The sequence below is a fragment of the Solihabitans fulvus genome (assembly GCF_008386585.1).
GTDB lineage: Bacteria > Actinomycetota > Actinomycetes > Mycobacteriales > Pseudonocardiaceae > Solihabitans > Solihabitans fulvus.
The window spans coordinates 1-57671 of sequence record NZ_VUOB01000062.1 but is presented as its reverse complement, the minus strand read 5'-3'; the positions used below and the strand labels follow the sequence as shown (position 1 = coordinate 57671).

Below are 57671 nucleotides of genomic sequence, written 5' to 3'. Positions count from 1 at the left end.
TGGCGAGCGCGCCGGTGACCGTCTCCGCCTCGGACGGGGCGATCCCGGACAGCACGCCCTTGGTCAGCGACAGGCCGAGCATGCTCGCGAGCGCGGTGCGCACCAGCCCGATGTGCAGCCCGAGGATCCGTCGCGCGGCGAGCGCCATGCCGAGCACCAGGAGCACGTAGGTCACCGGAACGGCGATCGCGTACAGGAGGAAGGTGCTCATCGGTCCGTCTTCGATCGGCGGGCTGTACGCATTCTTCGGAGGATAGGTCAACGGGCCTGAGCCGGCGGAACCGTTACAGCTAGTTGCAGTGGCTGGAGTGGATAGGTCCGATCACTGTGTTCGGTGGTTGATGGGTTCTCTTGTTGCTGGTGGGGGAGTTTCAGGGATGTGAATGATGATTGCGCCGTTGGGGACCTTGACGGCGTGCTGGGTTGCTGCCTAGGTTCCAGGGAAAGATCGGATGATTTGTTATCTGGTGGCGAAGATCGGGCGGGGCTTCCGTTAGGCGGCGGCGATGAGCGAACTCAGGCGGCGGACGTTGCTCGGCGGCGCGCTGGCGGGTGTTGCGGGCGGTGCGCTGGTGGGCGGTGTGGTGGCGGGTGGGGTGGCTGGTCCTGGGATTGCGGCGGCTGATCCTGTTGTTGGCGGCGAGGGGGATCTTTCCGGGGCGGCGGAGCGGGGCTGGGACGGGCTGGACTGGCCGGGTTTCCTTGGGTCGGCCGATCTGCGCTGGCAGCGGATGCCTACTGCCTGGTACGAGGGGCCGTTCCTTGGCAACGGGTTCCTTGGGTCCGGGGTGTACGCCGAGCCCGGTGCCAACGCGGTGCGGTTCACCGTGGGGCACTCGCAGGTGCAGGACCATCGGCCGGAGTTCGGCTCGCTGTTCGGCCTTGCCAGGCTGCCCATCGGCCATTTCACCCTGGAGCCGGTCGGCGCGATCACCGGCGTGGACTGGCGGCTTGACCTGTGGAACGCCGAGCTGCGCGGCACGATCACTACTTCGGCCGGCAGTCTCGCGCTTCGCGCGATCGTCCACAGTGGACGATCGTTGCTCGCCGTCGAGGTGCGGCCGACGGAAGGGGAGCGGGGCTTTCGCTGGGTGTTCCACCCCGAGGAGGCGGTCAGCCCGCGCACCGCGCCGCAGTTCGGCAAGCCGCCGCCACCCGGGTACGTCGGCAACCCGCCTGCCACGGTGTCGACCAGCGGTGACCGGACCCTCGCGGTGCAGGAGCTGCTCGGCGGCGGCGAGCATGTCACGGCGTGGCGGGAGCACACTGTCGGCTCGCTGCGCACCCTGCGCGCGGCCGTCGCGTGGTCCTTTCCCGGTCGTACGGCGGCACGGGAGGCGCTGCGCCTGGTCGACTCGGGCTGGCTGCCGTTCGACCTGCTGGCGGTCGACCACCGGGAGTGGTGGCACTCCTACTACCGCAAGAGCTTCCTGTCCGTGCCGGACCAGCGGTTGCAGAGCTTCTACTGGATCCAGCTGTACAAGGTCGCCTCGGCGGCTCGCCGGGACGCGCCGGTGCTGGCCACCTGCGGACCGTGGCTCGAACCGACGCCGTGGCCGGCGACCTGGTGGAACCTCAACGTGCAGCTGGAGTACTGGCTGATCCACGGCTCCAACCACCTCGAACTGGACGCCGTGACGCGCGCGCTCGGCGAGCACCAGGACAACCTGGTCGGCCAGCTCGCGGAGCCCTACCGGGGCGACTCTGCTGGCATTCCGCGCACCACGGACATGAACCTGCTCAACGGCGGAGGCCCTTATCCCGTCGGCATTCCCGGTCAGGACACGCCGACGCCCGAGGTCGGCAACCTGACCTGGGCCCTGCACAACGTGTGGCTGTCCTACCGGCACACCATGGACGACCGGATCCTGCGCGGGGTGCTGTTCCCGTTGCTGCGCAGGGCGGTCAACTACTACCTGCACTTCCTGGCGCCGGGACCGGACGGCCGGTTGCACCTGCCGGCGACGTTCTCGCCCGAGTACGGGGTGAACGCGCCGGACTGCAACTACGACCTCGCGCTGCTCCGCTGGGGCTGCCGCACGCTGATCGACTCGGCCACGCTGCTGCGGATCGCCGATCCCCTTGCGGCGCAGTGGAAGCGGGTGCTCGACACGCTCGTGGACTACCCGGTCGACGCGAACGGTTTCATGATCGGCGCTGGCGTGCCGTTCGCCAAGTCGCACCGGCACTACTCGCACCTGCTGTCGGTGTACCCGCTCTACGAGGTCACCTGGGAGGACCCGGCGCGGCGCGACCTGATCGACCGGTCGCTGCGGCACTGGATCGGCTTCGAGGGCGCGTTGCAGGGTTACAGCTTCACCGGCGCGGCCTCCATCTCGGCGCAGGCGCTGCGCGGCGACGACGCTGCCTTCTACCTCGGCGAGCTGCTGCGCCGGTTCGTGCAGCCCAACACGATGTACAAGGAGTCCGGCCCGGTCATCGAGACGCCGCTGTCGGCCGCGCAGTCCCTGCACGACATGGTGTGCCAGAGCTGGGGCGGGGTGATCCGGCTGTTCCCGGCGATCCCGGCGAGCTGGCCGGACGTCGCGGTGCGCGACTTCCGCACCCAGGGCGCGTTTCTGCTCAGCGCGTCGCGGTCCGGCGGCGCGACGAGGTGGCTGCGGGTCCGCAGCGAGGCGGGCGCGCCGTGCGTGCTGCGGCCCGGCATCGCCGGGGACCTCACGGTCCGGGACGGGCGGGGCCGTGAGCGGCGCTGGCGGGACCTCGGTGGCGGCACGATCGAGGTCGAGCTGCGCCGGGGCGAGGAGGCCGTGGTGCATCGACGGGGCGACCGGCCGGACTTCGAACTCGGGCCGGTGCCGGCGAACGGCCCAGCGCAACCGTGGGGTCTGCCGGCCTGAACTCACCCGTTCGGAGGATGGGCTCACAGCTAACTCTCAGGCTCACCGCAGGAACCCCTCAGGTTCGCCTGATGTTCTGTCGGTGCGGGGTGCTCGGCTCCCGGACACTGTGGTTCCGCCCTCCGTGAGTCTGGTCCGGGCCTGCCGAGGTCACCTACCCCCTTCGGCCGAGGCAGGCAGCGCCGAGCACCCCGTCCAAAACCTGCCTGCGCTGGAGAGAAACGTTCCTGCGCGGGCGAGAAATCTGCCTACGCGGGAGCGAAGACGAACACCGGGTCGGTCGATACGTGCAGGAAGCACGAGTTGGCGTACTCCTTGGTGTAGTCGACCGGGCGGCCGTGCCACAGGCCGCGTGCGGCGGCCACCACCGGCCGGAAGATGAACGGGCACGACTTGTGCGTTTCGGCGGGCAGCTGGGTGAAGTCGGCGCCCACGGTTTCGAGTGCCGCGCAGGCCGCCGGCGCGTTCGGGTGCCGGCCGCCGGGCGGGTCGCAGCGGAGCTGCGTGGTGGTGAACCTGCCGGAGCCCTCGTCCTGGACGGAGAGCACCAGCCCGCTCGGCGCCTCGTCAGCCGCGGCCGTGCCGGCGACGGGGAGCGCGACCAGGCAGGCCAGGAGGGATCCGAGGAGAAGTCGATGGGGTGCCATGCCCTCCACACTGGACGGCACGGCACCCCATCCACGAGTCAACTCGTCGGTAGTACCGGATCGAGTGGTCTAGTGCCGTGTCCGGGAGCGTTGTCGGACTGAACTGGGCCCCGTTCGCTGTCTGGTCCGCCGCGTCGAACCGGTCCGCTGGTGTCGGTGCCACGTGGGACGCTCGCCCGGAGTGACCTAGGGGGTGCACGGTGTCAACATCCCTCGGCGACGTCGCGGCGCGGCTGCGTGTCGCCTTGGAGAAGTCGGGCGAGGCTCAAGCGCTGTCCAACGCCGTGGCCGAACTGATCACCGAGGCGGGGACGACGCTCGACGCCGTCCTGTACGGGTGGCGAGACCAAGCAGGGGAAGACGTCGTGCGGGAGCTGGCCCACGTCCTCGACGTCATCGAACAAACCGTGGCCGCGCTGCGGCGCGGCGACGACCACCTGAACAGGTACCTCGACCGCCAGGGGGCCGGTGCCGGGAACACCTCGGCGGGGCCGATCGCGCCTACCAGTGGGGCGCCGGCCGCACCGCCGGCGGCCAGCGCGGGGAAGGTGACCACTGGCCAGGTCCAGGCACTTCGCGCCGCGCTTCCGCCGCCCTTCCAGCCGTCCAGCGGGGCGAAGACACATGGCCGATGGATCGGTCCGGACGGCCAGGTGCGTCCAATCGTCAGCGGGAAGGCGGCAAGTCGCTGCAAGCCGAGCTGCACTTGGACCGGTTGGGGGTTCCGGGCAAGCCCTACACGGCGGCCGACGTCGAAACCAAGTTGGCCGCGTACATGGCTCAGCACGGGGTCAAGGACGTCACCGTTGTGATCAACAACGTCCCCTGCAAGGGCCCTCTTGGCTGTGACACCCTGGTCCCGATCCTGCTCCCCGAAGGATCCACGTTGACCGTCTACGGCGTCACGCCGCAGGGCACGCAGATGGTGAAGCGATACACAGGAGGTGCAACGCCGTGGTGGCGCTGAGCGCATGGTTCGACGTCGTCGCCGAAGGCCCGACCATCGTCCGGACGGCCGAAGAACTCGAGGTCCTGCTGGACCAGGTCGCCGACCTGGAGGGGCCGACCATCGTGGAACTGTTCGTCGACGGCGACCTCGGCAGGGCGGTCCTCGACGTCGGATTGCACGGTGCACACGGCATCCTGTACTACGCGGGTGGAGAACACCGCGACGGCACCCTGAGTAAGGCCGTCGACCGGGTCGACGTCGCGCCCGTCCTCTACTACTACATGAACAACGACCGGGAGTTCCCCGCCGACGCCGAAGTGTCCGTGGCGTTGGTTCGGGCCGCCGCTCACCAGTACATGGAAACCGGGGGCGACCGGCCGACTGCGGTCGACTGGCAGCCTCGCTCCGGCAACTGAGGGCGAGACTACCTCCGGGGTGGCCGGCCTCTCCCCACCGTCGGGAAAAGGTGGGGAGAGGCTGGCATCAACGTTCAGCGACCTGCGGGAACGTGATCGGTTGTGCGGGAGCTTGACGAAACGTTTCCGCAGGTGGGCGACCGGTTTCCCGGAAACCGCAGATCACCGCCTGCCTCTCGGAGTCTCACGGGATATGCCCTAGCTGGTGCCGGATGGTTGTGCGGTGCGTGCGGTCGCGCCAAGGCCGGCGAGCACCTGGTTGGCGACCACGTTCATGCCGGTCGCGTTGGGGTGTACCGGGAACGCGGGCGAGGTCGGCACGATCCCCTCGACCCACTTGGTCCACGGCGCCTGGCAGACGTCGTGCCCGAGGCTCACGGCGTAGGGATTGACGAAGGTGGCGCCGTGCCCGGCGGCCTGCTGCGCGAGCATCCCGTTGAGCTGCTGCTCCACCGAGTCGAGGTAGGGCACGTCGCCTCGCGAGATGGGCACGACTGGCCAGCAGCCGCCCGACGGCGGCAGGATCCGCAGGTAGCCGACGAGCACGACCCTGGCGCGCGGCGCGCGCTGGTGGATGCCGGCCAGTACCGCGCCGACCTTGGGCGCGGTGGCGGCGATCCGCTGGCTGAGCTGGTCGCCGTAGTGGTTGGCGCACGGCGAGCCGAACGGGTTGAGCAGGCTCTCCGACCCGCAGGTGAGCAGGATGCCGCCGAACCCGATGTCGTTGCCGCCGATGGACACGGTGACCAGGTCCGTGTCGGGCCTCAGCGCGCTGAACTGCGGCGGGTTGCTGCCGAACAGCACCGACTGGCTGCCGGTCATGTCGGGGGTCGCCGCGCCGCCGCAGGAGATGTCGGTGAACGAGCCGACGCCGAGTCCCCGCGCGACCAGCGAGGGGTAGTTGTGGTTGGAGCGGAAGCAGCCGAACGGCGTGCCGACCTGATCGGGGATGAACGGTCCCGAGGCGTAGGAGTCGCCGAGGGCGACGTAGCGGTGGTAGCCGGTGGCCGCGTCGGCGGGGCCGTTGCCGATCAGCAGCAGGCCGAGGAGAACCACGAGCGCGGAGACGACGGCGAGGGGTCGGTGGGCGACAGTGCCGGAACCGGTCATCGCAACCTCGTTACTGGTGAGTAGAGCGGGCGCTCAGATCTTTTCTGTGACCTGGGTCACCGTCAATGCCTGTCACCCGTTGGCCGGCCGCCGTCAGCCGGACGGGCCGCGCGCGCCGAGGGCCGCCCTCGGAAAGGCGGCCCTCGGTAGCGCGTTCCGGGTTGGTACGCCCTATTGGCGGGAGAGGACCGTGGCCAGCGCCGCGTGCAGGGTGGCCGCCGGGTCGTCGACCTCGCGCGTCGCGCGCCAGGCCACCACGCCGTCCGGCCGCACCAGGCTCGCGCCGCCAGCGCCGAGGCCGTACCGGTCGACCAGGCCGCCGGTGGGGTCGGCCAGGCCGGGGCCGACGCCGTAGGCGCGCACCGGCACGCCGAGGCGGTCGGCGGCGTGCCGCGCGGCCTCGTGCCACAGTCCGCCCTCCGGCCCGGTGAACACCACCCAGTCGCCGCCGAAGAGGTCCACTGTGGACAGTTCCGTGCCGTCGAGGATCAGCGGCACGTGCGGCGCGCGGAAACCGGGGCGGCCGGACGGCTCGCGCGGGTTCTCCGTCGGCGCGGCCTCGTCGTCCTCGGCGAGCACGGCGGCCGACCGGCAGCGGTAGCCGAACTGGAGCTCGAACGCGTCGATCTGGCCCTCGTTCTTGCTGGCCCCGACGTTCATCCGGTCGGCGGCGTTGTGCATCGAGTGCGCCACCACCATTTCGGCGAACGGGCGGCGCTCCGGCTCGTAGCTGTCCAGCAGCCCGGCCCCTGCCTCGCCGCGCAGCACGGCGGCCAGCTTCCAGGCGAGGTCGTAGCCGTCCTGGACGGCGGTGTTGCCGCCGAGCCCGCCGGTCGGCGGGGTCACCTTCGCCGCGTCGCCCGCCAGGAACACCCTGCCATCGCGGAACCGCTCGGCCACCTTGGCGCCGATCTCCCACGCCTGCACGCCAAGGATGGTCGGGGTCAGGTCGGGCACGTCGGTGGCGATGCGCAGCAGCTCGGTGATCCGCTCCGGCGGGAAGTCGGCGGCCGACTCGCCGTTCTCCGGGTGGTACTCGACGCCGAAGCCGTGCTTGCCGTAGTTGTCCATCGTGACGATCACCCCAGTGAACGCAGGGTTCTTCAGGTAGTACAGGCTCGCGGAGCCGGGCTCGACGATCTCGCTGAGGTCCGCCTCGAACAGCACGCCGAGGCTGTGGCCGAGCGTGCCCGGCCCCCGGCAGGCGATGCCGAGCCGTTCGCGGATTGGGCTGCGCCCGCCGTCGGCGGCGACGAGGTAGTCGGCGCGGACGTGCGTCAGCCTGCCGTTCGTTCGGTCAAGCAGCGTGGCGGTGACGCCGTCGTCGTCCTGGTCGACGGAGATCAACTCGGTGCTGAACGACACCCGCGCGCCGAGTTCGGTCGCCCGCTCCAGCATGATCGGCTCGACCCGGTCCTGGGTGGCCATGCCCCACGGCAGCGGCGAGAACGCGCTGGCGTCCCAGTCCTCCTTGTTGCCGAGGATGGTCTGGTAGACCGTGCCGCGCATGCTCTCCGCGATGATGATCCGCATGCCGCCGGCCATGCCGTAGCTCGCGGCGAGCACCTCGTCGTGGATGCCGGCGAACCGGAGTAACTCCATCGTGCGGGGGCTCTGTCCGGACGCTCTCGGGTGGATGGACGTGCCGGCGTGCTTCTCCACGACCAGCGACCGCACGCCCCGCCGCGCCAGGAACATCGCGGTCGACAGCCCCGCCAGACCCGCGCCGACCACCAGGACCGGCACTCTCTCCTCGACCATGCTTCCTCCCCTGTCAGACCCTGTGAGACCTCGCATTCAGTCAGCATCTTAGAGAGTAAGAGGTTTGTTGGACAAGAGTTATTGCTGATTAAGTTTCACCGTCTCGCCGGACGCGGCCGACCGGTAGGCCGCCTCGATCACCTCGAGCACCGCGACACCGTCCGCCGCGCGCACCGGCGGCGGCGTGCCCTCGGCGAGCGCCCTCGCCACGCCGGCGTAGAACAGCTGGTACGCGCCGGGTTCAGTGCGGACCGCCCGGACGTCGTCGAGCGCGCCGAGCCGACCCCAGGCCGACTCGGGCTCTTCGCCCCACCCGGCCCCGCCCGGCGTCGCGCCGGCGCGCAGCGCGGCCTCTTGCGGGTCCAACCCGTGCTTGACGAAGCCCGCCCGGTTCCCCAACACCCGGAACCTCGGGCCGAGGTCCGCGGCGAGCGCGCTCATCCACAGCTGCGAGCGGGTGCCGTCGGCGTGCGTCAGCGCGAGGAACGCGTCGTCGTCGGCCACCGCGTCGGCTCGCGCGACGGCGACCTCCGCGTACACCGAGGTCGGCCGCCCGAACAGCGCGACGGCCTGGTCGATCAGGTGGCTGCCGAGATCGAACACGATCCCGCCCGCGTCGGCCGGATCGGCGCTCTCCTTCCACGACGACCGCACCTCCGGCCGCCACCGCTCGAAGCGCGACTCGAAGCGGTGCACCCGGCCAAGCGCCCGCTCGGCGAGCAACCGGCGAACCGTGCGGAAGTCGCCGTCGTAGCGGCGGTTGTGGAACGGCGCGAGCAGCAGGCCGCGCTCCTGCGCGAGCGCGGCCAGTGCCACCGCGTCGGCGGTGGTCGTCGCGAACGGCTTGTCCACCACGGCCGGCAGCCCGTGCTCGACGGCCGCCCGCGCGTGCCCGGCGTGCTGGCGGTTGGGGGTGGAGATCACCGCGAGGTCGAAGTCGCCCGCGCGGGCCCACAACTCCTCGACGTCCGCGATCAGCTCGGTGCCCGGATAGCGCGCGGCCACCTCGGCCCGCCGGTCCGGATTGCCGGTGACCACCGCGCTCAGCCGCAGACCCGCTGTGCTGGCAAGAAAAGGGGCGTGGAAGACCGATCCGCCCAGCCCGTATCCGACGAGTGCGACCCTGGCAGCTGTCATGCGCCAACCATATTCAGCCGCCGCCGAATCGTGCTCGATGACGGGTTTGCCGCCGATCTCCGAGACCGCGCGTCGTCAGTCCTCCAGCGCCTCGGCGATCCAGGGCACGACCGCGAGTTCGCGGGTGTGGCATTCGGTGGCGAGCTTCAGCGTCCAGCGCAGGGCCTGGAGCACCACCGTGGCCAGTTCCTGCGGCGCGCCGTTGGCCAGCGCGATCTCGATCTGTTCCTGCGCGGCGGCCTCGTCGCCGTGCACCTCGGCCAGCAGCGTGCGGATCGCCGTGCGGACCGGCGGGTCGGCGTCGTCGATCGGCACCTCCTGGCCGTCCTCGTCGAACACCTGCATCTTCACCGGCGTCGCCCCGCCGGACCCCAGCGCCGCCACCATCCCGCTGCACTCGGAGAACAGCAGCAGCACCAACTCGCGAATGTCCGTGTCCGCCTCGGGCGAACCACTCAGGAAGCCCGTCACCAGGTCGACCGCGACAGCATCCTCCCCGGCCTTGGCGGCGGCCAGCGCCTCGCTCGCCACGGCGGTCAGCCGCAGCCGGCGATCTGGATCATGCTCCGGGTCCATCGGGCCATCTTCCATCACAGGGTCCGCGTCTGCGGCTCACTACCTGCCTACCGGGTGGGGGGCGGCTGGCGGAAGCCTCAATAGGTGCACGCTCGGTCACCGTTGACGCGGACGCGCACCGGCGTAGTACCCGGGTAGCACCCGAAAAATCACGCCAGGGGCCAATGCCGGACCCCGTACCGCCGCATAGCATCGGCGCACGATGAACCCCTCGCCCAACCCCAGCCCGCTGCGCAACGTCATGACGACCTTCGCGCAGACGCTGCTGTGGTCCCCGCCGTACGCGCCGGCCCCGCCGCGCGACGAGAAGCCGTCGCAGCGCAGGCTCCGCCGACTCGGCTGGTTCCTGGTGATCGTCTACGCCGGCGTCGTCTCCATCCTCGCCAGCGTCTACTACGTCAGCCGGCACAAGCCGGCGGGCTGGTGGCCGCTGCTGTTCGTGTTGACCGCCGTGCCGCTCGTGCTCGCGGTGCGGCGGCCGCTGGACGCCTGGCGGCTGGCCACCCTGACCCTGCTGCTGGCCAGGTGGCTGATGACGCTGCCGACCATCGACGGCTCGCACCCCGGCGGCCCGCCCGGCATGGCGTCGGACCTGCACAACGTGTTCCAGCCGTGGCAGTTCGCCGCCTATTTCCCCGTGCTGGCCGCCGTCGGTTTCCGGTGCAGCGCGGGCTACGTGGCCAGCGCCGGCGTGATCACCGCGGTCGTGCTCGGCTGGATCACCGCGTTCGGTGACGAGGAATCGACGAAGTCCTACACGAACTCCTACGTGGTCGCGCTCGTGATCGTCGTCCTCGTCCTGGTCGTCGCGCACAGCTTCGGTTCGCGCGGACGGGCCAAACGGGCGATCGCCGTGCAGGAACAGCGCTCCGCGCAGGCGCAACTGGAGCAGGCGCGGCTGGCCGAGCGGGCGCGGATCGCCAGGGAGATGCACGACGTGGTCGCGCACCACATGTCGATGGTGGCGGTCCGCTGCGAGACCGCGCCCTACCGGGTGCAGGGCATGCCGGAGGACGGCGTCAAGGAGTTCGCCGAGATCGGCGAGCTGGCCAGGGCGGCGATCATGGACATGCAGCGGCTGCTCGGCGTGCTGCGCACCTCCGACCAGGCGGCCGAGCTCGCGCCGCAACCCGGGCTCGACCAGATCGCCGAGCTGGTCGCGACGACCCGGCAGGCCGGGGTCGTGGTGACGCTCGAGAAGCCCGCCGACATCGCGGACGGAGTCGGCGAGGTGCTCGGGCTCACCGCGTACCGGATCGTGCAGGAGGCGCTGACCAACGCCCGCCGGCACGCGCCAGGCGCGGCCGTCGCGGTGCGGCTGCGCCGGATCGACAACGCGCTGGAGATCGAGGTGCGCAACTGGCCCGCCGAGCTGCCGCCGTCGGTGACGACCGGGCGCAGCGGCGGCAACGGCCTTGCCGGCATGTGGGAACGGGCCCAGCTGCACGGCGGCGTGGTGACGGCGGAATCCACTGTGGATGGAGGCTTCGAGGTCCGCGCGGTGCTGCCGATCGACTAGCTCGCTGATCGACCCCGTCGAGGACGCGGTGTGGTGGGCCAGCCGGCCGCACTAGGGTGGGGCCCGTGATCAGGGTGCTCGTCGTCGACGACCAGGCGATGGTGCGGGAGGGCTTCTCCGCGCTGTTGGCCGCGCAGGCCGACATCGAGGTCGTCGGCACCGCCGAGAACGGCAGGGACGCGGTGCGGGTCGCGCGTGCCCTGCACACCGACGGGCTCGGCCCCGACGTGGTGCTGATGGACATCCGGATGCCGGAGATGGACGGCCTGGCCGCCACCCGGCTGATCCTGGACGGCTCGCACCAGAACCAGCCGAAGGTGCTGATCCTGACCACCTTCGAGCTGGACGACTACGTGTACGAGGCGCTGCGGGCCGGCGCGAGCGGGTTCCTGCTCAAGCACGCCCCGGCGAGCGAGCTGCTCGCCGGGGTGCGCGTGGTGGCCCAGGGAGAGGCGCTGCTCGCGCCGTCGGTGACCAGGCGGCTGATCGAGGACTTCGTCAAGGCGCAGCCCGTGGAACGCGGCGTCCGGGTCCGGCCGGAGGCGCTGTCCGCGCTGACCGAGCGGGAGACCGAGGTGCTCGGCCTCGTCGCGCAGGGCCTGTCCAACGCCGAGATCGCCGCGACGCTGGTGCTGGCCGAGCAGACGGTGAAGACACATGTCAGCCGGGTGCTCACCAAGCTGGGGCTGCGGGACCGCGCCCAGGCCGTGATCGTGGCCTACGAGAGCGGCTTGGTTTCGCCCCGGCCGTAGTTCTCATACCGCTCGTTCTGATACCCGGGTAGCACCCGGGAGATGGCGCTGCGGAGTGACGCTTCGGAGGGCGTCACCTTCCTAGCGTTCGCCCCATGAAGAGGACAACGGCGGGGCTGCTCGCCTTCGCACTCGCCGCGCTGGTCACCGTCTCGGCCGGCCAGCCGGCCAGCGCACAGGAGGTGCTCACCGGCCCGGCCCCGGCCGAGGCGGTCGGCAACCAGGACGGCGCGCCCATCGAGCAGCGCTACCTGGCCAACCAGCACAACGCCGGTGGCACGCGGTGGGCGGGCGAGCAGCTGCTGCTGTTCGACGCGCGCGGCCGCGGCCGGATCGCCGTGGTGTTCGGCGACCTCGCTCGGGCCACCAGCATCGCGGTCGTGGTGCCGGGGTCGGACGTCGACCTGCCGCGCTTCGACAACGCGAGCACCCCGCTGCGCTCGCCGTACGGGATGGCCGAGGCGCTGCACCGCGAGTCCGGCGACGGCACGGCCGTGATCGCCTGGCTCGGCTACCAGACGCCGGAGGGTGTCGGCGTCGACGCGGCCACCGGCCGGCTGGCCAGGGCAGGGGCCGTCGCGCTGACCGGTTTCGTGCGCGGCCTCGCCGCGGTGCGGCCCGGCGTGCCGCTTCGCCTGTTCTGCCACAGCTACGGCTCGGTGGTCTGCGGGCTGGCCGCGCACGACCTGCCGGCGGACGACCTGGTGTTCACCGGCAGCCCCGGCGTGCGCGCCGACTCGGCGGCCGCCCTGCACACCACCGCGCGGGTGTGGGCGGCGCGGGCCGTCGACGACTGGACGAAGTGGGTGCCGAACGTGCGCATCGGCGACCTCGGCCACGGGCCCGACCCGACCGACCCGGACTTCGGCGCACGGCCGTTCTCGGTGGCCGGCGCGGTGAAACACGAGGACTACTACCAACCGGGCACCGAGTCGCTGCGCAACCTCGCCCGGATCGCCGCAGGACAGGTCAAGGAGGTCACCCGATGAGCACTGCCGTCGCGACAGCGATCACCAACGTGGACAGCACCGTGGAAAGGGCAAAACCGGTGGGCGCGTCGACGCGGAATCCGGTGGTGGACACCGTGCGGGTGTTGGCCGTCGCCGGGGTCGTTGGCGGGCACTGGCTCGTCACGGCCCTGGTGTCCGGGGTGAACGGCCTGTCCGTGGACAGCCCGCTCCGTTTCATGCCGGGGCTCGTGCCGGTGAGCTGGTTCTGCCAGACGCTCGGCCTGTTCTTCCTGACCGGCGGGTACGCCGCCGCGGCCAGCTATGCGGCGCGGCGCGGCTCGGTGTTCGCCTGGTGGGGCCGCAAGCTCGGCGCGCTCGCCGTGCCGGTCGCGGTGCTGCTCGGCTGCTGGGCCGCGGTGCTGTTCGGCCTGTCCGCGCGCGGCCTGCCGCAGGTGACGGTGTCCACGCTGGTCTACCTGATCACGACGCCGCTGTGGTTCCTCGGCGTCTACCTGCTGATGCTCGCGGTGACCCCGCTGGCCAGCTGGCTGGACGACCGGCTCGGCCTCGCCGCCGCGCTCGTGCCCGCCGCGCTCGCCGTGCTGGTGGACTTCGCGGTGCCGGCGCCGTGGAACCAGCTCAACGAGCTGTTCGTGTGGGGCGCGGCCTGGCAGTTCGGCCTCGCCTGGCGGCGGCGGTCGGTGCCGCGCGGGATGGCCTTCGGCCTGCTGTTCGGCGGGATCGCGGCGTACGCGCTGCTGGTGTTGGTCGCGCACTACCCGGTGAGCGCGGTCGGCGTGCCCGGCCAGCTCCGGTCCAACCTGGCCCCGCCGTCGGCGGCGACGCTGGCGCTGGCCGCCGCGCAGACCGGCGCGGTGCTGCTGGCGGTGCCGCTGCTGACCAGGATCTCCGCGCGGCCGAGGGTCGCGGCGCTGGTGCGCGGCGTGAACGCCCGCGCCCTGCCGATCTTCCTGCTGCACCAGAGCTCGCTCGCGGTGGTGACGCTGGTGGCGGGGGCGTTCGGCACGCTGCCCGGCCTGCACACGACCCCGGACGGCCCCGGCTGGATCCTGGCGCGGCTGCTGTGGCTGCCCGTGTTCGCGCTCGTGCTGACCGTGCTGCTGACGCTGTTGATCGCGGCGCTCCGGCCGACGAGGATCCGCCGTTTCGCCAGGAAAAGCTAAAGATCGTTGCGATCTGAAACACTCGCACCCGTCCAGACCTGTCGCCAGGAGGTGGCAAGTACCAGAATCTGGTCGTAGAACCGGGACTAGGAGGAATGACCATGGCGGCGCCGAGGACAGCGAAGACGCTGGGCAAGCGGGAGTGGACCAGCATCGCCGGGATGGCGGGCTTCATCGCCCTGCTGCACGTCGTGGGCTGGGGCACGCTGTTCCTGCTCGTCGCGCCGAAGAACTACGACCTCGGCGACGGCGCGGTGTTCAGCGTCGGCCTCGGGCTCACCGCCTACACGCTCGGCATGCGGCACGCCTTCGACGCCGACCACATCGCCGCGATCGACAACACCACCAGGAAGCTGATGACCCAGGAGGGCAGCGAGCACGACCGGCGGCCCCTCTCGGTCGGCTTCTGGTTCTCCCTCGGGCACTCCAGCGTCGTGTTCGTGATGTGCTTCCTGCTCGGCATCGGGGTGCGGGCGCTGGCCGGCCAGGTGCAGGACGACGGCTCCACCCTGCACTCGGTCACCGGCATCGTCGGCACCCTGGTGTCCGGCGTCTTCCTGCTGATCATCGGCATCATCAACCTGGTCGTGCTGCGCGGCATCGTGAAGGTGTTCCGGCAGATGCGCAGCGGCACCTTCGACGAGGCCGAGCTGGAGCGCAGGCTGAACGAGCGCGGCTTCATGAGCCGCTGGCTCGGCGGGCTCACCAAGGCCGTGCGCAAGCCGTGGCAGATGTACCCGCTCGGCCTGCTGTTCGGCCTCGGCTTCGACACCGCGACCGAGATCTCGCTGCTGGTGCTCGCAGGCGGCGCGGCCGCGTTCAACCTGCCCTGGTACGCGATCCTGGTGCTGCCGATCCTGTTCGCGGCCGGCATGAGCCTGCTCGACTCGATCGACGGCTGCTTCATGAACTTCGCCTACGGCTGGGCGTTCGCCAAGCCGGTCCGCAAGGTCTTCTACAACATGACCGTGACCGGCCTGTCCGTCGCCGTCGCGCTGGTGATCGGGCTCGTCGAGCTGGTCGGCCTGCTGGCCAGGAAGCTGGGGATCGAGTCCGGCCCACTTGGCTGGATCGCCGGCCTCGACCTCAACTACGTCGGCTACGCGATCGTGGCGCTGTTCGCGGTCACCTGGCTGGTTGCGTTGGCGGTGTGGCGCTTCGGTCGGATCGAGCAGCGCTGGTCGGCGCCGGCAGGCGCAGCATCGGCGGCAACAGTCGATTCCACCCGGGCCTGACCGGCCCGCCGGGCGCGCGGCCCGGCAGCGCCGCGAGCAGCGCGACGCAGATCGTGGCCGCGTGCAGGCCGACGACCAGCGGGTCCGGCGCGGGGTCCAGCAGCGGCGGCACGCAGGCCACGGCGGTCAGCAGCCAGGGCAGCCGCCGGTGGCAGCTGCCGACCCGCGCGGTGTGCACCAGGTACCAGCCCAGCAGCAGGTGCACCAGGTTCTGGAGCGAGTCGACCGGCAGCACGACCAGCGTCGCCCTGCTCCCGGCGAACCCCGTCACCACGAAGCCGAGCGCGCCGAGCGCCCCGTAGAACACCCCGAGCGTGGCGGCGAGCCTGCCCCGGTGCGACTCGATGCCCTCGACCGGGGAGAACAGCTGGACGCGCCGCTCGAAGCGGTGGCACAGCACCAGGGCCGGCACCAGCAGCACGGCGAGCACCGCGAGCCAGCGCGGGCCGGTCAGCCAGCCGAGCGCGGTGACCACCGGGCCGTCCAGCACGCCGAGCAGCGCGAGCACGACGGTCAGCACGGTCAGGTAGGCCAGGTAGAGGGTGATCGGCGTCGACTTGGCGAAGCACACCAGCCGCCACTGCCGGTGCCCGGCCAGCCACGCCGACACCCGGTCCCGCAGCAGCATCGCCACGCACAGCTGCCCGACGCCGAGCACGAGCAGGCAGAAGGTGGGCGGGTTGATGTTGGAGGCCGGTTCGGCCGGCGTGCCCATCATGTTTCGCGGGTAGCCGCCGCCCGAGGTGAGCAGCAGCAGTGCCGGCACGCACAGCGCGCCGACGACGGCGAGGGTTCGCCTGGACAGCCGGGCCAGGTCGCCGTCGGCGTAGCAGAACCCGAGCTGTTGCAGCACCAACGCGGCCAGCGCCACGTTCACGTAGCCGCCAGCGCCCCAGCCGAAGCCGACCCGGCACGCGTCGACCAGCGCGACCGCCCCGCCGAGGCCGAGCGGCACCGCGAACCGCAGCCTGCGGTGCAGCCACGCCATCACCGGGGTCGCGGCCACCGCGCCGAGGTAGACGCCGAGGAACCACAGCGGGTGCGCGATCAGCCTGCTCAGCGCCGCGACCCGCTCCGACGGCGCCTCCAGCAGGTCGAGCGGCAGCGGCAGCACCACCCAGGCGAGCACGAACGCGAGCATCGGCCGCAGCAGCCAGGAGATCCGCTCGGTCAGGTAGCGGCCGAACCCGCCGTGCTCGGCCTGCACGGCACGCCAGCTCAGCAGGTTCGCCTGGCCGCCCGCGAAGAAGAACACCGGCGCGGCCTGGACCACCCAGGTCACCAGCCACAGCCAGTTCGCGCTGACCCCGGCCCAGTAGGCGACGGTCAGCAGGGACTGCCCGAGCACCACGACGGCCAGGCTCACCAGCCGCAGGAACGACGCGTACCGGTCGTAGTGCGGGGCGTCGGCGGGTGGCGGACGCGGCGCGGCCGGCAGGAGCGTCGCCACGCGCGGCGCGGGGATCCGCCGCCTGCCGGCCCGGCGGCCGGGCATCCTGGCCATCAGCAGCAGGACGATCGCCGCGATGCCGACGGCCCAGGAGATGGCCGGCTCGTGCCGGGGCGGTCCCCAGCGCTGCCGCCAGGAGTTGACCACCAGCCCGGCCGTGTAGACGTCGGCGACGGCGTGGCACTCGGCCAGCGAGCCGCGCGGGTTGCCGTCGCAGCGGGCGCGCATGTCCGCCGTCAGCCGGTCGTCCAGCCGCCTGCGGGCGTCCGGGCCGAGCTGCTGGCCCTGGTGCTCGGCGTAGCGCAGCAGGTCGTAGCCGAGGTCGTGCGCCTCGCAGATGACGCTGAAGTCCCAGGCGGTGTCGCCGGCCGGGCCGGAGCAGCCGCCGCCGGGGTTGATCGCGCGCAACGTGCCGTCGGGTCCCCGGACCGTCTTGGGGACGGTGCCCTGCACGCTCACGAAGTCGGCGGGGAAGTCGGCGGCGGGGTCGTGGTCGGGGCTGGGGTCGGTGAGGCTGTTCAGCGCCTTGGCCGCGGCGGCCACGTCGCCGACGGGGTGCACCGGGGCGGGGTCGTCACCGGGCCGCGAGGCGACCACCGCGCAGACGAACACGATGACGGCGACGACGGAGAACCGGAACCAGGCCGGCAGCCAGGTCAGGAACCGCAGGCCTGGCCACCCGTGATGGTGTCGGGCGTCGTCGTCACCGGCACGGACGTCCGTGTCCTGCGCGTCGCCCCCGCTGTCGGTCGCCATTAACGCGCCAGGGTACGGAAGATTCCCTCCGTTGCCGAGTTGATGTCGGTCCCGTCAAGACACCTGTCCTGCGGCGGGGGCAACGGCAGGGGCGGGCGTGGGTGGGGTGCCGTCGTCGCGCGCGCCGGCCGCGGTCAGGGCGGCCAGGGCCATCCGGCCGAGCAGCGCGGCCATCTGGCCCCGGTCGAGGTGCGCGTTGTGCGGGGTCGAGTTGATCAGCCCGAAGACGGCGTGCGCGGCCGCCCGCGCGGCTGGCTCGTCGGCGCCGGACACCGTCTCCCTGATGGTGTCCACCCAGACCTCGACGTAGCGGCGCTGGAGCGCGCGCACCCGCCTGCGGTCCGGGTCGGTCAGGTTGGCCAGGTTGCGCATCTGCACGGTGATCAGCGCCGGGTCGTCCAGGGCGAAGTCGACGTGCCAGCGCACCAGCTCGCGCAGCGCGGTCGCCGGGTCGGTCGCGCCGTCCACCCTGCGTTGGCCGCCGTCGAGCAGGCGCTCGCTGATCGAGGTCAGCATCTCCCCGAGCATGGCGTCCTTGCTGCGGAAGTGCCGGTAGAGGGCAGGGCCCGAGATGCCGACGGCGGCGCCGATGTCGTCTATGCCCACCCCGTGGAAGCCGTGCCTGGCGAACAACTCCGCCGCCGCGGTGAGGATCTGTTCGCGGCGGGAGGGCTTGCCGTTGTCGGACGCTGTTGATGGCGGCACGAACCCCACTCTAGTCGGCCAGGTTAGCGGACGCTAACTTCCGATTGACCCGAGGTAAGCGATCGTTAACGCAACGACTGAATCGTGGCACCTCGGTGGACGTTGTTCGCAAAGCGGATGGACTGTTCGTTAACTATTGACCAAGGTCTTCCGTAGGGGTCCTACTGCCTGGTAACTCTGTTGTTGCCTGCGTCACACCCCTGCGTTACATCCCCTGCGGAGGCCACCGAAATGCGCCTTGTCCGAACGCTCCTCACCGCGGCCGTCGCCGCCGTCGCCGGGCTCGCGCTCGCCGTGCCGGCCAGCGCCGCGACGGTCAACTACGTTGCCCTTGGTGACTCCTACTCGTCCGGTGTCGGCACCGGCGACTACTACGGCGACAGCGGCAGCTGCTACCGCAGCCCCGAGGCGTACCCGGCCCAGTGGGCCGCCAACCACGGCGCGAACCTCGCCTTCGACGCCTGCTCCGGCGCGAAGACCTCGGACGTGCTGAACAACCAGCTCGGCGATCTCAACGCCAGCACGAACCTGGTCACCATCTCGATCGGCGGGAACGACGCCGGCTTCTCCGACGTCATCTCCAGCTGCACCTTCGGCAGCGACCAGTCCTGCATCAACCGGGTCAACACGGCGAAGGCCTACGCCACCGGCACGCTGCCCGGCCTGCTGGACAACGTCTACAACAACATCCACGGGCGCGCGCCGAGCGCGACGGTCGTCGTGGTCGGCTACCCGCACATCTACCAGGTGCCCGGCTCCTGTTCGGTCGGCCTGAGCAACACCAAGCGGACGGCCATCAACTCCGGCTCGGACACGCTGGCCGGCGTCATCTCCCAGCGCGCGAGCGCGCACGGCTTCCGCTTCCTCGACGGCCAGCAGACCTTCGCCGGGCACGAGATCTGCTCGTCGGACTGGTGGCTGAACAGCCTCACCTGGCCGATCATGGAGTCCTACCACCCGACGCAGGACGGCCAGATCCTCGGCTACACGCCCGCGCTGACCGCGATCGTCGGCTGACCACGGTCCAGCCCTCCGGCTGACCACGGTCCAGCCCTCCGGCTGACCACGGTCCGGCCCTCCCGGTCGGCCACGGTCCACGCCCTCCCCGTCCGGCCCGGGACCCGCCATCGCGCGGTGTCCCGGGCCGGACGCGCGTCTGTGGCCGGATGCGCGTCCTGAGCCGCCTCGTGTGGACGGCGACGTTAGCGGCCGCTAACATGGGTCACAGGTTAACGGCCGCTAACTGCCTGTGAGGAGCCCATGGACGCCCCAGTCCTGCGCAGCTCCGCCGACCCTTCGGGCGAGGCGTTCCAGCGCTATGCCAAGGAGCACGCCGTCCTGGTGGACGAGCTTCGGGCGAAACTGGCCGAGGCCGGCCTCGGCGGTCCCGAACAGGCCCGCGTCCGCCACGTGGACCGGGGCAAGCTGCTGCCGAGGGATCGGGTGGACACGCTCGTCGACCCCGGTTCGCCGTTCCTCGAACTGTCCCCGCTGGCCGCCGACGGGCTCTACGACAACGACGCCCCGGCCGCCGGGATGATCACCGGCGTCGGCCGGATCTCCGGCAGGGAGTGCGTCGTCGTCGCCAACGACGCCACCGTCAAGGGCGGCACCTACTACCCGATGACGGTGAAGAAGCACCTGCGCGCCCAGGAAGTGGCGCTGCACAACAACCTTCCCTGCGTCTACCTGGTCGACTCCGGCGGCGCGTTCCTGCCCAAACAGGACGACGTCTTCCCGGACCGCGAGCACTTCGGCCGAATCTTCTACAACCAGGCCACCATGTCCGCCAAGGGCATCCCGCAGATCGCCGCCGTGCTCGGCTCCTGCACCGCGGGCGGGGCGTACGTGCCGGCGATGAGCGACGAGGCCGTCATCGTCCGCAACCAGGGCACCATCTTCCTCGGCGGCCCGCCACTGGTGAAGGCCGCGACCGGCGAGGTGGTCACCGCCGAGGAGCTCGGCGGCGGCGACCTGCACTCCCGCGTGTCCGGCGTGACCGACCACCTCGCCGACAACGACCAGCACGCGCTGCGCATCGTCCGGTCGATCATCAGCACCCTCGGGCCGCGCAGCCCGCGCCCGTGGCAGCTCGAGCCGGTCGAGGAGCCCGCCGTCGACCCCGGCCAGCTCTACGGCGTCGTGCCGACCGACAGCCGCACGCCCTACGACGTGCGCGAGGTGATCGCGCGGATCGTCGACGGCAGCCGGTTCCACGAGTTCAAGAAGGAGTACGGGGCCACCCTGGTCACCGGCTTCGCGAACATCCACGGCCACCCGGTCGGCATCATCGCCAACAACGGCATCCTGTTCGGCGAGTCGGCCGTGAAGGGCGCGCACTTCATCGAGCTGTGCGACCAGCGCGGCGTTCCCCTGGTGTTCCTCCAGAACATCTCCGGGTTCATGGTCGGCCGCGAGTACGAGGCCGGCGGCATCGCCAAGCACGGCGCGAAGATGGTCACGGCCGTCGCCTGCGCCCGCGTGCCCAAGTTCACCGTCGTCATCGGCGGCTCCTTCGGCGCTGGCAACTACTCGATGTGCGGCAGGGCGTACTCGCCGAGGTTCCTCTGGATGTGGCCGAACGCGCGCATCTCCGTGATGGGCGGCGAACAGGCCGCCTCGGTGCTGGCCACCGTCCGCCGCGACCAGCTGGCCGCGCGCGGCACGGACTGGCCGGAGGCCGAGGAGGAGGCGTTCAAGCAGCCGATCCGGCAGCAGTACGAGGACCAGGGCAACCCGTACTACTCCACCGCGCGGCTGTGGGACGACGGCGTGATCGACCCGATGGACACCAGGATGGTGCTCGGGCTCGCGTTGTCCGGCGCGGCCAACGCGCCGCTGGAACCTGTCAGCCACGGCGTCTTCCGGATGTGAGCACCATGTCCACCCAGTCACCCGAACCGGCAGGCAGGTCCATGTTCGACACCGTCCTGATCGCCAACCGCGGCGAGATCGCGGTCCGGATCATCCGCACCCTGCGGGCCATGGGAATCCGCTCGGTCGCCGTGTACAGCGACGCCGACGCCGACGCGCGGCACGTCCGCGAGGCCGACGTCGCCGTGCGGATCGGCCCGGCCGCAGCAAGGGACAGCTATCTGTCCGTCGAGCGGATCGTGGCCGCCGCGCTGGACACCGGCGCGCAGGCCGTGCACCCCGGCTACGGGTTCCTCGCCGAGAACACCGCCTTCGCGCTCGCCTGCGAGCGGGCCGGGCTGGTCTTCGTCGGGCCGCCGGCCGCCGCGATCGACGCGATGGGCGACAAGATCAGGGCGAAGCTGACCGTGCAGGCCGCCGGCGTGCCGGTCGTGCCCGGCCGCACCGAGGCCGGCATGACCGACGCCGACCTGGTCGCCGCCGTCGAGGAGATCGGCTACCCGGTGCTGCTCAAGCCGTCCGCTGGCGGCGGCGGCAAGGGCATGCGTCGGGTGGACGCGGCGGCCGATCTGGTCGAGTCCATCGCCTCGGCGCGGCGCGAGGCGCGCGGCGCGTTCGGCGACGACACCCTGCTGGTCGAGCGGTTCGTCACCGAGCCGAGGCACATCGAGATCCAGGTGCTCGCCGACGCGCACGGGAACGTCCTGCACCTCGGCGAGCGCGAGTGCAGCCTTCAGCGGCGGCACCAGAAGATCATCGAGGAGGCCCCGTCACTGTTCCTCGACGAGGCCAAGCGCGCCGAGGTCGGCGCGCATGCGGTCGAGGCGGCCCGCGCGGTCGGCTACGTCGGCGCCGGCACGGTCGAGTTCATCGCCGACGGCAGGACCGGCGAGCTCAGCTTCATGGAGATGAACACCCGGCTCCAGGTCGAGCACCCCGTCACCGAGCTGGTGACCGGCCTCGACCTGGTGGAGTGGCAGATCAGGGTCGCGGCTGGCGAGCCGCTCGACCTCACCCAGGACGAGGTGACGCTGACCGGCCACGCCGTGGAGGCGCGCGTCTATGCCGAGGACCCGGCCCGCAACTTCCTGCCGACCGGCGGCCAGGTGCTGGCGCTGCGCGAGCCGTCCGACGTCGTCCGCGTCGACTCGGGTCTGTTGGTCGGCAGCACGGTCGGCAGCGACTACGACCCGATGCTGGCCAAGTACGTCGCGTACGGGCGCACCAGGGACGAGGCGCTGCGCAGGCTGCGCGCCGCGCTCGCCGACACCGTGCTGCTCGGCGTCACCACGAACATCCCGTTCCTGCGGGCGTTGCTGGCCGACGAGGACGTCGTCGCCGGCCGGCTCGACACCGGCCTGGTGGAACGCAGGCTGGACGACCTGGTCAGCGAGGACGTGCCGGACGAGGTGCTCGCCGCGGCCGGCCTGGAACGGCTGTTGTCCCTGACCCCCAACGGTTCTGACGCCGACCCGTGGGAGCTGCCCGGCGGCTGGCGGGTCGGCGAGCCGGCGTGGACGACGTGGCGGATCGAGACGCAGGGTCGGCCGTCCACCGAGGTGCGGGTGCGCGGCGTGGCCGAGCGCGCGCAGGTGCGCGTCGGCGACGGTGAGTCGGTGGCGGCATCCGTTGCGCGGCAAGGAGACCAGCTCGTCGTGCGCTACGACGGGCGGGTCCGCCGATACGCCACCGCGAAGCGCGCCGGCAACGGTGACACCGTGCTGTGGCTCGGTGCGGAGGGTCGCACCTGGGCGCTGACCGAGACGGAGTTCCTTGCCGGCGCGGCACATCAGGCCGAGGGTGCCGGCGGTCCGGTCACCAGCCCCATGCCCGGCACGGTGCTGGTGGTGAAGGCCGCGCAGGACGAGCACGTCACTGCGGGCCAGCCGCTGTTCGTCGTCGAGGCAATGAAGATGGAACACACGGTCACCGCGCCGATCGACGGGGTGCTCAGTGAAGTGCGAGTCCAGGCGGGCCAACAGGTCGCGCTGGACCAGACCCTAGCCGTCGTAGTCCCCCACAAGGAGTGACCGATGCTCGACTTCCGGCTTGACGAGGAATACGAGTCCCTGCGCAAGACCGTGCAGGAGTTCGCGCAGGAAGAGGTCGCGCCGGTCATCGGCGACTTCTATGAGCGCAACGAGTTCCCCTACGAGATCGTCGCCAAGATGGGCAGGATGGGGCTGTTCGGCCTGCCCTTCCCCGAGGAGTACGGCGGCATGGGCGGCGACTACTTCGCCCTGTGCCTCGCCCTCGAGGAGCTGGCCAGGGTGGACTCCTCGGTCGCGATCACGCTGGAGGCGGGTGTCTCGCTCGGCGCCGTGCCGCTGTTCCGGTTCGGTTCGGAGGAGCAGAAGCGCGAGTGGCTGCCGAGGTTGTGCGCGGGGGAGCAGCTCGGCGCGTTCGGCCTGACCGAACCGGGCAGCGGCTCGGACGCGTCCGGCCTGCGCACCACGGCGCGGCTCGACGGCGACGAGTGGGTTGTCAACGGCACCAAGGCGTTCATCACCAACTCGGGCACCGACATCACCGGGCTGGTGACGGTGGCCGCCGTCACCGGGCAGCGCGAGGATGGTCGCAAGGAGATCTCCGCGATCCTCGTGCCGTCGGGCACGCCGGGCTTCACGGTGTCCAAGAAGTACTCGAAGGTCGGTTGGAACGCCTCGGACACTCGCGAATTGTCCTTTGAGGACTGCCGGGTGCCGGCCGCGAACCTGGTCGGCCAGCGCGGTCGCGGCTACGCGCAGTTCCTCCAGACCCTCGACGAGGGCAGGGTGGCCATCGCCGCGCTCGGCGTCGGTCTTGCGCAGGGCTGCATCGACGAGTGCCTGCGGTACGTGGGGGAGCGCGAGGCGTTCGGCCACAAGATCGGTGAGTACCAGGCGATCCAGTTCAAGATCGCCGACATGGAGGTGCGCACGCACCTCGCGCGGCTGGCCTACTACGAGGCGGCCGGGCGGATGCTGCGCGGCGAGCCGTTCAAGCGCGAGGCCGCGATCGCGAAGCTGGTGTCGTCGGAGGCCGCGATGGACAACGCGCGTGAGGCCACGCAGATCTTCGGCGGCTACGGCTTCATGAACGAGTACCCGGTCGGTCGTTTCTACCGCGACGCCAAGATCCTGGAGATCGGCGAGGGCACCAGCGAGGTGCAGCGCATGCTGATCGCGCGCGAACTGGGCCTGGGCCGGTAGCTCCGGACATGCCTTAATGCAACGGCACGTCGTTGGGCGGCGGCAGCGTCTTGCCGCCGCGCAACAGAACGGGCCCGACCGCCTGTGAACCACCGGCGGGCGGCGGCGGCAACGGCCTCGGGGCGGGTGTCGGATGGGGTGGGGCCGGCAGCGTGATGGCGCTCCCCGAGGCGGGTGGCACCGGGTTGATCGTCGCGTTCGCAGACAGGTCCACCAGGTCCGCCAGCCCGCCGTCCGAGTCCAGCCTGGGGACTCCCAGCGGCGGCAGCCCGAGCAGCTGGAGTGCTGTTTTGGGCAGGGTGACGTGCGAGCACCAGCGCGAGTCGATGCCGCCCCGCACTCGGCCGCCGAACATGAGCAGCGGAACCCGGGGGCCATAGGCGAGCTGCACGCCGTCCGGGGTGTGCTCGACGTTCGGGGTCGCCACGTGGTCGTCGTAGCCGCCCCAGTCGTCCCAGGTCAGCAGGAAGACCGTGGAGGCCCAGAGCCCGGCCTTGACGACGGCGTCCACGGCCTGCCAGACGGCGTCCATGCCGAGGCTGACGTCCGCGACCGGGTGCTCGTCCAGCGGCGAGTCGTGCCACATCATCGAGAGCGTCGGCAGCGCGCCGGCGGCGGCGTCCGCGACGAACTGGTCGGACCGCACGATCTGCGGCGAGCCCTTGAGCTGCTGGTAGAACTCCACCGGGTAGCCGCTGGAGCCGGTGTAGGCGCGCCAGCTCACGCCGTGGTCCTGGGCGTGGCCAGGAAGCGACGGCATGTCCCAGACGGGTTGTTGGCCGCGCGGCGGGTTCCGCAGGGTTGGTGACTGTCCGCCGACGACGAGCAGGTGGTTGGGCGTGGAGTTGGTGCCGAACCCGGAACAGTGGTTCTCCAGGAACGCGCCGGTGGTGGCGAGCCAGGCGTAGAACGGCAGCACCTTGGCGGTGTCGAACTGAAGGTGCGCGCCGGTGCTCTTCTTGGTGAGCCAGCTGTAGTAGGCATGCCGATCGTGCGGCTGGTCGCTGGCGGGAGGGTTCGGCGCGATGGGCCAGTTCGCGACCACGTTCGCCCCATACGCGGCCATCGAACGGAAGTAGTTGTCGGTGGTGTGGTTCTCCTGAACCATGATCACCACGTGGTTCACGGCGTTCGACTGAGCCATGACGGACCTCCGTTCGGATGCCGACTCCTAAGCCAATCGTCGTCCTCCGAAGCGGATCCGGCTAGTGTCTGTTCCGGACATTCCGAAGAGTTCGCTGCTGTTTGTCGACTTGTCGTTTTGGGTTCACTTGCGCGGGTAGGTGTCTTTAATACCGCTGCGATGGCACGCCTGTCGTGCTGAGTGGCCGTCTGTTTAAAGAATGTCCTCGCCGGACGGGCGTGGCCTCCGGGGATGATGTGGATTCTGTCAAAGTCGCTTTGGCAGGGTGGTCGAGTGGTTTCGCATCATCCCGTATGACCCCCACAAGGGCTATCACATCTCGTCAAGGGGGCGACTTTGATTGTCGTCGCGGCGGTGGGCGGGATGTGCCCCCTTGACAAGATGCGATCGGGCTTCGCCGGGCCATACGGGATGATGCGAAGCCCCCTCTTGGAAACGTCATTCGCCGCAGGGTGGTCGAGTGGGCGATCAGTGCGCGGCAGTCACCGGTGGCGCGCGGCAGTCACCGGTGCGCCGGTGAGGTGGGTCCATCAGTGCGCGGCAGCCGTCGGTGGGTGGATCGGGTGGCTGACCCCGTTCACCTGGCGAACGGTGTGGTTGGCCGTTGGATACGTTTCCACGAGGAGGGCTCGCGTCATCCCGTATGGCCCGGCGAAGCCCGATCACGCCTTGTCAAGGGGGGCACCGACCCACTCACCGGCAGCCGACCACCAAACCGCCCCCCTTGACGAGGTGTGATAGCCCTTGTGGGGGTCATGCGGGATGACGCGAACCTCCTCGACCACCCACCAAAGCAACTTTGACAGAATCCACGTCATCCCGGAGGCCACGCCCGTCCGGCGAGGACATTCTTTAAACAGACGGCCACTCAACACGACAGGCGTGCCATCGCAGCAGTAAACAGGCACCAGTCCACCGCAACAGGCGTGCCATCGCATCAACAGGCCCATCGCATCAACGGCTCAAAACGCGCCGTGCCGCCCGGCCCCCGACGCGAATCGCGCTGCGCCGGCCCCCGCATCCGCCGCCAGCGAGCGCCACCCGTGCCGCAGCTCGTTCGCCAGCGCGTCACGCTCCGTCAGCCCCTCCTGCTCCAGCAGCGCAAGCCGATCCCCGCGCATACATGTCTGCGGGAACTCGGCCAGCGACGCGGCCAACGACTCCGCCGCAGCCCTTGCCGTGCCGGTCGGCACGACGCGGTTGACCAATCCCATCGCCAGCGCCTCCTCCGCCGACACCGGCCGGCCGGTCAGCACCAGATCCATTGCCCGACTCACTCCGATCAGCCTCGGCAGCCGGAACGTCCCGCCGTCGATCAGCGGCACGCCCCACCGCCGGCAGAACACGCCGAGCACCGCGTCCTCCTCGGCGACGCGCAGGTCGCACCACAGCGCCAGTTCCAGCCCGCCGGCCACCGCATGGCCCGCGATGGCCGCGATCACCGGCTTGCCGAGCCGCAGCCGCGTCGGGCCCATCGGGCCGTCATGTTCGGTATCGCCGCCGGTGCCGGTGCCGGTGCCGTCGGTGCCGGTGTCACTGCCACTGCCGCTGCCACTGGCGCTGTCGGCGCCACCCACATCGGCGACTTCGTTGCCGCGTTCGGTGCCCAACGCCTTGAGGTCGGCTCCGGCGCAGAACGTCCCGCCGTCGCCGTGCAACACGGCAACGGACGCGCTCTCATCCGCGTCGAACTCGCGAAACGCCGTCGTCAGCGCACGCGCGGTTGGGCCGTCCACCGCGTTCCGCGCCTCCGGTCGGCTCAGCACCACTGTGCTGACCGGCCCCGTCCGCTCCACTCGTACTGACATCGTGTTCTCCGAGTTTCTCTCGACGCCATCCGTTGCGGTTACGCTCCCACCGGCTTTCGGAGTCTCGGGGGAGGAAACGTGCTCAACCTGCGTAAATGGATCAGTGCTGGGCTACTGGCGGTGACTGCCTCACTGTCGATCCCGCAGACAGCCCTGGCCGCCTCCGCCCACGCGTCCAGCCCAACCGACTGCGCCGTTCGGCTGGACTGCGCGGCCACGGACCTCGACACGATGTCGATGACCCAGCGCCTGGAGTTCCTCGACGCCCTCGAGCGCGGCCCCGCCTCCGAACTGTCCGCCAACTTCGACCGGTGGAGCAACATCCGGGGCATCGTCGACTTCTTCCGCGACCACGAGCTCGGCGCGCCGGGCAGCTGGATCTCCTATGTGGACGCCGGCATCCTCGAGGGCATCGAGCGCGGCACCGCCATCGCGCTCGGCCGCTCCACCGACACCTTCGGCAACCCCGGCTCGGTCAAGTGGGCCACCTACCTCATTCGCCTCAAGCGCGGCGAGCTCACCGACCGCGCCACGCACGACCGGGCCTGGGGCGAGGCGGAGCAGGCCTCCACCGACCGGGGCGTCGCGATCGCGGGCGAGCACGGCGCGCAGGCCAGCGCCGTGGACCGCCGCTTCTTCATGTTCTCCGAGTTCTACCGGTGGACGCTGCGCAACCGCCCCGCCGCGCTGAACCTGCTCACCGGCTACGGCATGCTCATTCGCCCCGAGGTCTACCGGGACCGCGTGCCGTTCCTCGACTGGTTCACCGACGTCCGCAACCCCGTGCCGGCCCGCAAGGGCGCCGAGGTCGCCTACGCGCTGGCCAGACTCGACCCGCTGCGGGGCACCTTCACCACCCTCGACCTGCTGCTGGCCTACCTGCCGGACCTGTTCCGTCAGTTCCAGCTCGACACCGGCTCGCACTAGCGCATCAGACCTCGACCTTCGGCACGGTCCGTTCGAGGATCGCGGCGGTGTCCACACCGCGTGGCAGCGTGCCGAACGCGGCGCCCCAGTCGCCGGCCAGCCGCGACGCGCAGAACGCGTCGGCCACGGCGGGATGGCCGTGCCGCACCAGCAGCGAACCCTGCAACGCCAACGCCATCCGCTCGACCACCCTGCGCGCCCTGCCCTCGATCTCGGTCAGGTCGGCCAGTTCGGCGCGCACACCGGCGACGGCCGCGTCGAGCCTGCGGTCCGCGCCGGCCGCCGCGTCCAGCTCGGCCAGGAACGCCGGCACCGCGGCGGGATCCTTGGCCATGGCGCGCAACGCGTCCAGCGCGGCCACGTTGCCCGAACCCTCCCAGATGGACATCAGCGGCGCCTCCCGGTATAGCCGGGGCATGCCGGACTCCTCGACGTAGCCGTTGCCGCCAAAGCACTCCAGCGCCTCGGCGGCGTGCGCAGGACCGCGCTTGCACACCCAGTACTTGGTCACCGCGAGCCCGAGCCTGCGGAACGCGGCCTCCCGGTCGTCCCCGCCGGCGATCCGGTCGGTCGCCCCGGCCAGCCGCAGCGCCACCGTCGTGGCCGCCTCGGACTCCACCGCGAGATCCGCCAACACGTTGCGCATCAACGGTTTGTCCACGAGGCTGCCGCCGAACGCGCTGCGGTGCACCGCGTGGTGGCTCGCCTGCCGCACCCCGAGGCGCATGCCGGCCGCGGTGCCCAACACGCAGTCCAGCCGGGTCATGTTGACCATCTCGATGATGGTCCGAACGCCGCGACCCTCCTCGCCGACCAGCCAGCCGACTGCGTCGGAGTACTCCAGCTCGGCAGACGCGTTCGAGCGGTTGCCGAGCTTGTCCTTGAGGCGCTGGAGGAACAGCGAGTTGCGCGTCCCGTCCGGCAGCACCCTCGGCAGCAGGAAGCAGGACAGCCCGCCCGGCGCCTGCGCGAGCGTAAGGAACAGGTCCGACATCGGCGCGGAGGTGAACCACTTGTGCCCGGTGAGCAGGTACGTGCCGTCGCCGGCCGGCCGCGCGGTCGTCGTGTTGGCCCGCACGTCCGAGCCGCCCTGCTTCTCCGTCATCGACATGCCGGCGATCAGCCCGCGCTTGCCCTCGGGCGCGCGCAGGCCGAAGTCGTACTCGCGCGCGCCGAGCAGCGGCTCGAACCGCTCGGTCAGCTCGCTGGAGGCCCGCAGCGCGGGCACGGCCGCGTAGGTCATCGAGATGGGGCAGCCGTGCCCCGGCTCGACCTGGCTCCACACATAGAACTTCGCCGCGCGCGCCACGTGCGCGCCCGGCCTCGGCTCCCGCCACGGCGCGGCGTGCAGGCCGTGCGACACCGCCGTGTCCATCAGCTCGTGCCAGGCGGGGTGGAACTCGACCTCGTCGACCCGGTGCCCGTACCGGTCGTGCGTGCGCAGCACCGGCGGGCACGCCTCGGCCTGCCTGGCCAGCTCGGCGGACCGCTCGGTGCCGGCCAGCCTGCCAAGCGAGTGCAGCTCCTCGGCGACCCACTCCGCCCCCTCCCGGCGCACGCCGTCGAGCAGGGCGGGATCCTCGGCCACGTCGTGGCCGAACAGCGGCGGGACCTGGTTGGTGACCTCATGCGTCGGGCTCAAGGCTGCCTCCGATGGCGCGCAGGGAAAACGTGACGAGTGCGGGAACGGGGTCGGCTGCGGTTGGGTCGGCGAGCGGCCCGACCAGGGCCTCGCCGATCGCGCCGACGAGCGCGGCCGCGGTCAGCCGGACGTCCTGCGCCGGCAGTTCGCCCGAGGCCACGCCGTCCGCGAGGACCTCGGCGAACACGTCCCGGTAGGCGCGGCGGAACACCAGCCGTTCGGCGTCGACCTCGGGGTCGACGGGCTCGGCGAGCAGCGCGTAGGCGAGTCGGGGGGCGCGCAGCGCGCGGCTGGCGAACGTGGTGACCATCGAGACGGTCCGATCGCGCGCCGTTCGGGAGGCAGACGCGGCCGGCGCGGCCGGCTCGGTCGGCTCGGGCCGCGTGGTCAGCTCCACCTGTCCGGCTAGCGTCACGGCCGCTACCTCGCGGCCGGACGCGACCCGGAACACCTCGGCGACCAGGTCGGCCTTGCGCGGGAAGTGCCGGTAGACGCTGCCGGTGGCCACGCCGGCCCGCGCGGCCACCGACGCGATGGAGCAGCCCTGGTAGCCGTGCTCGGCGACGGTCTCGATGGCGGCGCGCAGGATCCGGTCCCGCGACGCGGCCAGCCGCGCCTGGACCTCCGGGGTGCGTCGATAGGGCACACGAAGGAGTGAACTCTGGTTCATTTCTTCGCGCAAGGGGAGAAATGGTTGATCTCTACGTCACTCAGGGGCTGCCGACGGCGTCGACGAGGAATAGCGTCACTTCTTATGGGTGGACAGTCCGGATCGACGGCGGCGGGGGCGGGCTCCCGTCAGGTGACCACAGCGGCCGGGGCACACCGCGACGCCGTCGCGGCGCTGCGCGCGCAGTACGCGGCACTGCCGCCGCGCGCCCCCGTGCGGCTGGCCAAGTCCACGTCCAACCTCTTCCGCTTCCGCGCGCCGACCGGCCCCGGCCTGGACGTCAGCGCCTTCAACCGGGTGCTGTCGGTCGACCCGGACGCCCGCACCGCCGACGTGCAGGGCATGGTCACCTACGAGCAGCTGGTCGACGCGACGCTGCCGCACGGCCTGATGCCGTTCGTGGTGCCACAGCTCAAGACCATCACCCTCGGCGGAGCCGTCGCTGGCCTCGGCATCGAGTCCAGCTCGTTCCGCAACGGGCTGCCGCACGAGTCGGTCCGCGAGATGGAGATCCTCACCGGCGACGGCCAGGTCCTCCTCGCCGGCCCGGACACCGAGCACGCCGACCTGTTCCACGGCTTCCCTAACTCCTACGGCACGCTCGGCTACGCCCTGCGGCTGCTCATCGACCTTCAGCCGGTGCGGCCGTACGTGCGGCTGCGGCAGGTGCCGTTCGGGTCCTCCTCGGAGTGCGCCGACGCGATCGCGGCGATCTGCGCGAACGGCGAGCTCGACGGCGAGCCGGTGGACTTCATCGACGGCACGGTGTTCTCCGGCGACCGCATGTACCTGACGCTCGGCGACTTCACCGACTCCGCGCCGTGGGTCAGCGACTACACCGGGATGAACGTCTACTACCTGTCCATCCCCAAGCGGCGCACCGACTATCTCACCGTGCGCGACTACCTGTGGCGCTGGGACACCGACTGGTTCTGGTGCTCCAAGGCCCTCGGCGTGCAGCAGCCCATGGTGCGCAGGCTGTGGCCGAAGAAGTACCTGCGCTCGGACGTGTACCGGCGGATCGTCGCGCTGGACCGGCGTTACGCGGTGACCGACCGGATCAGCACGCTGCGCGGCCAGCAGCCCGCCGAGCCCGTCATCCAGGACATCGAGGTGCCGGTCGACCGGCTCGCCGAGTTCCTCGACTTCTTCCACCGCGAGGTCGGCATCAGCCCGGTCTGGTTGTGCCCCTTGAAGGTCCGCGACGAGACGTCGTGGCCGCTGTACCCGCTCGACCCCTCGACGCTGTACGTCAACGTCGGTTTCTGGGCCACCGTCACGCCGAGGCCGGGCGAGCAGGCCGGCGGCCGCAACCGGCTGATCGAGCGCAAGGTCGCCGAGTTGGGCGGCCACAAGTCGCTCTACTCCACCTCGTACTACTCCGAAGAGGAGTTCTGGGCCCACTACAACGGCCCAACCTACCGAGTGCTCAAGGAAAGCTACGATCCGCAGGGTCGGCTGCCCGACCTGTACGGGAAGTGCGTCCGGGGGAGCTAGGCCGTGGTTCCACGACGAAAGGGCGGTGCCATGCGGTTGGCGGAGGTCTTCGAACGGGCGGCGGGTGGCAAGGCCGACGTCCAGTTCCGCGCGTACGACGGAAGTCAGGCCGGCCCGCCCGGCGCCGACGTCCGCATCGAGGTGCGCACCCCCGTTGCCTTGTCCTACCTGGCTTCCGCGCCCGGCGCGCTCGGGCTCGCCCGCGCCTATGTGACCGGGAACCTGGAGATCATCGGGGACATGTACACGGCCCTGGGCAGGCTCTCCGAGCTGACCCTGCACGATGTGCCGTGGTCGGAGCGCCTGAAGCTGCTCACCACGCTGGGCAGCATTCGGTTGCGCACCAAGGTGGAGCCGCCGCCGCAGGAGGCGAGGGTGCGCGGGCTGCGGCACTCCAAGGCCCGCGACCAGCAGGCCATCGCGCACCACTACGACGTGTCCAACCGGTTCTACGAGTACGTGCTCGGCCCGTCCATGGCCTACACCTGCGCCGTGTACGCCACGCCGGACACCACCCTCGAGGACGCCCAGTTCGCCAAGCACGACCTGGTGGCGCGCAAGCTCGGGCTCAAGGAGGGCATGCGGCTGCTCGACGTCGGCTGCGGCTGGGGCGGCATGGTCATGCACGCAGCCAAGCACTACGGCGTGCGCGCGCTCGGCGTGACGCTCTCGCGGGCGCAGGCCGAGTGGGCGCAGAAGGCGATCGTGGAGGCCGGGCTGTCCGACCTCGCCGAGGTGCGGCACCTGGACTACCGGGACGTCGCCGAGTCGGGCTTCGACGCGGTCAGTTCCATCGGCCTCACCGAGCACATCGGCAAGGCCAAGCTGCCGGCCTACTTCCGGTCGCTGCACGACAAGCTGCGGCCGGGCGGCCGGTTGCTGAACCACTGCATCACCAGGCCCACCAACATGGAGCGGGCCAGGACGGGCGGGTTCATCGACCGCTACGTGTTCCCGGACGGCGAGCTGGTCGGGCCGGGCCACCTGACGTCGGTGATGAACGACCGGGGCTTCGAGATCCGGCACGAGGAGAACCTGCGCGAGCACTACGCGCTGACCCTCGCCGCCTGGTGCGCCAACCTGGACGAGAACTGGGCGGCGGCCGTCGAGGAGGTCGGCGACGCGCGGGCCAGAGTGTGGCGGCTGTACATGGCGGCGTCCCGGCTCGGCTTCGAGCGCAACAACATCCAGCTGCACCAGGTGCTCGGCGTCAAGCTGGACGGCTACCGCTCCGGTATGCCGCTGCGCCCCGACTGGGCCTAGCCGAAAGTCATAGAAGGACGCCATTGGGACGGTGCACGTCCCGATGGCGTCCTTCATGGCTTTCCGCTACTTGTTTCCGCTACTTGCCGGCGAGCTTGGCCGCGATGGTCTTGGCCTGGTTGCTGGGAATCGCGAAGCCGATGCCGATGCTGCCGGCCGAACCGTTGCTCGCGCCGGGCGAGTAGATCGCCGAGTTGATGCCGATGACCTCGCCCTTGGAGTTGATCAGCGGGCCGCCGGAGTTGCCTGGGTTGATCGACGCGTCGGTCTGGATGGCCTTGTAGCTGACGCCCTGGCCACTCGCGCGGCTGCCGCGCTGGTACGGCGACTGCTGCTGATCGGCCGGCACCTTCACGTCGCGGTTGAGCGCGCTGACCACGCCGGAGGTGACAGTGCCCTGGAGGCCCTCCGGCGAGCCGATGGCCACGACCTGGTCGCCGACGATGACCTGCGAGGAGTCCCCGAAGGTGGCCGGGGTGAGCCCGCTCACGCCCTGCGCCTTGAGCACGGCGAGGTCGCTGGTCGGGTCCGTGCCCACGACGGTCGCGTCGACCGTCTTGCCGTCGTTGAGCGTCACGGTCAGCTTGCCGTTCGCCGCCGAGGACACCACGTGGTTGTTGGTCAGGATCTGCCCGTCGGCGGTCATGATCACGCCGGAGCCGATGTCCCCGCCCTGCCCGGTGGTCACGTTGACCTGCACGACGCTCGGCAGCACCTTGGCGGCGATCGCGCTGACGTCCGTCGAGGACAGGTTGCCGGCGACCTGCGCGGTGGGGCTGCTGGTGTTCAGGGGGGCGACGGTGCCGGAGTTCGCGTTCGCCGAGCCGACCAGCACCCCGGCCGTCCCGCCGACCAGGCCGGCGGCCAGCGCGGCGGCGGCGACCAGCGCGACCATCCTGCGCTGCCTCGGCGGCTTGGGCACCGGCGCGCTGGGTAGCGGTCCTGGCGGCGCCGGGTGCGCGCCCGTCCAGTAGGGGTGCTGCGGCTGCTGAGGCTGCTGGAGCGGCGCGGGCTGCTGGAGCGGGTGCTGCTGGGGCGCCGGCTGCCGGAGGGGCTGCTGGGCGGCATATTGCGGCTGCTGAGCGCCGAGTTGCTGAGCGCCGGGCTGCTGCGGTGCCGATTGGTGCGGAGTCTGCTGATGCGGACTCTGCTGGTGCAGGGCGGGCTGCTGAGGCTGCGGCTGCTGGGCGGCGGGCTGGTGCGGAAGGGGCTGCTGCGGCGAGTTCGGCGTCTCAGTCATGGCTCTACTGTCGCCCCCAAGGTTGAGAACAGCCTGAGGAACAACCGAGGACTGGCCAAGAGTCCGCTCGGGTTTACTGAGAGCCATGGCGTACCAGTGGATCTCCTTCACCACCGACTACGGGCTCGACGACGGGTTCGTGGCGGCCTGCCGGGGCGTCGTCGGGCGGATCGCCGCCGATGTCACCGTCGTCGACGTGACGCACGCGGTGCCACCCCAGGACGTGCGGCGCGGCGCCGAGGTGCTGGCCCAGACCGCGCCCTACCTGCCGCAGGCCGTGCACCTGGCCGTGGTCGATCCCGGCGTCGGCACGGACCGCAGGGGAGTCGCGCTGCTCGCGCCGCGCGGCGCGCTGGTCGGCCCGGACAACGGGCTGCTGCTGCCGGCCGCCGACGCGCTCGGCGGCGTGCTCACCGCCTATGAGCTGACCGAGCCGGAGTTCTGGCTGGCCGAGGTGTCGCGCACGTTCCACGGCAGGGACGTGTTCGCCCCGGTCGCCGCGCACCTGGCCGTCGGGGTGCGGCCGGAGCGGCTCGGCCGGCCGCTGCCGGTCGGCGAGCTGGTGCGGCTGCCTGAGCCGGTGTGCCGGACCGTGCACGGCCGGCTGGAGACCGAGGTGCTTGCCGTTGACCGCTTCGGCAACGTGCAGCTGGCCGCGCGGCCGGCCGACCTGCTGGCCGCTCCCGGCGAGCTGGTGCGGTTCGGCGCCGACGATCGGGTCCGCTACGGCGGCACGTTCGCGGACGTGCCACGCGGCGAGCCGGTGCTCATCGAGGACTCCGCTGGCCGGCTGGCACTCGCCGTCAACGGCGGTTCGGCTGCCACGGCGTTCGCGGTGCAGCCGGGCGATGTAGTGGTGCTGGGTGGCTGAAATCGAGTCAGCGCGCGGTCGCGGCCAGGTACGCCTCGACCGCGGCGTTCGCGGTGCAGCCGGGCGAGGTGGTGGTGCTGGGCGGCTGAGACCGGGTCAGCGCGCGGTCGCGGCCAGGTACGCCTCGACCTCGTCGCCGGTCAGCGCGGGCCCGAAGTACGCGCCCTGTCCCGCGTGCACGCCGATCTCGCGCAGCGCGGCCACCTCCGACTCGGCCCGCACGCCCTGCGCCAGCACGTCGTAGCCGAGTTCGCCGGCGAGCGCGATCAGCCAGCCGACGGCGTTGCGGCTGATCGGGTCGTCCTCGGTGCTGAGCGCGGGCAGGATCACGTCGGCCAGCCGGACCGCCTCCAGCGGTATCTGCCGCAGCCGGTGCAACCCGATGTTGCCCGATCCGTAGTCGTCCAGCACGAGCCGAACTCCGTTGTCGGTCAGGAAGCTCAGCTCGTCGACCTGCTCGTCGGTCAGGGCGGAGGCGATCCGCTCGCCGAGGCTCAACCGCAGCCGCCGCTCGGGCAGCCCGGCCGCCTCGAGGATCCGCCGGACGTCGGCGACGAGGTCGGGCTCGCGGCACTGCCTCGCGGTCAGCTCGACGCACAGCAGCGGGGCCGCGTCGCCGAACCGCTCGTACCAGCCGCCCGCCTGCGTGCACGCCTGTTCCAGGGTCCACCGGCCGAGCCGGATCGCGATCCCCGTCGCCTCGGTCAGGCCGAGGAAGTCCTGCACGGACAGCACGCCGAGGGTCGGGTGCTCCCACCGCAGCATCGCGTGCACAGCGACCATGCGGCCGTCGGCGAGGAGGTGCACCGGCTCGTAGTCGATGCGGAACTGCCCCTCCTCCATCGCGCCGGGGATCGACGCCACGACCGTGCAGCGCACCCGCTCGCGCGCGTCCCGGTCCGGGTCGTACAGCGCCCACTGCGCCCTGCCGTCGGCCTTCGCCCAGCCGACCGTCACGTCGGCGGCCCGCAGCAGCTCCGCCGCGTCGACGCCCTTGGTCGGGCGCTGGACGATCCCGACGCTGACCGACACGGCGATGCCTCGGTCGTCCACGTAGATCGGCTCGGCGAGCAGCTCGATCGCGGCCTCGACCTTCTCGATCACCGAGGTCAGGTCGGCCGGGTTCCTGATCAGCACGCCGAACTCGTCGCCGCCGGTGCGCGCGACTTGGCCGACGTCGCCGAACACCGCCCGCAGGTGGTTGGCGACCGACAGCAGCACCCGGTTGCCGACGTCGTGGCTGAAGCCGTCGTTGATGACGCGGAATCCGTCGATGTCGAACAGGCACAGCGCGACCCGCTCCGGCCCCTTGCTGCCGGCCGCGCTCTCCAGCCAACCGAGGAACTGCGAGCGGTTGGGCAGCGCGGTCTGCACGTCGTGCAGGCTCTGCTTGAGCAGCTGGTCCTGCAACAGCCGCAGCTCGTTGAGGTTCTCCACCATGGTCACGTGGTAGGCGGGGGCGCCTGCGGTGTCGCGCACCAGCGACACGGCGATCAGCGTCGAGACGACCTCGCCGTCGTTGCGCAGCATCCGTTTCTCGGCACGGAAGTGCTCCCGGCCGCTGACCGTGAGTTCCTCAGTGGACAGTGCGAGCGAGGCGCGGTCGTCGGGGTGGATCAGGTCGCGCACGCTGAGCCTGCGCAGCTCGTCGGCGGAGTAGCCGAGGATGTTCAGCATGGCGTCGTTGAAGTCGAGCACCCGCCCGTCCATGGCGGTGACGCCGATGCCGACGGCGGAGGAGGTGAACACCGCGCGGAACTTCGCCTCGCTGATCCGCAGCGCGTGTTCGGCCTTCCTGATGGTGTTGACTGCCGCGGTCTTGCTGAGTTCCTGCTGGTCCAGTGTCCGGTCCCGCAGCGCGTCGCTGTAGCCGGCGGCGAGCGCGCCGAGCAGCCGCACGAGCCGGGTGTTCGACCGGCTGTCCGCGGGCAGGCGCAGCGGGGCGAGCAGGCTGTTGCCGAGCAGTTCGATGGTGCGTTCCACGGTCGCGGAGCAGACGAAGTCATTGGTCACCAGGGCGGCGCCGACGCGCTGACCGACGACGGTCGAGAAGGGTTCGCTGGTGAGCGCGGCGAGCAGCTCGTCGACGAAGCCGAGCAGCAGCTGCTCCAGTTCGTCGCGCGGGATTGAGGTCAGGCTGGTGTTGCTGATGGCCGACGCCCAGCTCCTGGCGACGGCCTCCCGGGACGCGCTCACGCCGAGTCCGCCGCGCGGCTCCGGCGCGGTAGGGACCTGGTCAACCATGTTCATTCAGCTCTAGCGACCAATCACGTCGGAGACGTCGGCGGGGGTACTGGCGTGGTGGTGTATCGCCGGAGGCATGCGCAACGTTGCACATTTGCGTGACAAAATCGACGCCGTTCGCCGCTACCCACCCAATCGTTGGTCCACCGATCGGGCAAATCGTACTGATCGTCACCGATTGGGCCCTCCCGCCGGAGCCTGCGGCCGCTCGAACGCCGGATTCGCGCTTCTCCTCGGCATACGCCGAAGTGGCCTGGCCGGTTCCATGGGTTAGGCCGAGCACGTACTGCATTTGTCGCAAGGCTGTCGCAAGGCGCGATTTTCGTCCTTGATCGGTTCAAGCGCAAGCTCGAACTGTTGCAATGAATTGGCAGCATCTCGCTCGATAGTGTGCTCGACAATCAGGAGATTCGATTGCGAGGACAACAGTTCCTCGCGAATCAGGGAGGGCCGAGTTGACTCCGGAACAGGACAGGATGCTGCGCAGCATCCACGACGCGCTGCTGGTCTCCGGCAGCGGCTCGACACCGCGCAACACGACGTTCGCCGACGCCGTCGAGCAGCTGTGGACGCTGCTGGAGCGGATGCCGAACACCGTGTGGGACAAGAAGTATCCGAAACTGGACGACGACGACGTGGTGAACCCGGCGTGGGCCTGGCTGGTCGGCGCCAACATGGGCGCCTGGTCGGCGGCGGGCGGCGCGACCCCGCACCCGTCGACCCCGCCGACCCCGCAGCCCGGCCCGGCAACCCCGACCGCGCCGACCACACCGACCACGCAGACCGCGCCGCCGAACGCCGAGCCGAAGGGCCCGGTCACCGACTACGCGGTCAGCGTGGTGCGTACCGTCGTGCCGTCGCTGTGGGGCGCGCTGATCGGCCTGCTCGTCGCGATCGGCCTGCTGCCAACGAGTTGGTCGGCGCAGGCCGTCACGCTCGGCACCGCCGTCCTGGTGCCGTTCTTCGTCTCGCTCGTCTACGCCGTTGCGCGCTGGCTCGAAGGCCGGTCCTGGTTCCCGACCTGGGCGAGCACCCTCCTGCTCGGCTCGGCCAAACGCCCCTCCTACGCGGGCACGGGTGGGGTCAGGGATGCTCGGGCGGGCTGATCTCCGATTTGGCGATCGCGGACGCCTCCGTGCCCCACTTTTTCAGGATCCGCTGGTAGGTGCCGTCCGCGATGAGCTTGTTCACGGCCGCCTGGAACGCCGGGGCCAGCGGCGAGCCCTTCTTGAGGGCGAAACCCACGTCGAGGCGGTGGAACTCGTTGAGGAACTTCAGCCACGGCTGCTGACTCGCCGCGTACCGCAATCCGTTGATGGTGCTCATGATCGCGTCGATGTGCCGCTGTTGCAGCGCGATGGTGGTCGCGCCGTTCTCGGAGAAGCTGCTCACCTCGTAGGCGGGCTTGCCGGCGTCCGTGCAGAGGTGCTTGTTCTTCTCCAGCGTCGCCTCGAACGTGGTGCCGGCCCCGGTGCCGATCCTGCGGCCGCACAGCTGCGCCAGGTTCGTCACGTCCCCGAGGTCGCTGTCCTTGCGCACCGCGAAACCCTGGCCGTCGTCGATGTAGGTGACGAAGTCGATGGTCTGCTTGCGCGCCTCGGTGACGCCGAAGTTCCCTGTGCCCACCTGGTATTTGCCGCTGCCGAGGGCGGGCAGGATCGCCTCGAAGCTGGCCAGCTCCCGGTCGACGCGCACGCCGAGCACCCTGGCCACCGCGTCGGTGAAGTCGATGTCGACGCCGACCAGCGTCTTGCCGTCCTCCCGGTAGAACGAGGACGGCGGCGAGCCGGTCGAGTCGCCGAACTTCACCACCCCGGCGGCGCGGACGTCGGCCGGCAGCAGCGCCGCGCTGCTCTCGTCCTTCGCCACGGAGCCAATCACATCCTCGGTGGGGATCGCCGGGCCGCTCGCCGCGCCGCCCCCGGTGTCCGCGCCGCTCGACCCGCAGCCGCTGACCGCGAGCACCACCAGCATGCCCAACGCGACCGGGTGCAGCGGCCGGCGCGGTGTGTGCCGTCCGGACGAGCGCTTTCTGAACGGGCGCACGGAAAACGTCCTCTCCTGGGGTGCGGTGCTCACGGCGTGGCCGCGAGGGACTTCTCGAACGGCAGGTGGCCGACCGTCTCCGGATCGGCGGTCAGGTCGAACAGCGGCCGGTACCCGGTCGACAGGTACAGGCCAAGCGCCTCCGGCTGGCGCGGCCCGGTGGTGAGGTAGACGCGTCGGTAGCCGCGCGCGCCCGCCTCCCGCTCCAGCTCGACCAGCACCCGGCTGGCCAGGCCGCGCCTGCGGTGCGTCGCGGCCGTCCAGATCCGCTTGAACTCGGCGGTGTGCTCGTCGTACCGGCGGAACGCGCCGCCCGCGACGACCGTGCCGCGTTCGACCAGCAGGAGCAGTGCGCCGAACGGCGGGGCGAACTCCTGCGGCGGATACCGGTTCAGCTCGTTGTTCCGGCCGTACCGCGCGGTGTACTCCTCCTCAAGACCGAGCAACAGCGGCTCGGCCTCGGGATCGGTGACGGCGACCCGCCGCACCTGCACCGAGGGTTCGGCCCTGACGTGGTGGATCGTCACGCTGGGCTCCGGAGATTGTGGGGTCGCCGAGGCACGCCTTCAGTCCACAATGGACCGACGACGAGCACCCGGACGCGAACTGGTCAGGCGGAGGCTGGCTGCCGCGCCGCCCTTTCCCTGTCCCGCTTGGCGACTTCCTCGCGCACGATCGGGATGACGTGCCGGCCGAAGTCGATCGTGTCGTTGAGCATGTCGTAGCCCCGCGCGGACAGGATCTCCACGCCGAGGTCGTAGTAGTCGAGCAGCGCCTGCGCGACCGTCTCCGGTGTGCCGACCAGCGCGGTGGAGTTGCCGGCGCCACCGGTCGCCGACGCCGTCGGCGTCCACAGCGCGCGGTCGAACCGTTCGCCCTGCTCCGCGACGGCGAGCAGCCGCTGCGAGCCCGCGTTCTCCGGGTTCGTCAGCGAGCGGCGCCGGTTGGCCGCCCCGCCGCCCGCAGCCGTGCGGGCCCTGATCGCCTCGACCGTGCGATGCGCCTTCTCCCAGGCCAGTTCCTCGGTCGGCGCGATGATCGGCCGGAACGCCACCTGGATCCTCGGCAGGTCGGTGCGCCCCGCCGCCCGCGCCGCCGCGTGCACGGACTCGATCTGCTCCGCCGTCTGGGCCAACGGCTCGCCCCACAGCGCGTAGATGTCGGCCTCGGCGCCGCCTGCCCGGTACGCGGCGGGGGACGACCCGCCGAACGACACGTTCGGCCTCGGCTGCTGCGCGGGGAACACATCGCTGACGAAGTCGGCGAACCGGTAGTGCTCGCCCTCGTGGTCGAACGGCTCGTGCGAGGTCCAGATCCTTTTGACGATCTGGATGTACTCCCGCGTGCGCCCGTACCGCTCGTCCTTGGTCAGGTAGTCGCCCTCGCGCTGCTGTTCGTGGTCCGTGCCGCCGGTGATGAAGTGCACCGTCAGCCGGCCCTCGCTGATCTGGTCGAGCGTCGCGAACGTCTTGGCGGCGTGCGTCGGGTACGACACGTTCGGCCGGTGCGCCAACAGGATCTGCAACTTCTCCAGCCTGCTCGCCACATAGGCGGCCGCCTGCGCCGGGTCGGGCGAGCCAGAGCCGTAGGCGAACAGCACCCGGTCCCAGCCGTGTTCCTCGTGCGCCCGCGCGAACTTCAGCGTGTATTCCTTGTCGAACGCGGCACCCGAACGCGGGGTCGTCTCCGACCCGTCGTTGACGCCGCCGATCCCGAGAAACTCAACAGGCACGATCCCGGCCTCTCTGCACAACTGCGCACCGCTCGACGCCCGGACAGGGCGGCCTGCGGTGACGATGGTGGTTCCCCGTCAGGGGATTCGGTGCGATCGCGGAGCGCGTGATGACGGTCGAACGCGACTCGCAGGCGCCGCTCACACGTCGGAGACGTCGAGGGGGTGAGCGGTGCTGATCGGACTGCGGCCGCGGGTCAGCGACAACAGGAACTCGACCACACCCGACCGAAGTCGATGTGGTCGCGGGTGACCAGCCGCAAGGTGTCCACGTTGCCAGTGGAACAGGACGGCAGGGCGTCGTCAACGGTGTGCGCGAGGATGTCCATTCACCGGACACCCTTGACGCGCCCGCGGTCCCGACACCTACCATCGGTCCGGGGCCGCCGCGCGTTCGGCGCCCCGCCACGTTGAGGGGCGTGGCGCGTGATGACTCGGCCGGTTCTTTCGTGCCTGTCGCCGACACACCGTGTTCCGCTTCGCGCCGGTGTGCCCCCTCCAGTTGGACGAAGAGGCTCGCATGAGCGCATTTCCCGAATTGGTCGAGGTTTCCGACAACCATCCCGCCCAGCCGGGAGCTTCCCCGCCGGGAGCCGTCCCGGCCGGCGAGTCGCCGGCAGCGCCGCCGGAACGGACCCAGCCGCCGCCGAAGGTCGTCGCGCTGCGCCGACCGGGCCGCTGGATCTCCGCGGCGGTGGTGCTGCTCTTCTTCGCGGCCGGCGCGCGGTCCGTCATCACCAACCGCGAGTTCCAGTGGCCCGTGGTGCGCCAGTACTTCACCACCTCGGCGGTGCTGCACGGCCTGCTGTTCACGCTCTGGCTGACGGCCGTGACGATGGTGGCCGGGTTCGCCATCGGCACCCTGCTCGCGGTGCTGCGGCTGTCCGGCAACCCCGTGCTGAGCAGCCTGAGCTGGGGCTATGTCTGGATCTTCCGATCGACCCCGCTGCTGGTGCAGCTGCTGTTCTGGTTCAACATCGGCGCGCTCTACCCGAGGCTGTCGATCGGGATTCCCTTCGGGCCGAGCCTGTTCACCGCCGACACCGTCAACCTCATCGGCCCGACGGCGGCGGCCGTGATCGGGCTGGCCCTGCACGAGGCCGCCTACGCCGCCGAGATCGTCAGGGGCGGCGTGCTCTCCGTCGACGCCGGCCAGGCGGAGGCGGCCACCGCGCTCGGCCTCGGCCGCGCCAGGATCCTGCGCAGGATCGTGATCCCGCAGGCCATGCGCTCGATCATTCCCGCGGCGGGCAACCTGCTCATCGGCACGCTCAAGGGGACGTCGATCGTGAGCGTGCTGGCCGTGCAGGACCTGCTGTACTCGGTGCAGCTCATCTACAACCGCAACTACCTGATCATCCCGCTGCTGCTGGTCGCCACCATCTGGTACGTCGTGGTGACCAGCCTGCTGACCGTCGGTCAGTACTACGTCGAGCGGCACTTCGCGCGCGGCGCGGCCAGAACCCTGCCGCCGACCCCGCTGCACCGCCTCAGGGTCGCGCTGCGCACCGTCGTGGCCAGGTCGCGCGGAGCAGTCCTGGGCGGAGGAACCCGATGACCTCACCGATGGTGCGGGTGCGCGACCTGCACAAGAGCTACGGCGCGGTGCCTGTGCTGCGCGGCGTCGACCTCGACGTCGGCGCGGGCGAGGTCACCTGCGTGATCGGGCCGTCCGGTTCGGGCAAGAGCACCCTGCTGCGCTGCCTCAACCACCTGGAGAAGATCAACGCCGGCGAGGTCGAGGTCGCCGGCGAGCTGATCGGATACCGGCGGCACAAGGGAAAGCTGCACGAACTCGGGCCGAGGGCCATCACCCGCCAGCGCGCCGCGATCGGCATGGTCTTCCAGAACTTCAACCTGTTCCCGCACCTGACCGTGCTGGAGAACATCGCCGAGGCGCCGATCGCCGTGCTGCGCAGGTCACGCACCGACGCCGTCGCGCGGGCCCGCGAGCTGGTCCGGCGGGTCGGCCTGGCCGGCCGCGAGGACGACTATCCAAGGCGGCTGTCCGGCGGGCAGCAGCAGCGCATCGCCATCGCCAGGGCGCTGGCCATGGACCCCAAGCTCATGCTGTTCGACGAGCCGACGAGCGCGCTGGATCCCGAGCTCGTCGGCGACGTGCTCGGCGTGATGAAGGACCTCGCCGACGGCGGCATGACGATGGTCGTGGTCACCCACGAGATGGGTTTCGCCAGGGAGGCCGCCGACACCGTGGTCTTCCTCGACGAGGGCGTGGTGGTCGAGTCCGGCGCCCCGGACGACGTGCTGCGCAACCCACGGCAGGCCAGGACGCGGGAGTTCCTCGCCAGAGTGCTCTGACCCCCGAGTCTCCTTTCCTAACAAGGGAAACCCCATGACGCACCCCGAAGGCGCCGACGACGTGGCCGAACCCTTCGTCGTCGCAGTGCTCGGCGCGGGACCGCGCGCGACCGGCCTGCTGGAGCGGATCGCCGCGAACGCGGCCGAGCTGCCCCTGGACCGCCCGGTGCACGTGCACCTCGTCGACCCGCACCCACCGGGAGCCGGCCGCGTCTGGCGGCACGACCAGTCGCCGCTGCTGAGGATGAACTCGATGGCCGAGGACGTCACGATGTTCACCGACGACAGCGTCCAGTGCGCCGGGCCGATCAGCCCTGGGCCGTCGCTGATCGAGTGGGCAGAGATGGCGCGCGCCGGCCGACTGCCCGAGTTCGAGGTGGCCGCCGACGTGCTCGACGAGGTGCGGGAGCTGGCCGGGACCACGTTCCCCACCAGGCGATTGCAGAGCCAGTACCTGTCCTGGGTGTTCGACCACGTCGTGGCCGGGCTGCCACCGAACTTCTCGGTGCGCGTGCACCGCACCACGGCCACCCGCGTCACCGGCAATCCCCTGCTGCGCCAACGAGTCTGGCTCGCCGACCGGACGGCACCGCTGCTGGCCGACATCGTCGTGCTGACGCTCGGCCACCTCGACGCCGTCGCCGACCCGGAGCACCAGGAGCTGGCCGAGTTCGCCGACCGGCATGACCTGGAATACCTGCCGCCCGCCTACTCCGCCGACGTCGACCTCGACGGCTTTCGGGCCGGCGAGAACCTGGTCCTGCGCGGCTTCGGGCTTGCGTTCGTCGACCTGATGGTGCTGCTCACCGAGGGCAGGGGCGGCGAGTTCACCACGGAGCCCGACGGTGAGCTGCGCTACCTGCCGTCTGGCCGCGAGCCCCGCATCCACGTCGGCTCCCGGCGCGGCATTCCCTACCACGCCAAGACCGGCTACCGGTTGCAGGGCGGACCGCTGCGGCTGCCGAGGTTCTTCGACGCGGCCGCCGTCGACGAGCTGCTGACCGGGGAGAGGCAGCTGGACTTCCGGCTAGACGTCTGGCCGTTGCTGGCCAAGGAGATCGCCTGGGGCCACTACCAGGAGCTGTTCGCCGGCCACCCGGACCGCGTGCAGCTGCCATGGCGGCTGTTCGCCAAGCGTTTCGCCGCGCTTCTCTGGTACAGCAAGGACATGCGCGACCTCGTCGAGCGGGCGGTGCCGGCCGCCGAGGACCGCGTCGACTTCGAACGCCTCGACCTCCCGCTGGACGGCCTGCGCTTCGACTCGGCCGACGACCTCCAGCGGCACGTTCGCGACTACGTCCGCGCGGACATCGACCGCCGCGCGAACCCCGCCTACAGCGCCGATCTCGGCGCCTTCCTCGCCCTGCTGTCGATCTTCGGCCAGCTGCCGAGGGTGCTCGGCTCCGGCAGGCTCGCCGCCGGCTCGCGCGTCGCCGACGTGGACGGCTGGTGGTTCGGGTTCTTCAGCTACCTCGCCAGCGGCCCGCCGCCGCACCGCCTCGAACAGCTGCTCGCGCTGTCCCGCGCCGGCGTGGTCCGCTTCCTCGGCGCGGACATGTGGGTGCGCGCGGACGAGCGACGCGGCGTGTTCGTGGCCGGCAGCGTCAGCAGTCCGGAGACCGTCGACGCCGTCGGCCTGGTGGACGCGCGGCTGCCCGACCACGCGATCCTGCGCAGCACGGACCCGCTGCTGCGGTCGCTGCTGGCGTCCGGCGACGGCGTCGACGAGGTGCTGTCCGACGGCGGCGAAGCGAACCGGTACAGCACCGGCCTGCTGCGCGTCACCCCGGAGGAGTGCCGCGTGGTCGACAGCTCAGGCCGGGCCCACCCAAGGCGATTCGCGCTTGGCCCGTTCACCAACGGCCGCAGCTTCGCCGCGTTCGCGAGGCCTGGCACCAACGCCCCGGCGTTCCGGCAGAACGACTCGGCCGCGCGCGGCATCCTGCGGTTCCTCGCGGCGCTCGAGGCGGTGCACCGGGACGACGCCAGCGTGGCGTGAGGCAACCGGGTGCTCCTGGCCGAACCCGGGGACGCGCCACCGCCTGCCGGGCACCATGGCCCGCATGCGTCGAACACTGACCTATCTGGACGCGGTGCGGCTGCTCGGCCGGGACGACAGCGCGTTCCTCGACCTGGTGGATCGCCTGTCCGGGATGGCGTTGCTGGCCACCGGCAACCTCCACCTGCTCGGCGCCCGCACGGAACTGGTCCGGCTCGGCCGGACCGTGCTCGGCTCCCTGAAGGAACGGGTCAGCGGACTCAAACGCCACGACCGCACGCAACGCCTCGAAGCGGCGCACGCGATCGTCGTCGTCACCGCGTTCTTCGAGGCGCTCGCCGAGGCGGAGCTCCCCTTCGACGTGGCTGACCTCGAGCTCACCGTCCCGGACAAGCTCGCCATGGCCCGCCCCGACGGACCGCCCCGCGCGTCGATGATCAACCTGCCGTCGATCCTGCTCGGCCACCGGCTGCCGATGCCCGTGCCGACCGTGCCCTACGAGCGGGTGGTCGCGGAGCTGTCGTCGTACTACGAGGGCGTCGCGCTCGACTTCTGCGATCTGCTGACCGGCCTCGCGGTCTGGGACCAGCTGACCGAACGCGACCGCGACCGAGTCAGGGAGGCGGCGCGCGGGCCAGTCCCTGCCGCGGCCGTGCGGCGCTACGAGGAGCACTATCGGCGACTCGCGGTGGACTGCCCGGAGTTCTTCGTCTGGGCCAGCATGCAGGACCACGCCGGCACCCGAGCACTCCTGTCCGACCTAGAGGCAAACGTTTGCGGCGGCCTTGCCGGGCTCTACGAGCAGCTGGACCTCCAGAACACCGCCCTGACCGGCATGCGCGACCTCCTGCGCGGCGTCGCCGGCGTCGACATCCTGGACGATCGCAGGCAACGCCTGGCGCGGGCGTACCGGGCGACGCTCGACAAGCCCATCGTCGAGACCGGCGACGCGCCGGGCGGCCTGGTCGTGCCGCCCCTCGGCGCGGGCTACGTGGACCCGCAGTGCCGCGTCGGCGTCGTGACCGCCGGGGACGACCCGAGCCAGGACTCCTGGTGGGAGCCGATGCCCCGCCGCGCGGACCTCCAGGGCCTGCTCGCCGGCCACTTCACCTCGTCACAGGCCACCGAGGCGCCCCTGGTGGTGCTCGGCCAGCCCGGCTCCGGCAAGTCCGTGCTCACCCGCATGCTCGCCGCCCAACTGCCGGCAGGCGACTTCCTCCCCGTCCGCGTCGTGCTGCGCGACGTGCCCGCCGACGTCGACCTCCAGGACCAGATCGAGCACGCGATCCGGGCAGCGACCGGCGAACGGCTCTCCTGGCCCGACCTGGCCCGCTCCGCCGGGCAGGCGGTGCCCGTGGTCCTCCTGGACGGCTTCGACGAGCTGTTGCAGGCCACCGGCGTCAACCAGTCCGACTACCTGACCAGGATCCAGGCGTTCCAACGACGCGAGGCCGACCAGGACCGGCCCGTCGTCGTGGTGGTGACCAGCAGGACGGCGGTGGCCAACCGGGCGCGTTTCCCCGATGGCACAACGGTTCTCCGGCTGGAGCCGTTCGGCGAGGAGCACGTGTCACGCTGGCTGGACGTCTGGAACCGGGCGAACGCGGGCTACTTCGCCGCACACGGCCTCTCCCCGCTGTCCGCGCAGGCCGCCCTGGCCCACCCCGACCTCGCGCAGCAACCCCTGCTGCTGATGATGTTGGCGCTGTACGACGCGTCCGGCAACGCCCTCCAGTCCTCGGGCGGCAGCCTGGCCAAGGCGGAGCTGTACGAGCGCCTGCTCGACCGCTTCGCCCGCAGAGAGATCGAGAAGGACCGCACGGACCTCCCGCCGGAACTGATCACGGAGGCCGTGGAACGAGAGCTGTACCGGCTGTCGGTCGTCGCGTTCGCCATGTTCAACCGAGGCGCCCAGTGGGTCACCGAGACGGACCTCAACGCGGACCTGCCCGTGTTGCTCAAGGACCGCGCCCCGACCCCCGAGTCGGGGCTGCGCGCGCCGCTGACGGCCGCCCAGATCGTGGTGGGCAGGTTCTTCTTCGTGCACGAGGCCCGGGCCGCCAGGGACGACCAACGGCTGCACACCTACGAGTTCCTGCACGCCACCTTCGGCGAGTACCTCGTGGCGCGCCTGATGCACAGGGCGCTGCACCGCATGGTGCTCGCCAAGGCCGCGGCCGGCGCGTCCCCGTTCGACCACGACCCGGTCGACGACCGCCTGCTGCACGCCCTGCTCTCCTTCACCCCGCTCAGCGTGTCCACCGCAACCCTGGGTTTCCTCGGCGAGCTGTTCGACGGCTTCACCGAGCCGCACCAGAGGTTGCTCTCCGCGCTGCTGCGCCAACTCCTGACCAGGGCGCGCTACCCCCGCGACGACCGCGGCCTCGACCGTTACGAACCCCGTCCGCTGACCCTGCCCGCCCGCATCGCCTCCTACACCTCGAACCTCGTGCTGCTGGCGGTCCTGATCGGCCGGGAAACCCTGGCCAGCACGCTGTTCGGGCCGGAAGATCCCATTGCCGCGTGGCGCCGCGAGGCCCTCCTGTGGCGCTCGCAGTTCACCCCGGACGAATGGCGGAGCGTCGTAGGTTGCCTTGCCCCGCAACGTATTCATAAAGACGGCACTCGCGATCTGTGCCTGAGGCTGGACGATGGAACGTTCGAAACACCGTTGGTCGGTACGCAATGGTCGCTGCTTAGCCGTGTTCGCTTACGAGGCGTGCAACGCCAGAACTACTTCATGTGTGACGCCGAGGAAGATCTGGCCAACGACACCCTCGAGCCGCTGGTTCATGCCTTGGAACCGGCCTATCGTCTGCTCTTCAGCAAAGGGGCGGGCGAGGAGCGGTCCCTGGCGAATGTCCTGCTGACCGCCTGGCTTGCGCCAGCCCGGCGAGCGCCCCTGGACGAGCGCGTGTCCCTCTATCGGCGGCTGGTGTCGCTCGACGCCGGCCCGGGCCGGCACGACTGCGTGAACCTGGCATTGGAGTTGCTGCTGCGCGACTCGGGGCTGCCGGCGGACTCGGTGCTAGACGTACTGCACTCCATTGGGCCGATTCTTTCGCGGCTGCGCAAGGACCTGGTGACGGACTGCGCGTTGAAGGCACTGGGCAGCAGCGAGAGCGGCGACAACGCGGTCATGGTGCTGCTGGGGGCGGTTCTCTTTGACCCGACTCGTGAACGCGATCCGCTGATGCTGCTGCGCGCCTGGGTAGGTGTGGCGGAACACGGACGTAGTGAAGCCGCGAAGGAAGAAGTCCCCGACTTCGACGACCCAGTGCAGTTCCTGACCTCCACCATCGACCTCGCCGCAGTCGCGGCCACCGAGCCAAGCCTGGTCCGGCGCGCACGGTGGGCCGCGACCGATCTCGGCATCGCCGACCTGGTGACCTGGCCAGCAGGGTGTTGACGGCGGCAGGGTGTTGACGGCGGCAGGGCCGACCCGGAGGGGGGATGGGCCGACCCTGCCGGTCAGTTCCGGTCAGCCCAGGTCGTAGCTGCCGAGCTTCGCCGCCACCAGGAACGTGGTCAGCCGCTCTGCCGCAAAGACCAGTGTCGGACCAGAGGGGTTCTTGCTGTCACGGACGGCTGTGTGTGGGGGAAGGGTAGCCAGCTCAACACAACCGCCGGTTCCGTTTCCACCGCTGCCGCCGCTGCGACTGCTCTTACGCCAGTTGGCGCGGGAGAGATCCGGTTGCATCCCGCGCCTCCTCTCGTTCGTCACGCATACTCCGAAAGCACACTTGCAATCAGGTTGATCGACTCGCCCGGGTCGAGCGCAGCCGTGGTGAGCATCCCAAACCGCAGCGTGCACCTTCGGATCTGGTCCAGCTCTTCCAGGTAGAAACTTCCGGGTGGTCCTTCGAAGTACACGATGTCGCGAACCGGCTCCGGCAGGGTGAGCAGCGTGAACGGGCCTTCCATACCAGGGTGGAGACCCGCCTTGAACGGGAGGACCTGGAGCGTGACGTTGCGCTGCTTCTCCAACTCCAGCAGGCGTTCCAGCTGACCGCGCATCACCCGTCTGGGGCTGACCGACCGACGCAGCACGGCCTCGTCGAGGATGACGTGGTACTGCAACGCTTCCTCGCCTTCGAGAATGTGTTGCCGCACCATGCGAGCGGCGACCCGGTTCTCCAACACGTCGGGGGAGGTCGGCTCGCCCGAGCGCATCAGCGATCGCGAGTAGTCCGAGGTCTGCACGAGGCCGGGCACCAGAAGCGGCTCGAACTGGCGGATCATCAGCGCGCCCTGTTCGAGGCCGACGAGCGGCTGGGTCTCGCCGGGCAGCTGGTACTTGACCCACCAACCCTTCTGGTTGGCCTTGCGGGCCATATCCACCAACAGTTCCCGGAGTTGCCGGTCCGCACCGCAGACCTGCGCGATCAGGTCGATCTCGACCGGCTTCATGCGCTTGGCTTCGCGGGTCTCGATTCGATGCAGCTTGGACTTGGACCACGCGTGCGACTTGGGCGCCCGCTGCTTGAGCAGATCGACGGCCTGGTCGAGCGTGAAACCCGCGTCGTCGCGCAGCTGCCGCAGCATTCGGGCCAGCTGCCAGTGCTGCACCGTCGGGCTGTCCTGCCGGCTCACGGTGTACCTCCGATTGACGTGCTGCCGGCACACTACGCGATCATGTGGATACGCACAGTTAATCAAATCGGGTGAACAACGGGATTCCCGCTGTTCAAACCTGGGAATTCCACTCAGGATGACTGCTGTTCCGGCAGGCTAGCGGCATCGAGGTGGGGCATGGACGAGGGCTGGGAGCTCGACCCCGTTGACCGGCAGCTCCGACACTGGGGCGGCGTGCCGTGGTGGCTCGCGCGCCTGCCGGTGCGCTGGCACCGCTGCCACTCCAGGACCCACGACCTCCGCACCGACGCCTACTGGTGCGCGTGCGGCGCGTCCACCGACCAGAACCGTCGGTGGTGCAACAGAAACAGCCGACGCGCGGGCTTCCTGCCCGGCGTAGCTGGCCCGGCCGATCTCGGAACGCCCCCGACCTTCCGAGCCCGGTCGTCGGCGGGTGACGACACCACCAACCCCTCCCCGGTGTCGTCGCCCGCCAACCCAACAGCCCGCCTCCGCGTCCGCCCCTGATGGGCGCGGCCGCGCGAGGCCGTTCCGGCGACCCGCGCGTGCCACCCGCCCACTCCCAGAACCTGGCCCCGACGCCGCTGGCGATCCGGTCGCCGAGCGCGCGGGGACCGGGGCCACCCCGGTTCCCCGCACCAGCCCCGGTTTCCACGCCAGCCGCGACCTTCCGCACCAGCCCCGGTTCCCGCACCAGCCCCGGTTCCCGCAGCCGCACGCTTCCCGCGCCAGCCCCTTCCCGCGCGAGCCCCGGTTGCCGCAGCCGCACCAGTTCCTGCGCCAGCCCGCTTCCCGCGCCAGCCCCAGTTGCCTGCGCCCGCCCGGAGTCCCCGCGCCCACTCCGATTCCTCGTGCCCGTCCCGGCTCCTCCTCGCCCCGCGACTCCCGACCGCGCCCCGCGACTCCTGACCGCGCTCCGCGACTTCCGACCGCGCTCCGCGACTCCCGACCTTCGCTCCGGTCCCGTCAGGCGATCGAGCCGTACCGCCCCTGGAACCGCACCAGCGGGGCGGAACTCTCCGTGTGCTGCACCTCAACGGGCTCCCCGACCAGCGCGATGTGATCGCCGACCGCGATCCGCCGCGTCGTCCGGCACCGCAGCCGCAGCGGCGCGTCCAGCAGTTGCGGCACGCCGTCGACGTCCGGCTCCCAGCGCGTCGCCGGACCGAAACGATCGGACCCGGTGCGCGCGAACAGATCCGACAACGCGGTCTGGCCGGCGTGCAGCAGGTGCACGGCGAACAGCGGCGCGCTGCGCAGCACCGGCCACGCCGAGGCGTTCTCGCCGATCCACACCACGATCAGCGGCGGCGTCATGCTCGCCGAGGTGAAGGAGCTGACCGTCACCCCGACCGGACCGTTCGCGCCGGTCGCCGTCACGATCGTCACCGCCTGCGGATGATCGCGCAGCGCCGAGCGGAGCTGGGCGGACAGCTCCGCGAACGGAGCCTTCGTCTGCTCTGGCACCAGTTGTTCGGTCACTGACCGACCCCCACCTTCTCCGTAGACCCGGCATCCGAGGTCAGCGCGCTCAACGCGGCCGAGGTGCCCGCGCCGTCCAACTGCTCGACGAGCGACGCCGCGAGCGCGTCCAGGTCTCCGCCGAGCACTGATTCGTTGAGGAAGACGCCGCGGCCCGGCACGATCGCGCCGAGCTCGACCAGCAGCGGACGCAGGTGCAGTTCCACCGCGAGCGCGTGCCGGTCAGAAGCCGCCACCAGCAACGGAACCGCGACCGTGCCGGTCAACCAGCCGCCGGGCGCCTGGTCGAGCACGGCCTTGAGCAGTCCGGTGTAGGTGGCCTTGTAGGTGGGTGAGGCGACCACGAGCACGTCGGCCGTGGCGAGTTCGGCCAGCGCGGCCCGCACCCGATCGCCGCCGGGCGCGAACACCTCGGCGGCGAGTTCGGCGGCGTCCACCAGCGGGCCGTCCTCGGCCACCCGCCGACCGCGCTCGGACAGCGATTGCCGGACGGCCGCACGCAGCGCGAGCGCCGCGTTGAGGGTCCGTGATGCCGGTCGTGGGTTGCCGACGAGGACTCCCACCACCACTGGTTCTGACACTGTTCGCTCCTTGTCGCCTCAGCTGGTTTCGGAGGTGCGCCACGAAGTCGCGTTTGGTGATCGCTCGAACACAGCTGACGGCCGCGAGGCTGGAACTACTGACGCACCGATACGGGGTTCAGTGATAGTTACGACAGCGGCAGCAGCAAACCCGCGCGAAGTCGACGCAACGGCGTCGAGTCAGCAGCGCGGAGTGTGTCACGACATCGAGCATGGAAAGCCCGGACCGCCCAGTCAACACCGGTCCAAGGCATGGAACGTCGGACGTCGGGCCGTTGACTGCACTGTCGCCGACCCCGCTGTCGCCTACCCTGCAAGGAAGGCAGGTCAGGGAGGCGTCATGCTCGGTTCCGCGCAGATCGTCGCGTTCGTGCCGGCCACGGACCTGGAGCGTTCGCGGGAGTTCTACGAGAACGTGCTGGGGTTGCGGGTCACTGAGGTGACCGCGTTCGCCTGCGTGCTGACGGCGGGCGGTGTCACCGTGCGAATCACCCAGGTGGACCAACTGCGGCCGCAGCCGTTCACCGTGCTCGGGTGGGTGGTCTCCGACATCGAGGCGACCGCGGTCGAGCTGGTCGCCCGCAACGTGCGGTTCGCCCGGTACGACGGAATGTCGCAGGACGCGCACGGCGTGTGGACCACCCCAAGCGGCGATCGCGTCGCGTGGTTCACCGACCCGGACGGGAACGTCCTGTCGCTGACGCAACTGACCTGACGAGGCTCAACGCAGCCCCTTCGCCGGCCCAGCCCCATCCGGCCCAATCCCATCCGCCCGAGTCCCATCCGGCGGAGGTTCCACCCGAGGGCGCCGGGCGACGAAGTCGGCGGCTATGTCAGCGAACGTCACCCACCGCACGCCGGCATGGCCCCCGATGTACTCGATGAGCCGTTCGTGCATCAGCAGCACCTGCGGGCGTCCGGAGACATCCGGGTGGATCGTCATGGTGAATACCGCGTAGTCGGATTCGCGATACACCCAGTCAAACTGGTCCCGCCACATCTGCTCGACGTCGCGGGGATTGACGAAGCCGTGGCTGTTGGGGCTGGACTTGATGAACATCATCGGTGGCAGGTCGTCCAGGTGCCAGTTCGCTGGAATCTCCACCAGGTCGGTTTCCGCGCCGCGCACCAGAGGCCGCATCCACTCGCGGGCCGGCTTCGCGTAGTCGACCTTCGTCCAGGTGTCGCCCGTGCGCACGTAGTACGGCTCGAAGTCGCGGTGCATCAGCGAGTGGTCGTAACGGATCTGCCGCTGGAGCAACAGTTCCGCCGTGATGGCGCTGAATTCCCACCACGGCGCGACATACCCACTCGGCCGCCGCCCGGAGCGCGCGGTGATCAGCTCGACGCAGTGGTCAAGCACGTCGAGTTCCTGCTGGTGACTCATCGCCAGGGGATTCTCGTGGCTGTAGCCGTGCACGCCGATCTCGTGGCCAGCGGCGACGCACGCGTCGAACTCGGCGGGAAAGGTCTCGACCGAGTGGCCCGGCCAGAAGAACGTCTGGGTCAACCCGTTGCGGCGAAACAACTCCAGCAAACGCGGCACGCCAACCTCGCCGGCGAACATGCCCCGCGAGATGTCGTCGGGCGAGTCCTCCCCGCCGTAGGAGCCGAGCCACCCGCCGACCGCGTCGACGTCGACCCCGTAGGCGACAAAGATCTCCTTGACCACGCGCCAGAGCCTAGGAGACCGCCGCTGACGCCCGCCCGCCCTGACACCCGGGGAGCTGACCGGGCGGCGTGACACCCCGCCAACCCGATCACATCCCTTCGTGCCACTGACGGCGCCCCACTCACCTGACGCTCGCCACCCGCCACCCGCCACCCGCCACCCGCCACCCGCCACCTGCCACCCGCCACCGGTCGCCTGCCACCGGTCGCCTGCCACCGGTCGCCTGCCACCGGTCGCCGGTCGCCGGTCGCCTGACGCGGGTCGCCTGACGCGGTCGCCTGACGCCGGCCACCTGACGCCGGCCACCTGACGCCGGCCGCCTGACGCTGGTCAGCTCCGGTCCCCGGCCCGCCCAGCCTCCCACTCGGCCTGGTCGGTGAGCGTCACGCCGGCGCCGAACACGGTCCTGTCAAACGCTTCCACTGCAGTGCCGCTCGCCACCCGCCTCGGCCAGTCGGCGTGCGTGAGCGCGCCCCGCGCGAGGGCGATCAGGTCGGCGTGCCCATCCCGCAGCACCGACGCGGCCCGTTCCACGTCGTGCATGCCGCCGTTGGCGATTACCGGCAGCCCGGTGACGGTGCGGGCGAGCCGGGTGACTGTCTCTCCGCTGTCCAGGGTCGCGGTCTCCAACCAGTCCCGACCCTCACTGGCCAGATGCAGGTAGCTGGCCCCGGCGTCCGCGACCGCACGGAAGATCACCTCCGCCTCGCCGTGCCCGCCCGGCCAGCGGTAGTCCAGGTCGTTGACCTTGGTCTGGGACAGCCGGATCCCGACGGGGTAGTCGGGCCCGACCTCGGCGCGGATCGCCAGTAGAACCTGCGTGGCCAACCGCACCCGCCCGTGGACGTCGCCGCCGTAGGAATCGGTGCGCAGGTTGGTGTACGTCGTGAGGAACTGGTCGATCAGGTACCCGTTCGCGCCGTGCACCTCGACACCGTCGAACCCCGCCTCCCTCGCGAGAACCGCCGACGTCGCGAAACCGCCCACCGCCTCGTCGATGTCCCCCTGCGTCGCGGCGACCGGCACCGCGAACGGGCCGGTGCCGCCGTACGGCGCCATCTTCTCGCGGAGCGGGCGCACGGAGGACGGCCCGATCGTGCTGTCGCGGTGGTGGTTGTGCTGCGACAACGCGCCCGCGTGCATCAGCTGGAGCACGATGCGCCCGCCGGCCGCGTGCACGGCGTCGGTCACCGCGCGCCAACTGTCGACCTGCTCGGCGGTCACGATCGCCGGCTGGTTCGGGTACGCCTGGCTGAACGCGTGGTCGGTGTAGGTGCCCTCGGTGATGAGCAGGCCGAACCCGCCGGCGGCGAACCGCTCGTAGTAGGCGGACATCTCGGCCGTAGGCACGCCGTCGCCCGAGGTACTGACGCGAGACATCGGCGCGACGGCCACACGGTTCGCCAGGCTGAGCGGTCCGATGCGGACGGCGGACAGAACGGGATGAACCTGGGCCTGGACCTCGGTCTGGTGCGTGGCGGCGGTGAGTGTCATACGCCCATTCGACCCAACCACCTCCACCATTTCAATGGACGATCATCCACCATCGACGCCAAATAGTGGATGATCACCCACATGATGCTGCGGCAGCTACTTGACCGAGCCGAACTCGGGCTCCGGGTGGTGGTGTCCACGGCCGGTCTCGACCGGGAGATCCGCTGGGTGCACCCCACCGAGCTGCCCGACCCAGGACGCTACCTCGGCCAGAGCGAACTGGTCCTCACCAACGGCCTGTGGTGCACCGACCTGGCCAGCGCCGAGGTGTTCCTGGCGCGACTGGTCGACGCCGGCGCCGCAGGACTGGTCTTCGGGCTCACCGAGCAGACGCCCGCCGCGCCCGCACACCTGGTGACGGCGTGCGAGCGGCTCGGCGTGCCGCTGCTCACGCTGCCCATCGAGATCCCGTTCACCTCGGTCACCCAGGCCGTCGCCACGGCCAAGGCGGAGCTGCGCCAACGCGCCCTGCTGGACGTCGTGACCCGAGGGAACGCGCTGGCCGCCGCCGTCGCCGCCGGCGCGGGACTCGACGGCGTGCTGACGGTGCTGGCCAGGGGACGGCGCGTGCCAGTCGCGCTCGTCGACCGGCAGGGACAACGGCTCAGCGCCGTCTTCGGTGGCCTGTCCGAGTCCGATGCGCGCGCAGGCGCGGCGGTGCTCGATGAGGTGGGAACCGGCCGACCCGTGACGCTCGAATCGGGACCCGCCACGGTGTTCGCGGTGCCTGACGTCGGCCCACCCGAGTTCGCTGTCGTCTACGGCAGCGCCGAGACGGACATCGACGAGGCGGAGCGTGCCGCGATCGAGCAGACGCTGCTGTTCGTCAGCGTTGAGGTCGCCCGCCGCCGCGCGGCCCGCGCCATCGAGCTGCGGTTCGCCGGCGAGATCATCGACATGGCGCTCAGCGGCCACCGCCGCGCCGAGGAACTACGCGGACGCCTGCGCTCGTTCGGCGTCGACGCGGACGGGCCGCTCGCGGTCTTCGCGATGACCGTGCACGACGTCGAGTCGGTGGTCGACACTGCGGTGCCCACCGTCGCGACCGACTTCTTCACCCGCGAAGGCCGGCCCGCCGTGGTGCCGGCCGGCAGCAGCGACGCGATCGCGATCGTCGGACTGTCGGCCGCCAGCGACCCCGTGACCGATCCACCCGCACTCGCGCACCGGCTGGCGGAGGCGCTGGCCGGCCGGCTCGCCGGACGACGGGTCGCGGTCGGAGTCGGTCGAGTGGTCGACGGCCCCACCGCACTTCGCCGTGGTCTGCTGGAGGCGCGCGAAGCCCTCCGCACCGCAGGCATGCGGCGCGGACCAGTGGCTGTGGCGACCTTCGCCGAGGCAGGCTCCCACCGGCTTCTCCTGGCGTTGCTGGATGCCGACACCAGAAGAGACTTCGCCGACGCCGTCCTCGGCCGGGTACGGGAACACGATCGCCACCACCGCAGCGACCTGATGCGCAGCCTCGCCGCCTACCTGGACAACGGAGCAAGCTGGTCGCGCGCCGCCGCCCACCTACACGTGCACGTCAACACACTGCGCAACCGCCTGACCAAACTGGAGGAACTCGCCGGCCGCGACCTCCAGTGCAGCGGCGACCTGGTCGACCTGCACCTGGCGCTCCAGATCGAGCACGACGCCCGCTGACCCAAAGCACCAGAGCCGCTCCCGCTCCACTACTCCCGCTCGCCGCTCGCCGCTCCCACCTCACCCCGCCGTTCCCTCCTCGCTCTCTCGGCCCTCCGCCCCCGCTCCGCCCCAGGCTCCCTCCTCGCTCTCCTCGCTCTCCTCGCTCTCCTCGCTCGCCGCCTCCTCCCGTTCCGATCTCCTGCCCTGCTCCGATCTCCTGCTCCGCTCCGGTCCGCCTCACGCCGGTCTGCGCCGACCCACGCTGCTCCGGCCGCCCCGCCACCCGCCCCCGCCCGCAGTTCCGCCGCGCGGTGCCCGCGCAGCTCCGCTGCGCGGTGCCTGTCCGCGTCGCGCCGCTTCGCGTGCCGCGCCGTGGTGCCGCACGGCGCTCTGCCGTGCACCGCGCCGCACCGCCCAGCGCTGCGCCGCACCGCCAGCGCTGCACCGCACCGCACCGCTCTGCGCCGCGCCGCACGCGCCACGCCGCTCTGCGCGCTCCATGGAGTCGACTGTGGCCGGCACGCCCTTGCCGGCCCAGCGCCCAGCGTCCTGCGCCCAGTGCCTGGTGCGACGGCCTCGCAGACGGCCGAGTGATGCGCCGCCAGGCGTTTCATCCGTTATATGCGATACGGGCCTTTCTCTGATGGTTCACCCGGCGGTTGCCGGGCGTTGGTCGCATGCATGCGTGCGCATTGCCTACTTGTTCGTCCCACTCACCCGTTTTAGTACGGCAACCGCACTGTGT

Annotated in this window: 48 protein-coding genes (1 of these 48 running past the window's edge); 24 read left to right on the top strand and 24 right to left on the bottom strand. The window is 70.8% G+C overall.

The features are described from left to right. Nucleotides 1-211 carry the start of an ABC1 kinase family protein gene (locus F0L68_RS30815; protein WP_149853369.1) on the bottom strand. The gene continues 1745 nt to the left of window position 1, outside the view, so 211 of the gene's 1956 nt are visible here — the first part of the coding sequence; the start codon lies at nucleotides 209-211; the stop codon falls past the left edge of the window. A gap of 295 nt (nucleotides 212-506) precedes the next feature. On the opposite strand from F0L68_RS30815, the gene F0L68_RS30810 reads away from it, so the two are divergent. Further along, nucleotides 507-2861 (top strand): glycosyl hydrolase family 95 catalytic domain-containing protein, encoded by a 2355-nt coding sequence (locus tag F0L68_RS30810; RefSeq protein ID WP_149853368.1) that lies wholly within the window; start codon nucleotides 507-509, stop codon nucleotides 2859-2861. A gap of 248 nt (nucleotides 2862-3109) precedes the next feature. On the opposite strand, the gene F0L68_RS30805 is transcribed toward F0L68_RS30810, so the two are convergent. Continuing rightward, nucleotides 3110-3508: an SSI family serine proteinase inhibitor gene (locus F0L68_RS30805; protein WP_149853367.1), complete on the bottom strand. Its 399-nt coding sequence runs from the start codon at nucleotides 3506-3508 to the stop codon at nucleotides 3110-3112. Between the two features lie 631 nt (nucleotides 3509-4139). On the opposite strand from F0L68_RS30805, the gene F0L68_RS30800 reads away from it, so the two are divergent. Together F0L68_RS30800 and F0L68_RS30795 are read left to right on the top strand one after the other, a co-directional pair. After that, nucleotides 4140-4475, top strand: a complete 336-nt coding sequence (locus F0L68_RS30800) for a DddA-like double-stranded DNA deaminase toxin (protein WP_149853366.1) — start codon at nucleotides 4140-4142, stop codon at nucleotides 4473-4475. Further along, nucleotides 4463-4873, top strand: coding sequence for an Imm1 family immunity protein (locus F0L68_RS30795; protein WP_188316920.1), 411 nt, complete (start codon nucleotides 4463-4465; stop codon nucleotides 4871-4873). Before F0L68_RS30800 ends, F0L68_RS30795 begins: the two co-directional genes overlap by 13 nt. A gap of 198 nt (nucleotides 4874-5071) precedes the next feature. Here F0L68_RS30795 and F0L68_RS30790 read toward each other — a convergent pair whose 3' ends face one another. From F0L68_RS30790 to F0L68_RS30775, 4 genes are all read right to left on the bottom strand, one after another. Continuing rightward, complete coding sequence (locus F0L68_RS30790; protein WP_149853364.1) at nucleotides 5072-5983, bottom strand: SGNH/GDSL hydrolase family protein; 912 nt, start codon at nucleotides 5981-5983, stop codon at nucleotides 5072-5074. Between the two features lie 171 nt (nucleotides 5984-6154). After that, nucleotides 6155-7744 carry an aklavinone 12-hydroxylase RdmE gene (rdmE, locus tag F0L68_RS30785; RefSeq protein WP_149853363.1) on the bottom strand — a complete coding sequence of 530 codons (1590 nt, stop codon included), beginning with the start codon at nucleotides 7742-7744 and terminating at the stop codon, nucleotides 6155-6157. Nucleotides 7745-7822: 78 nt separating this feature from the next. Continuing rightward, nucleotides 7823-8881 carry a Gfo/Idh/MocA family oxidoreductase gene (locus F0L68_RS30780; protein WP_149853362.1) on the bottom strand — a complete coding sequence of 353 codons (1059 nt, stop codon included), beginning with the start codon at nucleotides 8879-8881 and terminating at the stop codon, nucleotides 7823-7825. Between the two features lie 75 nt (nucleotides 8882-8956). Then, nucleotides 8957-9457, bottom strand: coding sequence for a hypothetical protein (locus F0L68_RS30775; protein WP_149853361.1), 501 nt, complete (start codon nucleotides 9455-9457; stop codon nucleotides 8957-8959). Nucleotides 9458-9659: 202 nt separating this feature from the next. On the opposite strand from F0L68_RS30775, the gene F0L68_RS30770 reads away from it, so the two are divergent. The 5 genes from F0L68_RS30770 (at nucleotide 9660) to nicT (ending at nucleotide 15097) form a co-directional block, all read left to right on the top strand. Further along, nucleotides 9660-10976 (top strand): sensor histidine kinase, encoded by a 1317-nt coding sequence (locus F0L68_RS30770; RefSeq protein WP_149853360.1) that lies wholly within the window; start codon nucleotides 9660-9662, stop codon nucleotides 10974-10976. 65 nt (nucleotides 10977-11041) lie between these two features. Then, nucleotides 11042-11728, top strand: coding sequence for a response regulator transcription factor (locus F0L68_RS30765; protein ID WP_149853359.1), 687 nt, complete (start codon nucleotides 11042-11044; stop codon nucleotides 11726-11728). A gap of 95 nt (nucleotides 11729-11823) precedes the next feature. Further along, nucleotides 11824-12717: an alpha/beta hydrolase gene (locus F0L68_RS30760; RefSeq protein ID WP_149853358.1), complete on the top strand. Its 894-nt coding sequence runs from the start codon at nucleotides 11824-11826 to the stop codon at nucleotides 12715-12717. Next, nucleotides 12714-13862 (top strand): acyltransferase family protein, encoded by a 1149-nt coding sequence (locus F0L68_RS30755; RefSeq protein ID WP_149853357.1) that lies wholly within the window; start codon nucleotides 12714-12716, stop codon nucleotides 13860-13862. The genes F0L68_RS30760 and F0L68_RS30755 overlap by 4 nt, the downstream gene beginning before the upstream one ends. Before the next feature lie 95 nt (nucleotides 13863-13957). After that, nucleotides 13958-15097: a Nickel transporter NicT gene (gene nicT, locus F0L68_RS30750; protein WP_223199276.1), complete on the top strand. Its 1140-nt coding sequence runs from the start codon at nucleotides 13958-13960 to the stop codon at nucleotides 15095-15097. Here nicT and F0L68_RS30745 read toward each other — a convergent pair. Together F0L68_RS30745 and F0L68_RS30740 are read right to left on the bottom strand one after the other, a co-directional pair. Beyond that, nucleotides 14988-17303 (bottom strand): phospholipase A2, encoded by a 2316-nt coding sequence (locus F0L68_RS30745; RefSeq protein ID WP_149853356.1) that lies wholly within the window; start codon nucleotides 17301-17303, stop codon nucleotides 14988-14990. The genes nicT and F0L68_RS30745 overlap by 110 nt on opposite strands. A 54-nt stretch (nucleotides 17304-17357) precedes the next feature. Then, entirely contained in the window at nucleotides 17358-18008 is a 651-nt protein-coding gene (locus F0L68_RS30740) for an SACE_7040 family transcriptional regulator (RefSeq protein WP_149853355.1), read from the bottom strand. Nucleotides 18009-18239: 231 nt separating this feature from the next. On the opposite strand from F0L68_RS30740, the gene F0L68_RS30735 reads away from it, so the two are divergent. From F0L68_RS30735 to F0L68_RS30720, 4 genes are all read left to right on the top strand, one after another. Further along, nucleotides 18240-19025 (top strand): SGNH/GDSL hydrolase family protein, encoded by a 786-nt coding sequence (locus tag F0L68_RS30735; protein WP_149853354.1) that lies wholly within the window; start codon nucleotides 18240-18242, stop codon nucleotides 19023-19025. Between the two features lie 243 nt (nucleotides 19026-19268). Beyond that, nucleotides 19269-20882: a carboxyl transferase domain-containing protein gene (locus F0L68_RS30730; protein WP_149853353.1), complete on the top strand. Its 1614-nt coding sequence runs from the start codon at nucleotides 19269-19271 to the stop codon at nucleotides 20880-20882. A 41-nt stretch (nucleotides 20883-20923) separates the two neighbouring features. Then, on the top strand, nucleotides 20924-22912 hold the full coding sequence (locus tag F0L68_RS30725) for an acetyl/propionyl/methylcrotonyl-CoA carboxylase subunit alpha (RefSeq protein ID WP_149853388.1): 1989 nt from the start codon (nucleotides 20924-20926) through the stop codon (nucleotides 22910-22912). A 3-nt stretch (nucleotides 22913-22915) separates the two neighbouring features. Next, a complete protein-coding gene (locus F0L68_RS30720; RefSeq protein WP_149853352.1) occupies nucleotides 22916-24073 on the top strand; it encodes an acyl-CoA dehydrogenase family protein in 1158 nt (385 codons plus the stop codon). Between the two features lie 13 nt (nucleotides 24074-24086). Here the strand turns inward: F0L68_RS30720 and F0L68_RS30715 are convergent, their stop codons facing one another. Both F0L68_RS30715 and F0L68_RS30710 read right to left on the bottom strand, forming a co-directional pair. After that, entirely contained in the window at nucleotides 24087-25217 is a 1131-nt protein-coding gene (locus tag F0L68_RS30715; protein ID WP_149853351.1) for an alkaline phosphatase family protein, read from the bottom strand. 962 nt (nucleotides 25218-26179) lie between these two features. Next, nucleotides 26180-27025, bottom strand: coding sequence for a crotonase/enoyl-CoA hydratase family protein (locus F0L68_RS30710; RefSeq protein WP_149853350.1), 846 nt, complete (start codon nucleotides 27023-27025; stop codon nucleotides 26180-26182). Nucleotides 27026-27145: 120 nt separating this feature from the next. Between F0L68_RS30710 and F0L68_RS30705 the strand changes: the two genes are divergently transcribed. After that, a complete protein-coding gene (locus F0L68_RS30705) occupies nucleotides 27146-27952 on the top strand; it encodes a hypothetical protein (protein ID WP_149853349.1) in 807 nt (268 codons plus the stop codon). Between the two features lie 4 nt (nucleotides 27953-27956). Here F0L68_RS30705 and F0L68_RS30700 read toward each other — a convergent pair whose 3' ends face one another. Further along, on the bottom strand, nucleotides 27957-29594 hold the full coding sequence (locus tag F0L68_RS30700) for an acyl-CoA dehydrogenase family protein (RefSeq protein ID WP_149853348.1): 1638 nt from the start codon (nucleotides 29592-29594) through the stop codon (nucleotides 27957-27959). Continuing rightward, complete coding sequence (locus F0L68_RS30695) at nucleotides 29578-30240, bottom strand: TetR/AcrR family transcriptional regulator (RefSeq protein ID WP_149853347.1); 663 nt, start codon at nucleotides 30238-30240, stop codon at nucleotides 29578-29580. Before F0L68_RS30695 ends, F0L68_RS30700 begins: the two co-directional genes overlap by 17 nt. 108 nt (nucleotides 30241-30348) lie before the next feature. On the opposite strand from F0L68_RS30695, the gene F0L68_RS30690 reads away from it, so the two are divergent. Both F0L68_RS30690 and F0L68_RS30685 read left to right on the top strand, forming a co-directional pair. Then, entirely contained in the window at nucleotides 30349-31761 is a 1413-nt protein-coding gene (locus F0L68_RS30690) for an FAD-binding oxidoreductase (protein WP_149853346.1), read from the top strand. A 30-nt stretch (nucleotides 31762-31791) separates the two neighbouring features. Then, nucleotides 31792-33024 carry an SAM-dependent methyltransferase gene (locus F0L68_RS30685; RefSeq protein ID WP_149853387.1) on the top strand — a complete coding sequence of 411 codons (1233 nt, stop codon included), beginning with the start codon at nucleotides 31792-31794 and terminating at the stop codon, nucleotides 33022-33024. A 79-nt stretch (nucleotides 33025-33103) separates the two neighbouring features. Here F0L68_RS30685 and F0L68_RS30680 read toward each other — a convergent pair whose 3' ends face one another. Then, on the bottom strand, nucleotides 33104-34264 hold the full coding sequence (locus F0L68_RS30680; RefSeq protein ID WP_149853345.1) for a S1C family serine protease: 1161 nt from the start codon (nucleotides 34262-34264) through the stop codon (nucleotides 33104-33106). A gap of 85 nt (nucleotides 34265-34349) precedes the next feature. On the opposite strand from F0L68_RS30680, the gene F0L68_RS30675 reads away from it, so the two are divergent. After that, nucleotides 34350-35135 (top strand): SAM hydrolase/SAM-dependent halogenase family protein, encoded by a 786-nt coding sequence (locus tag F0L68_RS30675; RefSeq protein WP_149853344.1) that lies wholly within the window; start codon nucleotides 34350-34352, stop codon nucleotides 35133-35135. Between the two features lie 96 nt (nucleotides 35136-35231). Here F0L68_RS30675 and F0L68_RS30670 read toward each other — a convergent pair whose 3' ends face one another. Next, nucleotides 35232-37379 carry a putative bifunctional diguanylate cyclase/phosphodiesterase gene (locus F0L68_RS30670; RefSeq protein WP_188316919.1) on the bottom strand — a complete coding sequence of 716 codons (2148 nt, stop codon included), beginning with the start codon at nucleotides 37377-37379 and terminating at the stop codon, nucleotides 35232-35234. Nucleotides 37380-37834: 455 nt separating this feature from the next. On the opposite strand from F0L68_RS30670, the gene F0L68_RS30665 reads away from it, so the two are divergent. Continuing rightward, entirely contained in the window at nucleotides 37835-38485 is a 651-nt protein-coding gene (locus F0L68_RS30665) for a hypothetical protein (protein ID WP_149853342.1), read from the top strand. On the opposite strand, the gene F0L68_RS30660 is transcribed toward F0L68_RS30665, so the two are convergent. From F0L68_RS30660 to F0L68_RS44625, 4 genes are all read right to left on the bottom strand, one after another. After that, complete coding sequence (locus tag F0L68_RS30660; RefSeq protein WP_223199275.1) at nucleotides 38463-39425, bottom strand: ABC transporter substrate-binding protein; 963 nt, start codon at nucleotides 39423-39425, stop codon at nucleotides 38463-38465. The genes F0L68_RS30665 and F0L68_RS30660 overlap by 23 nt on opposite strands. A 29-nt stretch (nucleotides 39426-39454) precedes the next feature. Next, complete coding sequence (locus F0L68_RS30655; protein ID WP_188316918.1) at nucleotides 39455-39952, bottom strand: GNAT family N-acetyltransferase; 498 nt, start codon at nucleotides 39950-39952, stop codon at nucleotides 39455-39457. 83 nt (nucleotides 39953-40035) lie between these two features. After that, entirely contained in the window at nucleotides 40036-41157 is a 1122-nt protein-coding gene (locus F0L68_RS30650; RefSeq protein ID WP_149853341.1) for an LLM class flavin-dependent oxidoreductase, read from the bottom strand. Between the two features lie 197 nt (nucleotides 41158-41354). Next, on the bottom strand, nucleotides 41355-41486 hold the full coding sequence (locus F0L68_RS44625) for a hypothetical protein (RefSeq protein ID WP_276313911.1): 132 nt from the start codon (nucleotides 41484-41486) through the stop codon (nucleotides 41355-41357). Nucleotides 41487-41677: 191 nt separating this feature from the next. On the opposite strand from F0L68_RS44625, the gene F0L68_RS30645 reads away from it, so the two are divergent. The 4 genes from F0L68_RS30645 (at nucleotide 41678) to F0L68_RS30630 (ending at nucleotide 48884) form a co-directional block, all read left to right on the top strand. Beyond that, the gene (locus F0L68_RS30645) at nucleotides 41678-42715 is read left to right on the top strand and encodes an amino acid ABC transporter permease (protein WP_149853340.1); all 1038 of its coding nucleotides are present in this window, start codon (nucleotides 41678-41680) and stop codon (nucleotides 42713-42715) included. Beyond that, a complete protein-coding gene (locus F0L68_RS30640; RefSeq protein WP_149853339.1) occupies nucleotides 42712-43476 on the top strand; it encodes an amino acid ABC transporter ATP-binding protein in 765 nt (254 codons plus the stop codon). The genes F0L68_RS30645 and F0L68_RS30640 overlap by 4 nt, the downstream gene beginning before the upstream one ends. Before the next feature lie 34 nt (nucleotides 43477-43510). Next, nucleotides 43511-45475, top strand: a complete 1965-nt coding sequence (locus F0L68_RS30635) for an FAD/NAD(P)-binding protein (RefSeq protein WP_149853338.1) — start codon at nucleotides 43511-43513, stop codon at nucleotides 45473-45475. 64 nt (nucleotides 45476-45539) lie between these two features. Next, entirely contained in the window at nucleotides 45540-48884 is a 3345-nt protein-coding gene (locus tag F0L68_RS30630; protein WP_149853337.1) for an NACHT domain-containing protein, read from the top strand. Between the two features lie 72 nt (nucleotides 48885-48956). Here F0L68_RS30630 and F0L68_RS30625 read toward each other — a convergent pair whose 3' ends face one another. After that, entirely contained in the window at nucleotides 48957-49175 is a 219-nt protein-coding gene (locus F0L68_RS30625) for a DUF397 domain-containing protein (protein WP_149853336.1), read from the bottom strand. 20 nt (nucleotides 49176-49195) lie between these two features. Then, nucleotides 49196-50068, bottom strand: a complete 873-nt coding sequence (locus tag F0L68_RS30620; RefSeq protein WP_149853335.1) for a helix-turn-helix domain-containing protein — start codon at nucleotides 50066-50068, stop codon at nucleotides 49196-49198. Between the two features lie 159 nt (nucleotides 50069-50227). On the opposite strand from F0L68_RS30620, the gene F0L68_RS30615 reads away from it, so the two are divergent. Further along, a complete protein-coding gene (locus F0L68_RS30615) occupies nucleotides 50228-50578 on the top strand; it encodes a hypothetical protein (protein ID WP_149853334.1) in 351 nt (116 codons plus the stop codon). 459 nt (nucleotides 50579-51037) lie between these two features. Here F0L68_RS30615 and F0L68_RS30605 read toward each other — a convergent pair whose 3' ends face one another. Next, nucleotides 51038-51553: a flavin reductase family protein gene (locus F0L68_RS30605; protein ID WP_223199274.1), complete on the bottom strand. Its 516-nt coding sequence runs from the start codon at nucleotides 51551-51553 to the stop codon at nucleotides 51038-51040. Continuing rightward, nucleotides 51550-52134 (bottom strand): NADPH-dependent FMN reductase, encoded by a 585-nt coding sequence (locus F0L68_RS30600; protein ID WP_240543021.1) that lies wholly within the window; start codon nucleotides 52132-52134, stop codon nucleotides 51550-51552. The genes F0L68_RS30605 and F0L68_RS30600 overlap by 4 nt, the downstream gene beginning before the upstream one ends. 340 nt (nucleotides 52135-52474) lie before the next feature. Between F0L68_RS30600 and F0L68_RS30595 the strand changes: the two genes are divergently transcribed. Next, nucleotides 52475-52849, top strand: coding sequence for a VOC family protein (locus F0L68_RS30595; RefSeq protein ID WP_149853333.1), 375 nt, complete (start codon nucleotides 52475-52477; stop codon nucleotides 52847-52849). 6 nt (nucleotides 52850-52855) lie between these two features. Here F0L68_RS30595 and F0L68_RS30590 read toward each other — a convergent pair whose 3' ends face one another. Then, nucleotides 52856-53806 (bottom strand): polysaccharide deacetylase family protein, encoded by a 951-nt coding sequence (locus F0L68_RS30590; protein ID WP_149853332.1) that lies wholly within the window; start codon nucleotides 53804-53806, stop codon nucleotides 52856-52858. A 330-nt stretch (nucleotides 53807-54136) separates the two neighbouring features. Further along, nucleotides 54137-55300, bottom strand: coding sequence for an oxidoreductase (locus F0L68_RS30585; protein WP_149853331.1), 1164 nt, complete (start codon nucleotides 55298-55300; stop codon nucleotides 54137-54139). Between the two features lie 69 nt (nucleotides 55301-55369). Between F0L68_RS30585 and F0L68_RS30580 the strand changes: the two genes are divergently transcribed. Next, the gene (locus F0L68_RS30580) at nucleotides 55370-56944 is read left to right on the top strand and encodes a PucR family transcriptional regulator (RefSeq protein ID WP_149853330.1); all 1575 of its coding nucleotides are present in this window, start codon (nucleotides 55370-55372) and stop codon (nucleotides 56942-56944) included. Nucleotides 56945-57671: the final 727 nt, after the last annotated feature.

Excerpts from the sequence above, each read along its gene's own strand:
- F0L68_RS30810 (WP_149853368.1), top strand. The coding sequence starts at position 507 with ATGAGCGAACTCAGGCGGCGGACGTTGCTCGGCGGCGCGCTGGCGGGT.
- F0L68_RS30805 (WP_149853367.1), bottom strand. The coding sequence starts at position 3,508 with ATGGCACCCCATCGACTTCTCCTCGGATCCCTCCTGGCCTGCCTGGTC.
- F0L68_RS30800 (WP_149853366.1), top strand. The coding sequence starts at position 4,140 with ATGGATCGGTCCGGACGGCCAGGTGCGTCCAATCGTCAGCGGGAAGGC.
- F0L68_RS30790 (WP_149853364.1), bottom strand. The coding sequence starts at position 5,983 with ATGACCGGTTCCGGCACTGTCGCCCACCGACCCCTCGCCGTCGTCTCC.
- rdmE (WP_149853363.1), bottom strand. The coding sequence starts at position 7,744 with ATGGTCGAGGAGAGAGTGCCGGTCCTGGTGGTCGGCGCGGGTCTGGCG.
- F0L68_RS30780 (WP_149853362.1), bottom strand. The coding sequence starts at position 8,881 with ATGACAGCTGCCAGGGTCGCACTCGTCGGATACGGGCTGGGCGGATCG.
- F0L68_RS30775 (WP_149853361.1), bottom strand. The coding sequence starts at position 9,457 with ATGGACCCGGAGCATGATCCAGATCGCCGGCTGCGGCTGACCGCCGTG.
- F0L68_RS30770 (WP_149853360.1), top strand. The coding sequence starts at position 9,660 with ATGAACCCCTCGCCCAACCCCAGCCCGCTGCGCAACGTCATGACGACC.
- F0L68_RS30760 (WP_149853358.1), top strand. The coding sequence starts at position 11,824 with ATGAAGAGGACAACGGCGGGGCTGCTCGCCTTCGCACTCGCCGCGCTG.
- F0L68_RS30755 (WP_149853357.1), top strand. The coding sequence starts at position 12,714 with ATGAGCACTGCCGTCGCGACAGCGATCACCAACGTGGACAGCACCGTG.
- nicT (WP_223199276.1), top strand. The coding sequence starts at position 13,958 with ATGACCATGGCGGCGCCGAGGACAGCGAAGACGCTGGGCAAGCGGGAG.
- F0L68_RS30745 (WP_149853356.1), bottom strand. The coding sequence starts at position 17,303 with ATGGCGACCGACAGCGGGGGCGACGCGCAGGACACGGACGTCCGTGCC.
- F0L68_RS30735 (WP_149853354.1), top strand. The coding sequence starts at position 18,240 with ATGCGCCTTGTCCGAACGCTCCTCACCGCGGCCGTCGCCGCCGTCGCC.
- F0L68_RS30730 (WP_149853353.1), top strand. The coding sequence starts at position 19,269 with ATGGACGCCCCAGTCCTGCGCAGCTCCGCCGACCCTTCGGGCGAGGCG.
- F0L68_RS30725 (WP_149853388.1), top strand. The coding sequence starts at position 20,924 with ATGTTCGACACCGTCCTGATCGCCAACCGCGGCGAGATCGCGGTCCGG.
- F0L68_RS30720 (WP_149853352.1), top strand. The coding sequence starts at position 22,916 with ATGCTCGACTTCCGGCTTGACGAGGAATACGAGTCCCTGCGCAAGACC.
- F0L68_RS30715 (WP_149853351.1), bottom strand. The coding sequence starts at position 25,217 with ATGGCTCAGTCGAACGCCGTGAACCACGTGGTGATCATGGTTCAGGAG.
- F0L68_RS30710 (WP_149853350.1), bottom strand. The coding sequence starts at position 27,025 with ATGTCAGTACGAGTGGAGCGGACGGGGCCGGTCAGCACAGTGGTGCTG.
- F0L68_RS30690 (WP_149853346.1), top strand. The coding sequence starts at position 30,349 with ATGGGTGGACAGTCCGGATCGACGGCGGCGGGGGCGGGCTCCCGTCAG.
- F0L68_RS30685 (WP_149853387.1), top strand. The coding sequence starts at position 31,792 with ATGCGGTTGGCGGAGGTCTTCGAACGGGCGGCGGGTGGCAAGGCCGAC.
- F0L68_RS30680 (WP_149853345.1), bottom strand. The coding sequence starts at position 34,264 with ATGACTGAGACGCCGAACTCGCCGCAGCAGCCCCTTCCGCACCAGCCC.
- F0L68_RS30675 (WP_149853344.1), top strand. The coding sequence starts at position 34,350 with ATGGCGTACCAGTGGATCTCCTTCACCACCGACTACGGGCTCGACGAC.
- F0L68_RS30670 (WP_188316919.1), bottom strand. The coding sequence starts at position 37,379 with ATGGTTGACCAGGTCCCTACCGCGCCGGAGCCGCGCGGCGGACTCGGC.
- F0L68_RS44625 (WP_276313911.1), bottom strand. The coding sequence starts at position 41,486 with ATGGACATCCTCGCGCACACCGTTGACGACGCCCTGCCGTCCTGTTCC.
- F0L68_RS30645 (WP_149853340.1), top strand. The coding sequence starts at position 41,678 with ATGAGCGCATTTCCCGAATTGGTCGAGGTTTCCGACAACCATCCCGCC.
- F0L68_RS30640 (WP_149853339.1), top strand. The coding sequence starts at position 42,712 with ATGACCTCACCGATGGTGCGGGTGCGCGACCTGCACAAGAGCTACGGC.
- F0L68_RS30635 (WP_149853338.1), top strand. The coding sequence starts at position 43,511 with ATGACGCACCCCGAAGGCGCCGACGACGTGGCCGAACCCTTCGTCGTC.
- F0L68_RS30630 (WP_149853337.1), top strand. The coding sequence starts at position 45,540 with ATGCGTCGAACACTGACCTATCTGGACGCGGTGCGGCTGCTCGGCCGG.
- F0L68_RS30625 (WP_149853336.1), bottom strand. The coding sequence starts at position 49,175 with ATGCAACCGGATCTCTCCCGCGCCAACTGGCGTAAGAGCAGTCGCAGC.
- F0L68_RS30615 (WP_149853334.1), top strand. The coding sequence starts at position 50,228 with ATGGACGAGGGCTGGGAGCTCGACCCCGTTGACCGGCAGCTCCGACAC.
- F0L68_RS30595 (WP_149853333.1), top strand. The coding sequence starts at position 52,475 with ATGCTCGGTTCCGCGCAGATCGTCGCGTTCGTGCCGGCCACGGACCTG.
- F0L68_RS30585 (WP_149853331.1), bottom strand. The coding sequence starts at position 55,300 with ATGACACTCACCGCCGCCACGCACCAGACCGAGGTCCAGGCCCAGGTT.
- F0L68_RS30580 (WP_149853330.1), top strand. The coding sequence starts at position 55,370 with ATGATCACCCACATGATGCTGCGGCAGCTACTTGACCGAGCCGAACTC.